53 protein-coding genes and 1 pseudogene (2 of these 54 only partly in view) are annotated in these 56,999 nt (G+C 72.3%); 32 read left to right on the top strand and 22 right to left on the bottom strand.

Translation table 11 applies throughout. The features are described from left to right. Positions 1-1,292, top strand: the 3' portion of a protein-coding gene (locus OG982_RS17295) for a dicarboxylate/amino acid:cation symporter (RefSeq protein WP_266785790.1). The gene continues 16 nt to the left of window position 1, outside the view; 1,292 of the gene's 1,308 nt are visible here — the last part of the coding sequence; its start codon lies off the left edge, out of view; its stop codon occupies positions 1,290-1,292. A gap of 254 nt (positions 1,293-1,546) precedes the next feature. On the opposite strand, the gene OG982_RS17300 is transcribed toward OG982_RS17295, so the two are convergent. The 3 genes from OG982_RS17300 to OG982_RS17310 are packed head-to-tail and all read right to left on the bottom strand — an operon-like array spanning position 1,547 to position 2,896. Then, positions 1,547-1,810 (bottom strand): hypothetical protein, encoded by a 264-nt coding sequence (locus tag OG982_RS17300; protein ID WP_266785788.1) that lies wholly within the window; start codon positions 1,808-1,810, stop codon positions 1,547-1,549. Between the two features lie 40 nt (positions 1,811-1,850). After that, positions 1,851-2,042, bottom strand: a complete 192-nt coding sequence (locus OG982_RS17305) for a DUF397 domain-containing protein (RefSeq protein ID WP_266785786.1) — start codon at positions 2,040-2,042, stop codon at positions 1,851-1,853. Further along, positions 2,039-2,896: a helix-turn-helix transcriptional regulator gene (locus OG982_RS17310; RefSeq protein WP_266785784.1), complete on the bottom strand. Its 858-nt coding sequence runs from the start codon at positions 2,894-2,896 to the stop codon at positions 2,039-2,041. Before OG982_RS17310 ends, OG982_RS17305 begins: the two co-directional genes overlap by 4 nt. On the opposite strand from OG982_RS17310, the gene OG982_RS17315 reads away from it, so the two are divergent. The 3 genes from OG982_RS17315 to OG982_RS17325 all read left to right on the top strand — a co-directional run bounded on the left by OG982_RS17315 (position 2,895) and on the right by OG982_RS17325 (position 5,945). Then, positions 2,895-3,485 (top strand): ATP-binding protein, encoded by a 591-nt coding sequence (locus OG982_RS17315; protein WP_323139262.1) that lies wholly within the window; start codon positions 2,895-2,897, stop codon positions 3,483-3,485. The two genes, OG982_RS17310 and OG982_RS17315, sit on opposite strands and share 2 nt — an antisense overlap. A 265-nt stretch (positions 3,486-3,750) precedes the next feature. After that, positions 3,751-4,905, top strand: a complete 1,155-nt coding sequence (locus tag OG982_RS17320) for a helix-turn-helix domain-containing protein (protein ID WP_266948845.1) — start codon at positions 3,751-3,753, stop codon at positions 4,903-4,905. Positions 4,906-5,237: 332 nt separating this feature from the next. Continuing rightward, a complete protein-coding gene (locus OG982_RS17325; RefSeq protein WP_266785778.1) occupies positions 5,238-5,945 on the top strand; it encodes a DUF4232 domain-containing protein in 708 nt (235 codons plus the stop codon). A gap of 30 nt (positions 5,946-5,975) precedes the next feature. On the opposite strand, the gene OG982_RS17330 is transcribed toward OG982_RS17325, so the two are convergent. The 3 genes from OG982_RS17330 to OG982_RS17340 all read right to left on the bottom strand — a co-directional run bounded on the left by OG982_RS17330 (position 5,976) and on the right by OG982_RS17340 (position 9,184). Further along, the gene (locus OG982_RS17330; RefSeq protein WP_266785776.1) at positions 5,976-8,111 is read right to left on the bottom strand and encodes a tetratricopeptide repeat protein; all 2,136 of its coding nucleotides are present in this window, start codon (positions 8,109-8,111) and stop codon (positions 5,976-5,978) included. 74 nt (positions 8,112-8,185) lie between these two features. Then, a complete protein-coding gene (locus OG982_RS17335; protein ID WP_266785774.1) occupies positions 8,186-8,668 on the bottom strand; it encodes a hypothetical protein in 483 nt (160 codons plus the stop codon). Positions 8,669-8,710: 42 nt separating this feature from the next. Beyond that, positions 8,711-9,184, bottom strand: coding sequence for a contact-dependent growth inhibition system immunity protein (locus tag OG982_RS17340; protein WP_266785772.1), 474 nt, complete (start codon positions 9,182-9,184; stop codon positions 8,711-8,713). Positions 9,185-9,327: 143 nt separating this feature from the next. On the opposite strand from OG982_RS17340, the gene OG982_RS17345 reads away from it, so the two are divergent. The 3 genes from OG982_RS17345 (at position 9,328) to OG982_RS17355 (ending at position 13,440) form a co-directional block, all read left to right on the top strand. Then, positions 9,328-11,184 carry a long-chain fatty acid--CoA ligase gene (locus tag OG982_RS17345; RefSeq protein ID WP_266791902.1) on the top strand — a complete coding sequence of 619 codons (1,857 nt, stop codon included), beginning with the start codon at positions 9,328-9,330 and terminating at the stop codon, positions 11,182-11,184. Positions 11,185-11,259: 75 nt separating this feature from the next. Continuing rightward, entirely contained in the window at positions 11,260-11,751 is a 492-nt protein-coding gene (locus tag OG982_RS17350) for a hypothetical protein (protein ID WP_266785770.1), read from the top strand. A gap of 189 nt (positions 11,752-11,940) precedes the next feature. Continuing rightward, a complete protein-coding gene (locus OG982_RS17355) occupies positions 11,941-13,440 on the top strand; it encodes an alpha/beta hydrolase (protein WP_266785768.1) in 1,500 nt (499 codons plus the stop codon). A gap of 11 nt (positions 13,441-13,451) precedes the next feature. Here the strand turns inward: OG982_RS17355 and OG982_RS17360 are convergent. Both OG982_RS17360 and OG982_RS17365 read right to left on the bottom strand, forming a co-directional pair. Further along, positions 13,452-14,507 (bottom strand): annotated as a pseudogene (locus tag OG982_RS17360) (lipase family protein); the annotation flags it as partial. A 297-nt stretch (positions 14,508-14,804) separates the two neighbouring features. After that, complete coding sequence (locus OG982_RS17365) at positions 14,805-15,809, bottom strand: AraC family transcriptional regulator (RefSeq protein ID WP_266791900.1); 1,005 nt, start codon at positions 15,807-15,809, stop codon at positions 14,805-14,807. Between the two features lie 134 nt (positions 15,810-15,943). On the opposite strand from OG982_RS17365, the gene OG982_RS17370 reads away from it, so the two are divergent. Next, complete coding sequence (locus OG982_RS17370) at positions 15,944-17,671, top strand: long-chain fatty acid--CoA ligase (RefSeq protein ID WP_266948847.1); 1,728 nt, start codon at positions 15,944-15,946, stop codon at positions 17,669-17,671. 23 nt (positions 17,672-17,694) lie between these two features. On the opposite strand, the gene OG982_RS17375 is transcribed toward OG982_RS17370, so the two are convergent. Then, positions 17,695-18,099, bottom strand: a complete 405-nt coding sequence (locus OG982_RS17375; protein WP_266948849.1) for a hypothetical protein — start codon at positions 18,097-18,099, stop codon at positions 17,695-17,697. A 485-nt stretch (positions 18,100-18,584) separates the two neighbouring features. Here OG982_RS17375 and OG982_RS17380 point away from each other — a divergent pair, with 485 nt between their 5' ends. Then, on the top strand, positions 18,585-20,225 hold the full coding sequence (locus OG982_RS17380; protein ID WP_266785762.1) for a lytic transglycosylase domain-containing protein: 1,641 nt from the start codon (positions 18,585-18,587) through the stop codon (positions 20,223-20,225). Between the two features lie 163 nt (positions 20,226-20,388). Here the strand turns inward: OG982_RS17380 and OG982_RS17385 are convergent, their stop codons facing one another. Next, positions 20,389-20,592 carry a cold-shock protein gene (locus OG982_RS17385; protein ID WP_008738468.1) on the bottom strand — a complete coding sequence of 68 codons (204 nt, stop codon included), beginning with the start codon at positions 20,590-20,592 and terminating at the stop codon, positions 20,389-20,391. Between the two features lie 237 nt (positions 20,593-20,829). Between OG982_RS17385 and OG982_RS17390 the strand changes: the two genes are divergently transcribed. Beyond that, positions 20,830-21,693: a menaquinone biosynthetic enzyme MqnA/MqnD family protein gene (locus OG982_RS17390; RefSeq protein ID WP_266785760.1), complete on the top strand. Its 864-nt coding sequence runs from the start codon at positions 20,830-20,832 to the stop codon at positions 21,691-21,693. A 118-nt stretch (positions 21,694-21,811) separates the two neighbouring features. Here OG982_RS17390 and OG982_RS17395 read toward each other — a convergent pair whose 3' ends face one another. Then, positions 21,812-22,225 carry a hypothetical protein gene (locus OG982_RS17395; protein WP_266948850.1) on the bottom strand — a complete coding sequence of 138 codons (414 nt, stop codon included), beginning with the start codon at positions 22,223-22,225 and terminating at the stop codon, positions 21,812-21,814. Positions 22,226-22,354: 129 nt separating this feature from the next. On the opposite strand from OG982_RS17395, the gene OG982_RS17400 reads away from it, so the two are divergent. From OG982_RS17400 to OG982_RS17410, 3 genes are all read left to right on the top strand, one after another. Further along, a complete protein-coding gene (locus tag OG982_RS17400; protein WP_266785756.1) occupies positions 22,355-24,097 on the top strand; it encodes a serine/threonine-protein kinase in 1,743 nt (580 codons plus the stop codon). 107 nt (positions 24,098-24,204) lie between these two features. Next, positions 24,205-25,404: a cyclic dehypoxanthinyl futalosine synthase gene (gene mqnC / locus OG982_RS17405; protein ID WP_266785754.1), complete on the top strand. Its 1,200-nt coding sequence runs from the start codon at positions 24,205-24,207 to the stop codon at positions 25,402-25,404. A gap of 7 nt (positions 25,405-25,411) precedes the next feature. Next, a complete protein-coding gene (locus OG982_RS17410; RefSeq protein WP_266785752.1) occupies positions 25,412-26,071 on the top strand; it encodes a hypothetical protein in 660 nt (219 codons plus the stop codon). A gap of 52 nt (positions 26,072-26,123) precedes the next feature. Here OG982_RS17410 and OG982_RS17415 read toward each other — a convergent pair whose 3' ends face one another. Both OG982_RS17415 and OG982_RS17420 read right to left on the bottom strand, forming a co-directional pair. Beyond that, a complete protein-coding gene (locus tag OG982_RS17415; protein WP_266785750.1) occupies positions 26,124-26,423 on the bottom strand; it encodes a response regulator transcription factor in 300 nt (99 codons plus the stop codon). A gap of 59 nt (positions 26,424-26,482) precedes the next feature. Further along, positions 26,483-27,454: a DUF3152 domain-containing protein gene (locus OG982_RS17420; RefSeq protein ID WP_266785748.1), complete on the bottom strand. Its 972-nt coding sequence runs from the start codon at positions 27,452-27,454 to the stop codon at positions 26,483-26,485. A gap of 242 nt (positions 27,455-27,696) precedes the next feature. Here OG982_RS17420 and OG982_RS17425 point away from each other — a divergent pair, with 242 nt between their 5' ends. Continuing rightward, positions 27,697-28,389, top strand: a complete 693-nt coding sequence (locus OG982_RS17425; RefSeq protein ID WP_266785746.1) for a demethylmenaquinone methyltransferase — start codon at positions 27,697-27,699, stop codon at positions 28,387-28,389. 7 nt (positions 28,390-28,396) lie between these two features. Next, positions 28,397-29,308, top strand: coding sequence for a glutaminase (locus OG982_RS17430; protein ID WP_266785744.1), 912 nt, complete (start codon positions 28,397-28,399; stop codon positions 29,306-29,308). A 175-nt stretch (positions 29,309-29,483) separates the two neighbouring features. Here OG982_RS17430 and OG982_RS17435 read toward each other — a convergent pair whose 3' ends face one another. Further along, positions 29,484-30,008 carry a GNAT family N-acetyltransferase gene (locus OG982_RS17435; RefSeq protein ID WP_266785742.1) on the bottom strand — a complete coding sequence of 175 codons (525 nt, stop codon included), beginning with the start codon at positions 30,006-30,008 and terminating at the stop codon, positions 29,484-29,486. Positions 30,009-30,105: 97 nt separating this feature from the next. Between OG982_RS17435 and OG982_RS17440 the strand changes: the two genes are divergently transcribed. Further along, positions 30,106-31,389, top strand: a complete 1,284-nt coding sequence (locus OG982_RS17440) for a geranylgeranyl reductase family protein (protein ID WP_266785740.1) — start codon at positions 30,106-30,108, stop codon at positions 31,387-31,389. Positions 31,390-31,400: 11 nt separating this feature from the next. Here the strand turns inward: OG982_RS17440 and OG982_RS17445 are convergent, their stop codons facing one another. From OG982_RS17445 to OG982_RS17465, 5 genes are read right to left on the bottom strand one after another with little or no spacing between them, the layout of a single operon-like run. After that, positions 31,401-31,697 (bottom strand): hypothetical protein, encoded by a 297-nt coding sequence (locus OG982_RS17445; RefSeq protein WP_266785738.1) that lies wholly within the window; start codon positions 31,695-31,697, stop codon positions 31,401-31,403. A 43-nt stretch (positions 31,698-31,740) separates the two neighbouring features. After that, positions 31,741-32,967: an ABC transporter permease gene (locus tag OG982_RS17450; RefSeq protein WP_266785736.1), complete on the bottom strand. Its 1,227-nt coding sequence runs from the start codon at positions 32,965-32,967 to the stop codon at positions 31,741-31,743. Further along, positions 32,964-33,638, bottom strand: a complete 675-nt coding sequence (locus OG982_RS17455) for an ABC transporter ATP-binding protein (protein WP_266948852.1) — start codon at positions 33,636-33,638, stop codon at positions 32,964-32,966. The genes OG982_RS17450 and OG982_RS17455 overlap by 4 nt, the downstream gene beginning before the upstream one ends. Then, complete coding sequence (locus tag OG982_RS17460; protein ID WP_266785732.1) at positions 33,635-35,362, bottom strand: peptidoglycan-binding protein; 1,728 nt, start codon at positions 35,360-35,362, stop codon at positions 33,635-33,637. Before OG982_RS17460 ends, OG982_RS17455 begins: the two co-directional genes overlap by 4 nt. After that, positions 35,359-35,796, bottom strand: a complete 438-nt coding sequence (locus OG982_RS17465) for a hypothetical protein (protein WP_266785730.1) — start codon at positions 35,794-35,796, stop codon at positions 35,359-35,361. The genes OG982_RS17460 and OG982_RS17465 overlap by 4 nt, the downstream gene beginning before the upstream one ends. A 285-nt stretch (positions 35,797-36,081) precedes the next feature. Here OG982_RS17465 and OG982_RS17470 point away from each other — a divergent pair, with 285 nt between their 5' ends. Both OG982_RS17470 and OG982_RS17475 read left to right on the top strand, forming a co-directional pair. After that, positions 36,082-36,492, top strand: a complete 411-nt coding sequence (locus OG982_RS17470) for a hypothetical protein (protein ID WP_266785728.1) — start codon at positions 36,082-36,084, stop codon at positions 36,490-36,492. A gap of 76 nt (positions 36,493-36,568) precedes the next feature. Then, positions 36,569-37,564, top strand: coding sequence for a hypothetical protein (locus OG982_RS17475; RefSeq protein ID WP_266785726.1), 996 nt, complete (start codon positions 36,569-36,571; stop codon positions 37,562-37,564). Between the two features lie 113 nt (positions 37,565-37,677). Here the strand turns inward: OG982_RS17475 and OG982_RS17480 are convergent, their stop codons facing one another. Further along, positions 37,678-38,538, bottom strand: coding sequence for a C40 family peptidase (locus tag OG982_RS17480; RefSeq protein WP_266785724.1), 861 nt, complete (start codon positions 38,536-38,538; stop codon positions 37,678-37,680). Positions 38,539-39,285: 747 nt separating this feature from the next. Between OG982_RS17480 and OG982_RS17485 the strand changes: the two genes are divergently transcribed. Genes OG982_RS17485 through nuoN form a run of 14 tightly spaced genes read left to right on the top strand, consistent with a single transcriptional unit; the run spans position 39,286 to position 55,195 of the window. Next, on the top strand, positions 39,286-39,645 hold the full coding sequence (locus OG982_RS17485) for an NADH-quinone oxidoreductase subunit A (RefSeq protein ID WP_008738438.1): 360 nt from the start codon (positions 39,286-39,288) through the stop codon (positions 39,643-39,645). 14 nt (positions 39,646-39,659) lie between these two features. Next, positions 39,660-40,214 carry an NADH-quinone oxidoreductase subunit B family protein gene (locus tag OG982_RS17490; RefSeq protein WP_123079911.1) on the top strand — a complete coding sequence of 185 codons (555 nt, stop codon included), beginning with the start codon at positions 39,660-39,662 and terminating at the stop codon, positions 40,212-40,214. Continuing rightward, entirely contained in the window at positions 40,211-40,966 is a 756-nt protein-coding gene (locus OG982_RS17495; protein ID WP_266785721.1) for an NADH-quinone oxidoreductase subunit C, read from the top strand. The genes OG982_RS17490 and OG982_RS17495 overlap by 4 nt, the downstream gene beginning before the upstream one ends. Continuing rightward, positions 40,966-42,306, top strand: coding sequence for an NADH-quinone oxidoreductase subunit D (locus OG982_RS17500; RefSeq protein ID WP_266785719.1), 1,341 nt, complete (start codon positions 40,966-40,968; stop codon positions 42,304-42,306). The genes OG982_RS17495 and OG982_RS17500 overlap by 1 nt, the downstream gene beginning before the upstream one ends. 50 nt (positions 42,307-42,356) lie before the next feature. Beyond that, positions 42,357-43,082 carry an NADH-quinone oxidoreductase subunit NuoE gene (nuoE, locus tag OG982_RS17505; protein WP_266785717.1) on the top strand — a complete coding sequence of 242 codons (726 nt, stop codon included), beginning with the start codon at positions 42,357-42,359 and terminating at the stop codon, positions 43,080-43,082. Then, a complete protein-coding gene (nuoF, locus tag OG982_RS17510; RefSeq protein ID WP_266785715.1) occupies positions 43,082-44,428 on the top strand; it encodes an NADH-quinone oxidoreductase subunit NuoF in 1,347 nt (448 codons plus the stop codon). The genes nuoE and nuoF overlap by 1 nt, the downstream gene beginning before the upstream one ends. Then, positions 44,425-46,941: an NADH-quinone oxidoreductase subunit G gene (locus OG982_RS17515; protein ID WP_266785713.1), complete on the top strand. Its 2,517-nt coding sequence runs from the start codon at positions 44,425-44,427 to the stop codon at positions 46,939-46,941. Before nuoF ends, OG982_RS17515 begins: the two co-directional genes overlap by 4 nt. After that, complete coding sequence (nuoH, locus tag OG982_RS17520) at positions 46,938-48,308, top strand: NADH-quinone oxidoreductase subunit NuoH (protein WP_266785711.1); 1,371 nt, start codon at positions 46,938-46,940, stop codon at positions 48,306-48,308. The genes OG982_RS17515 and nuoH overlap by 4 nt, the downstream gene beginning before the upstream one ends. Further along, positions 48,301-48,897 carry an NADH-quinone oxidoreductase subunit NuoI gene (nuoI, locus tag OG982_RS17525; RefSeq protein WP_266785709.1) on the top strand — a complete coding sequence of 199 codons (597 nt, stop codon included), beginning with the start codon at positions 48,301-48,303 and terminating at the stop codon, positions 48,895-48,897. The genes nuoH and nuoI overlap by 8 nt, the downstream gene beginning before the upstream one ends. Continuing rightward, entirely contained in the window at positions 48,894-49,706 is an 813-nt protein-coding gene (locus OG982_RS17530; RefSeq protein WP_266785707.1) for an NADH-quinone oxidoreductase subunit J, read from the top strand. Before nuoI ends, OG982_RS17530 begins: the two co-directional genes overlap by 4 nt. Then, positions 49,703-50,002, top strand: a complete 300-nt coding sequence (gene nuoK, locus OG982_RS17535) for an NADH-quinone oxidoreductase subunit NuoK (protein WP_008738417.1) — start codon at positions 49,703-49,705, stop codon at positions 50,000-50,002. Before OG982_RS17530 ends, nuoK begins: the two co-directional genes overlap by 4 nt. A 12-nt stretch (positions 50,003-50,014) precedes the next feature. Continuing rightward, on the top strand, positions 50,015-51,910 hold the full coding sequence (gene nuoL / locus OG982_RS17540) for an NADH-quinone oxidoreductase subunit L (protein ID WP_266785705.1): 1,896 nt from the start codon (positions 50,015-50,017) through the stop codon (positions 51,908-51,910). Position 51,911: 1 nt separating this feature from the next. Continuing rightward, positions 51,912-53,543 (top strand): NADH-quinone oxidoreductase subunit M, encoded by a 1,632-nt coding sequence (locus tag OG982_RS17545; protein ID WP_266785703.1) that lies wholly within the window; start codon positions 51,912-51,914, stop codon positions 53,541-53,543. Positions 53,544-53,575: 32 nt separating this feature from the next. Next, positions 53,576-55,195: an NADH-quinone oxidoreductase subunit NuoN gene (gene nuoN / locus OG982_RS17550; protein ID WP_266791898.1), complete on the top strand. Its 1,620-nt coding sequence runs from the start codon at positions 53,576-53,578 to the stop codon at positions 55,193-55,195. Between the two features lie 116 nt (positions 55,196-55,311). Here nuoN and OG982_RS17555 read toward each other — a convergent pair whose 3' ends face one another. Then, the gene (locus tag OG982_RS17555) at positions 55,312-55,917 is read right to left on the bottom strand and encodes a hypothetical protein (RefSeq protein ID WP_266785701.1); all 606 of its coding nucleotides are present in this window, start codon (positions 55,915-55,917) and stop codon (positions 55,312-55,314) included. Positions 55,918-56,040: 123 nt separating this feature from the next. Further along, positions 56,041-56,999: the 3' portion of a fumarate reductase/succinate dehydrogenase flavoprotein subunit gene (locus OG982_RS17560; RefSeq protein WP_266785699.1), read on the bottom strand. It continues 1,807 nt past the right edge of the window; only the last 959 of its 2,766 coding nucleotides appear in the window; its start codon lies beyond the right edge, outside the window; it ends in the stop codon at positions 56,041-56,043.

Below are 56,999 nucleotides of genomic sequence, written 5' to 3' on the forward strand. Positions count from 1 at the left end.
CCCCGCAGGCCCCCGCCAAGGCCTCGTTCAAGTTCCCCTTCTGGGCCCAGATCATCACCGGTCTCGTGCTCGGCGTGCTGTTCGGCTGGCTCGCCAAGAGCCAGGACATCAGCTGGCTGAAGACCACCCTGGAGCAGGTCGGCGACATCTTCGTCCAGCTGCTGAAGCTGGCCGTCGCCCCGCTCGTCTTCTTCGCGATCCTGGTGTCCATCACCAACCTCCGGAAGGTGAACAACGCCGCGCGGCTCGCCTCCCGCACGCTGCTCTGGTTCATGATCACCTCGCTGATCGCGGTGGGCATCGGCCTCGCGATCGGCCTGCTGACCAACCCGGGCGCCGGCACCGGCCTCACCCCGCAGGACGGCAAGCTGCCGAAGAAGACCGGCTCCTGGATCGACTTCCTGACCGGCATCGTCCCGACGGACGTGGTCACGCCGTTCACCGAGCTGAACGTCCTCCAGATCGTCTTCATGGCCGCCGTAGCGGGCATCGCCGCCCTCCAGCTCGGAGCGAAGGCGCAGCCGGTCCTGAGCCTCGCCGAGTCCGTCCTGGAGCTCCTGCAGAAGGCCCTGTGGTGGGTCATCCGCCTGGCCCCGATCGGCACCGTCGGCCTCATCGGCACCGCGATCGCCACGTACGGCTGGGACCTGATCGGCAAGTACGCCACCTTCACCGCCGACGTCTACGTCGGCTCGGCGCTGGTCATGTTCGGCGTCTACCCGCTGCTGCTCGCGACGGTCGCCAAGGTCAACCCGATCCAGTTCTTCAAGGGCGCCTGGCCCGCGATCCAGCTGGCCTTCGTCTCCCGCTCCTCGGTCGGCACCATGCCGGTCACCCAGAAGGTCACCGAGCGCCTCGGCGTCCCGAAGGAGTACGCCTCCTTCGCCGTCCCGTTCGGCGCCACGACCAAGATGGACGGCTGCGCCGCGATCTACCCGGCGCTGGCGGCGATCTTCATCGCGCAGATCTTCGATGTCCAGCTGGGCATCAAGGAGTACATCCTGATCGCGTTCGTGTCGGTCGTCGGCTCGGCCGCGACGGCCGGCCTGACGGGCGCCACGGTCATGCTGACCCTGACCCTCTCCACCCTCGGCCTCCCGCTGGAGGGCGTCGGCCTGCTGATGGCCATCGACCCGATCCTGGACATGATGCGCACCGCCACCAACGTGGCCGGGCAGGCCGTGGTCCCGGTCATCGTCTCGGCCCGCGAGGGAATCCTCGACAAGGAGGCCTACGAGGCCGCCTCGTCCTCCCCGCTGGACGAGCGCCCCGCGGTCGCCGTCGCCGCCTGACCGCCGCTCGCCTCCGGGCCTGTACGTACGTACCGCAGCCCCTGCCCCCGTCCGGGCGGGGGCTGCGGTGCGTGAACGACGCCCCGCCTGCGACGCCGCGATGGACGCGCTGCCGACCATCGCCACGTTCGAATCGGACGGCAACGACTCCAGCTGGATCCCGTACGAAGACCAGGCCGCCGCGGCCCCCATCGACGACCGCCGCCGAGTTCATGCAGTAGCCGCTGCGGCTCGCGGGCCGGGCGCGGGGCGTCTCACTCCAGGGTGGCCATGCGGATGTAGGCGATGAGCCCGAGGACGAGCGGCGGCGCGAACCACCAGACGCCCATGGCGCGGCGGACGCTGGGGATCAGCGTGATCAGGCCGCCGATCACGCTGAGGCAGAGCGACATGAAGCACGCCGCGGCTACGCCGGTGTACCCCTGGTCGTCCCACGGCCCTTGCGGGCCGGCCGCCACGGCGGCGAAGACGCACAGGGCGTTCAGGAGGTGGATGAGCCCGAGGGGTATCCCCAGCACCCACTGGAGGCACCCTCGGTCCTCGGGCAGGTCTATGTCGTCAGCGATGAGAGGAGTGCCTTACGAATCCGGCCCAGGCGTGCGGGGCGAAGTCCAGTACGGGGCCCTGGAGGTCCTTGGAGTCGCGGACGTGGACGGTGCCGGGGGTGGTGGCCACCTCGACGCAGTCGTTGATGTCGCTGCTGTCGCTGTAGCTGCTCTTGAACCAATCCAGCTCGGGGTTGTGGATCATGTTTCTCCCAGCAGTTCCTCGATGAAGGCCCGCGACTCCCGGGGCGTGAGCGCCTGAGCTCGGATGATGCCATAGCGCAGTTCGAGGATCCGGAGCTGCTTGGGGTCGGAGACCGGTCGTCCGTAGAACGCCCCATCCGACCGGCCGACCGCACTGCCGTCCCCGAACTTCAGCACCTGGATCCGCCCGCCCATACCCCCGTGGTCTTCGAGGGCGGTGGGCATCACCTGGAACTCGATGCCTGGCAACTGAGTCACCCCCAGAAGGTGTTCGAGCTGTCGGCGCAGAACCATTGTGCCCCCGATGGTCCGCCGAAGGGTGACCTCTTCTTGGACGAAGCTCAGCGCGGGCGCCGGTGACCGGTTGAATATCGATCGTCGGGCCATGCGCGCGGCTACTCCTCGGTCCACCTCCTCCGGAGTCTGAACGGGGCGCGCCATCTCGAACAGGGCGCGCGCGTACTCCTCCGTCTGCAACAGGCCATGGATGTTGTGGTTGTTGTATGTCCCGATCTCGACGGCCTGGGCTTCCATCTTCGCCAGGTCCCGCACCCGCTTCGGGTAGCGGACCTGTTCCAAGTCGGTCCGCATCGCGGAGATCTTGCCGCCCGCGCCGAGCACTTCGTCCGAGCGGTCGAGGTACTCGGGACGCGGGATGCGTTTGCCGGCCTCCACCTTTCGAACCTGATCCTCCCCGTACTGAATTCGCGCCCCGAATTCCGCCACCCGCATTCCCGCGGCCTCCCGCCACGCCTTGAGCTGGCGGCCGAGCGCGGCGACCACCGCGGCGCCCTGTTCGTCCTCGGGATCGACGTCCCAGCCGGGCTCTTCCGTACCGTCACTGTCCACGCTCATGCGTGCCCACCTCCGACGAGCCGATTTCCCCAACGCCCTTACCCCGCACTTCACTCCGGACAGGCCGGACGCGGCCGGACAGGCGCCGGACAAACGCGGGACGCACGGGCGGTGTCACTTCTCACAGTACGCACCACCGGCCACGCTCTGTGACGTGAATCATCAACTTGCCCACTTCCACGTCCAACTCTCCGCCACCCCGCGCGGTGCCCGCCTCGCGCGACTGCTCGCGGTCGAGCAACTCCGGAGCTGGGGGCTCCCGTTCGAGCGTCCGGCGCAGATCGTCGCCGAGCTCGCGGCGAACGCCGTGACCCACGGGCGGGTGCCCGGGCGGGACTTCCGGCTGGACCTCGCCGTCACCCCGGGGCTGCTCCGGATCGAGGTGGTGGACACGCGCGGTGACCGGATCCCGGGTTTCCCCGATCCGGCTCCGGACGGTGAAAAGGGGCGCGGGCTGCTCCTCGTAGAGGCTTTCGCAGATCAATGGGGGGTTACCCAGGGTCCGCCGCCTTGCAAATCGGTTTGGGCCGAAATCTCGCTCACCAGGTCGCGGGAAGCCGGGATCCGGTGCGGCACGACGCGTATTTAAGAACCAGAAGCTTTAAAGAAACAGAAGCGAAAACCAACCGACCAACCCCCTCCGTCCCCCGCGGCGCGCGGAAATTGGCGGGGTCCCCCACACGGGTGAACAATCCCAACTGGGCTGGATTTCGGGTTGGTTGGCGGGCATATGCTCGGCCCCGACAAACTCCAGACATGAGACGGCCCCCGTCGGGACTGGCATCCCGGACGAGGGCCTGACCAACCAGGAAGAATCCACCTTCCCAATGGCTCTTGAGCACCCTAGCGGGCGTGTGCCCGCGGCGCCTCGCGAACCCGCCGGAACTCACCGGTCCGGGGTCGTCCACGTCAACATCCGGCACGACTGCCACTTCGTGGTGGTCGGCAATCACCTCGCCCAGCACCGTCACTTGTCGCTGACGGCGATCGGGCTCGCGGTGCACATCCAGTCGCTGCCCGCCGGTACGCCGGTCGGCATCAAGGCGCTCGCGGACCGGTTCCCGGAGGGGGAGGTCCGCATCGCCGGTGCGCTGCGGGAGCTGGAGCAGCACGGCTACCTGGAGCGGCGGCAGGAGCGCCAGGACGACGGCCGGATGGTGACGCGGACGTACTCGTACAACCACCCCTTGGCCGTTGGCCTTTCGTCATCGCCCACCCATGACCCCGAGCCGGGGTCGGAGCCGGGGTCCGTGGCGAACCCGGACCCTGATCCGGGCTGCGACCCCGACCCCGATCCGGGCCCGGACCCGGACCCCGATCCGGATCCGGATCCGGACCCAGGCTCCGACCCGGACCCCGATCCTGGCCCGGGCCCGGGGCCCGACCAGAGCCCGGGCCGGGAGACGGGCACTGACCAGGCGCCGGGGGTTGCACCCGCGCCGGAGGCGGCGCCCGCAGCGCCCGCGCCGGAAGCCGGGCTCGCGCCTTGGCCGGGGCGCACCCCCGGGCCGGTGCCGGGGCGCACCCCCGGGCCGGTGCCGGGGCGCACCTCCGGGCCGGCGCCAGACCGCACCCCCGGGCCGGTGGCGGACGAGATCCCCGGGCCGGTGGCGGACCGTGCCCCCGATCCCGCGCCGCGATTTCGGCGGGAGGCCGCCGAGGTGTTGGCCGGGCTGAGGGACCTGGATCCGCGGCTGCTGCTGGCCGAGCGGGACGTACACCGGCTGGCGCTCGGGCTCGCCGCCTGGCTGGAGCGCGGGGCGGACCCGGCGGCGGCCGGGCGGGTCCTGGCCGCCGGTCTGCCCGAGTCCCTGCGTCACCCGGCCGCCTTCATCGCGCACCGGATCGCCGCGCTGATCCCGCCCCCGACGCCCGTCGCACCACGCCGCACGAGGTTCATCCCACCGGATCCGCTCCAGACCTGCGCCGGCTGCGACAGGGCCTACCGGGCTCCGGCCCCGGGCGGCCGCTGCCGCGACTGCCGCGAGTTTCTGGACCCCGCCGCCTAGTCCGTGCACGACCGTCACCCCGCACGACCGTCACCCCGCGTGGTCAAGATCCGCAGGGTCACGGGTCTGTCCCAGCGGGCGGCGACCGCGCGGGGAAGGGCGGAACGGTGGCGGGAACCGCCGTCCCGGCTGGTCGGCGGTGCGTACCGGCGCGGTGCGGCCGACCGCCGTGCGCCGTGGAGCCGGTGTGCGTGTAACAGGAATGTATGAGGCGGGTGTTGGGCGGAACGGTACGCCCGGCGGGCGGGTCTTGGTGATCAGAAACGCCCGCTCCCACCGGCCCGCACCGAGCGCCCGGCACCGCCACCCCGATCGATCCTGAGGAAGAAACGATGCGCGTTCACAAGCTGACCTTCGCCACCCTGGCCGTTGCCGCCGGCTTCTCGCTCACGGCCTGCCAGAGCGGCGACGGCGCCTCGGGGCAGGCCGGCTCGTCGCCCGCGGCCACCGCGTCGTCCGCGGCCACCGGGTCGTCCTCGGGCGGTTCGGACCAGGGCGGTGGCGCCACCTCCACCGGGAAGCCCGCCGCCGGCAAGCCCTCGGCCGGGAACCCCTCCGCGGGGGCGGCCTCCGGCGGGAAGGGGACGGCTGCCGGGACCGGCTCCGCCGAGAACGGCAAGGGCGGCAAGTGCCGGACCGACGAGCTGACGATCACGGCTCTGGACAACACCATCGACGGCGACCCCAACGGCACTGTGGCCGTGGAGCTGAAGAACCGCGGCAGCCGGGAATGCACGCTCTCCGGGTTCGCGGGCGTCGATCTGAAGACGAACGCCGGGTCGCTGTCCGCGCAGCGCACCGGCGAGGCGGGCGGCCCGGCCGTCCTCAAGCCGGGGAAGACGGTGGGCCTCGGCGTCACCTTCCCGCTCAACACGTCGGGCGGCTCCGGCGTCCGCATCACGGGGCTGGTGGTGACCCCGCCGGGGGAGACGAAGTCGGTCACCCTCGCCTGGCCCGGCGCCGCCACCCTGCCCGTCACGGACGGCTCCGGCTCCCCGGTGAAGGTCGGCCCGATCGGCAGCGCCGGCCAGGGCGAATGACCCGGCCGGGGCGACTGACTCGGACACCGCTCAGCGGCCCCCCGCGTACCGCGCCCAGTCGGCCAGCTCCCGGCGCGTCGCCGCGGTGTCGGGGTGGTCGGGGCCGAGTACCCGGATCTGCTCGTTCAGCAGGTGCGTGAACGAGGTCGCGGCCCCGGCGGCGTCCCCGGCCCGGCCGCGCCAGTGCGCGTGGCCGCGGTGTGCGGCGAACACGTCGAGCCAGCTCAGGTGTCCCGCCGCCGAGGTCTCCCCCGGAAGCCCGGGCCCGCCCGGCGGTCCCAAGTGCCGCATCAGGTCGGTCAGCAGCGCCTCGTACGCCACGGCGGCCCCGTACGCGTCCCCGGACTCGCCCCGCCAGCCCGCGAGCAGGGCGCGGCTCTGGAAGACGTCCGTGTGCGTCGGCCCGTACGTTTGCTGCTGGAGCGGGACCAGCTCGGCACAGGCCGCGGCCGCCCCGGCCGGGTCGCCGGCCCGGGCCCGCCACCGCCCCAGGGCGGCCCGGGTGGGGATGGTGCGCGCGTGCCCCGGGCCGAACGACCGGATCTGCTCGGCGAGGACCGCCTCGTACGCCGCCGCGGCACCGGCCGGGTCCCCGGACTCGCCCCGCCAGTGGGCGAGGCGCTCGCGGGCCCCGTAGAGCACGGAGGACTCCGGACCCTGGCGGCGCAGGGCGTCGCCCGCCAGCCCCTCGAAGTGGTGCCGGGCTGCCTCGGGCCGGCCCGCCGTCCCCAGGAACTCGCCGACGCGGAACAGCAACGGGTGCACGCCGGAGGGCGGTTCGTCGCCGAAGAGCGCGTCCACGGTGGCGGTGAAGGCGTCGCGGCGGGACGAGGCACCCCACAGCGCGGACTCGGCGCTCCGCCTCAACGCATCGGTGCAGGCCACCAGCACCGGGCCGAAACCGGGATCGACCTGAGCCAGGCCGTCCCGAGCCAGGCCGTCCCGATCCCAGCCCGCGTGACCCCCGTCGGCCACGGCCACCAGGGCCGACGCGACGGTCCAGGCGAGTCTCCCGGCCCGGTGCGCGGGCACCGCCTCGCGGGTCACCCGCTGGAGGAGCGGGTGCACCCGTACGGCGCGGAGGGGGTCCTCCGGCGCGTAGTCGACCAGGCCGAGCCGGTCCAGCTCCCGGAGCGCCGCCGTCACCTCGTGCGGGCGCGGCCCGGCCCCGGCTGCCCCGTCGGCGGGCGGTGACGTACGGTTCCGCTCCAGATGCCCACGGGCGGCACCGCCGGTGAAGACGGCCTCGGGCGCTCCCTCGGACGGGAGCAGGGAGGCCAGTTCCAGCAGCGGACGGGCCAGTCCGGCCGGTTGCGTCCGGTCGGCCCGGTCCATCGAGTCCCGCCACGCCTCGTGTACGCCGAAGGGCTGGCCGTCCGGCAACGCGCCGGGACCGGGGACGAGTTCACTGAGCGGTCTCCCGCCCTCCGGGCTCAGCAGACGGCGGTACGCGGCGCAGTCCAGGCCCTCGCGGACCAGCTGGGCGGCGGCCTGGGACAGGGCCAGCGGAAGCAGGCCCAGCTCCCGCGCCAGCCCCGCCAGCTCCTCGGGCCGGTCTCCGTGCCCGCTCGCGGCGAGGACCTCGGCGAGGTACGCCGTCGCCTCGGCGGGGGTGAACCCCTCCACGGGCACCACGGGCCCGCCCGGCCCCGGCCGCGCCAGGTCGCGGCGCCGGGTCGTGACGAGGACCTGCCCGTCCGGGTGCTCCGGGGGCCACAGGCCCCGTACGTCATCGGGGTCGGCCACGCCGTCCAGCACGACCAGCCAGCGCCGCCGCGGGCTCCCGGTCCCGGGCCGCAGCCACGCGAGGAACGACTGCGCGGCCTCCTCCGCAGACGCGGCACCGGCGCCCGCACCGCCACCGGATCCGGTGATCTCGGCGATGGCCTGCGCGTACGAGGCGACGACCGCGGCGCGGTCGGTGGCCGTGACCCACACGAGCAGGTCGAGGCTGCCCTCGTCCCACGCCGCACGGGCGAGGCGCGCGGCCTGCTGCGTCTTGCCCGTGCCCGCAGTGCCGACCAGCAGCCCGAAGCGCCCGTCGAGCGCGGGCCGGGGCCGGAAGCAGCGCGCGGCGGCGGGAACCGTGCCCACCCGGTGCGGCCAGGAGGCCGGGGCGCGCGCGGCCGCGTAGTACGAGACGTGGTCGGCGCGGCCGACGGCCATGCCGTAGTGCCCGGCCCGGACGCCGTACGGGTGTCCGGGGCCGGTGGGGAAGGGGCTTTCGTCAGCCGGTCCGTTCAGCCCTGGGACGGAGCCGGCGGGGGAGGGGGGCTCAGGTGCGCACCCCCGTGGATCACGGCCGCGGCGATCGACCCGTGGTCGGCCCTGACGTGCACGTCTCCGCCGACGGCGAACCCGGAGTCCCCGGCGGACACCCCGGGCGCCGCGTGCGTGTCCAGCAGGGCGCGCAGTTCCTCGGCGGCCCGCTCGCGCTCGTCGTCCGGGAGGTTCTCCAGGAGACCCTCGAACCGGGCCTGCCACATGGCCTCCTGGCGGATGCGGGCCCGTTCCGCGCCCGTATCGCCGTCCGGGCCGGCCGCGGCGAGCTCGGACGCGCTGCGGTCCAGTCGCACCAGCTCGCCGCGCTCGCGGTCGGAGTCCCCGCGCCCGAACCAGCCGGCCAGCCGCCCGCGGAAACCCTCCCAGGCTTCCGTGCCGGCTGCCTGGACCACCGCCGTCCCGCCGGCCGTGGCAAGCGCCAACAACGCTTCCGGCAGCATGCGTTGCCCCTTCCGAGTGGATCGCCGATGACCTGCCTGAGCCTATCCGCACCCCCGGCGGGCGGGTCCTCGGCCCCAACGGGGGTCCAGGCCGTCGGCGCGCAGTTCGGCCAGGTCCTCCTCCGGGAGGGAGGCGACGATCGCCGCCAGTTGGTCGCGGACATCGGGGAGCGGGGACCAGGCCGACTCCGGCAGGGCCGTGGCCGCGAGCAGCAGGTCCCCGGGGTAGAAGTACGCGTCCAGCATCGGGTCCTCGGCCAGCAGCGCCATCGCGAGGGGCAGGACGTAGGGAAGGCCCACGGCCTGGGCGAGCAGCGTGCGCAGGTCCGCCGGGGTCAGCGCCCCGAGGCGCTTGCGGCGCAGGGCGTGGACCTTCGTGACCAGGGTGGTGGAGCGCGCGGGCGGCGCCGGCCAGGGCGGTCCGTCGAGCTCGTCGAGGGTGCGGTCGAGGTGGCGCAAGCGGGTCGCGGGGACGGGCGCGGGGACGGGTGCGGGGACGGGCGCGGGGAGGGTCATGGGGACATCCTCACCTCGTGCCGGTCGTGTGACGGTGGTGCGTGGGTCTTGTTCCGGGGGTGGTCAGCGAGGTTACGCCTGCGTAGATTACCGGCGGTAACCTCCTGTCGAGCCGAGGGGAACGCGCCGTGTATGCCGAGCTGGTGACGGTGGGGTCCGGGCTGCCCGAACCGCCCTTCAAGACGGTCGTCGACGGGGTGGTGCGCGAGGTCGTGGTGCCGCCGCTGGCGGCGCCGCCCGCGAGCGGATCGCTCGGGGACATCCCCTTCGACAACGCCGTCGCCGCGCCCCGGGACGTCGTACTGGCCCGCAAGGACCGCGACGGCACCTGGCGCGACGTCACCGCCGCCGAGTTCGCCGCCGAGGTGCTCGCCGTCGCCAAGGGCCTGATCGCCGAGGGCCTGCGCGAGGGCGACCGGCTCGCCATCATGGCGCGCACCACCTACGAGTGGACGCTGCTGGACTTCGCGGGCTGGGCGGCGGGGCTGGTCACCGTACCCATCTACCCGACCGCCTCCGCCCTCCAGGCGCGCTGGATCATCCAGGACTCCGGGGCCGTCGCCTGCGCCGTGGAGGACACCGAGCAGGCCCGGCTCATCAGCTCCGAGCGCGGAAACCTGCCGGGGTTGGCTCATCTGTGGGAGTTCGACACCGGGGCGATCGAGCGGTTGATCAAGGCCGGGGAGCGGCTGCCCGGCGCCCTGGTGCACGCCCGCCGGGCCGCGCGTACGCCGGATGCGGTGGCCACGCTCGTCTACACCTCCGGGACCACCGGCCGGCCCAAGGGGTGCGTGCTGACGCACGGCAACTTCTTCGCCGAGGTCGACAACGCCGTGCAGCTGCTGCACCCGGTGTTCAAGTCGGTGAGCAAGGAGCCCGCCTCCACCCTGCTCTTCCTGCCGCTGTCCCACGTCTTCGGGCGGATGGTCGCCGTCGGCTGCCTCCGGGCGCGGGTGCGGCTCGGGCACGCGCCGAGCATCGCCACCGAGGACCTGCTGGCCGACCTGGCGGGGTTCCGGCCCACGTTCCTGCTGGCCATCCCGTACGTCCTGGAGAAGGTCTACAACACCGCCCGGGCCACGGCCGAGAAGATGGGCCGCGCCTCCTCCTTCGACCGGGCCGCGCGGATCGCCCGGCGGTACGGGGAGACGGTCGAGGGCAAACGCCCCGGCCTCGGGCTGCGTGCGGCGCGGGCGCTGTACGACCCGCTCGTCTACCGGCGGATCCGGGCGGCGCTGGGCGGGCAGGTCCGGTACGTCCTGAGCGGCGGCTCCCCGCTGGGGCGGCGGCTCGCGGCGTTCTACACGGGCGCGGGGATCGAGGTCTTCGAGGGGTACGGGCTGACCGAGACGACCGGGGCGTCCACCGTGACCCCGCCGCTGCGGCCGAGGCTGGGCACCGTGGGGTGGCCGCTGCCGGGCACGGCGGTACGGATCGCGGACGACGGCGAGGTGCTGCTCGGCGGCCGGCACGTCTTCGCCGGGTACTGGAACGTCGCCGCGCACAACGGGAACCAGTGGCTGGCCACCGGGGACATCGGGGAGCTCGACGCCGACGGGTACCTGACGATCACCGGCCGGAAGAAGGACCTGATCATCACCTCCAGCGGCAAGAACGTCGCCCCCGAGCCGCTGGAGGACTGGCTGCGGGCCCATCCGCTGGTCGGGCAGTGCCTGGTGGTCGGGGACAACCGGCCGTACGTCGCCGCGCTGATCACGCTGGAGCCGGAGGGGCTGGCGCACTGGCGGCAGATGCGGAAGAAGCAGGGCGTGCCGATCGGGGAGCTGGTCGGGGACGAGGAGCTGCGGGCCGATGTGCAGCGGGCCGTCGACGAGGCGAACCGGCTGGTGTCGCGCGCGGAGTCGATCCGGCGGTTCACGGTGCTGCCGGGGGAGTTCACGGAGCGGCGGGGGCATCTGACGCCGTCGATGAAGCTGAAGCGGGGGGCTGTCGCCCGGGATTACGCGCGGGAGATAAACGACCTCTACCGGCGTCCGTGACGCAACTCCCACGGCCGGGCCGGGGGGTGGACCGTATGATCCACAACTCCACAACGTCTGGTTCCGGGGGGACACATGAGGAAGTTCGCGCGCCGCGCGGGTGCCGTCGTCGCAGCAGTGGCCGTGGTCGGCGCGGGCCTGGCCGGGTGCACGTCCGGCGAGCCGGAGCCGAAGGACGCCGGGCCGACCGTGCCCGCGTCGCCCCCGCCGGTGGTCAAGCGGACGCCGACGCCGAGCGCGGCGCCGGCGACGCCCGCCGGGACCGAGGAGTTCGGGCCCGCCGTGGCGCAGCAGGGCGACGTGAGGGCCTACGCGCCCGTCCGGGACGGGGACACCAGGCTCCGCGTGCCCGTCGTGATCACCAACACGGAGACCCGGCAGGGCTTCTACGAGGTCACCGTGCGGGTCACAGGGCCGGACGGGTACGAGGCCTCGGGCGGCTTCGCCACCGACACGGTCGGGGTGTACCACGGGGCTTCCTGGCCCACCGAGGTCACCGTCGAGATGGCGGGGCGGAAGCCGCCGAGCCCGCTCCGCGTGGAGATCGCCGAGGTCAAGCGGCGGTAGCGCGGCCGGCGGCTTATGGTGGGCTGACCGATGCGGGGGACCGCCCCGGGGAGTCATCCGGGGGGATCGCCCGAGGAGGGTGCCGTGTACCGGTCCCGCCGAATCCGCCGAATCCGCCGAATCCGCCGCACACGGCGTCCGTGGCGCCCGTGGCGTCACCGCGGGGCCGCCGCCGGCCTGGCAGCGGCCGTGGTGCTGGCCACCGGGCTCGGGGCCGCGCCCTCGACGCTGGCCGCGTCCGGGGACGGGGACGAGCGCTTTTACGGGCAGGGCATCCGGTGGGGCGACTGCCACGAGGGGCGCCGGGGCGTGCCCGACGGGATGCGCTGCGGGGAGATCACCGTGCCGCTCGACTACGCCGACCCGGCCAAGGGCACGGTGAAGCTGGCCCTCGGCCGCATCCCCGCCACCGGGCCCGGCAAGCGGCTCGGATCCGTGTTCCTGAACTACGGCGGCCCCGGCGGCCCCGGGATCGAGAGCCTCGCCGCCGACCCCAAGCCCTTCGCGGAGCTCGGCAAGCGGTACGACCTCGTCACCTTCGACCCCCGCGGCGTCGGCCGCAGCGAGCCCGTCTCCTGCGGGGGCTCCCTGGAGCCCGACCCGGAGGCCGGCACGGACGCCGCCTCGCAGCTGGCCGCCCTGCGCTCGCTGGTACGGCGGTGCGAGCTGCACTCCGGCCCGGTGCTCCCGTACATCGGCACCGTCAACGTCGCCCGCGACCTGGACGTCATGCGCCAGGTCCTCGGCGACGAGAAGCTCAACTACCTCGGCTTCTCCTACGGGACCCGGCTCGGCGCCGTGTACGCCGCCCAATTCCCCGGGAAGACCGGGCGGATGGTGCTCGACGGGGTCGACACCCTCACCGAGCCGCTCGCCGAGCAGGCCCTCATATCGGCACGCGGGCAGCAGCGGGCGCTGGACAACTTCCTCGCCTGGTGCGCCCATCAGCCGGGCTGCGTGTACGGGACCAACACCCGTACGGCGAAGGAGAAGGTCAACGCCCTCGTGGCGCGGCTCGACGAGCAACCGCTGGTCGACGGCGGCTGGTACGTCACCGGGCAGGACGTGGTGGCGGCGGTCGCGACCGCCCTGTACTCGCCGGGGCTGTGGCCCGCCCTCGCGGACGGGCTGCGGCGGATCGAGCGGGACGGGGACCCGTCCGCGCTGACGGAACTGGCCGCCGAGCCGGTCGAACCGGGCGACGAGGACGGCGGCGACGATCCGGATCGGGTCCCGGCCGACAACGCCGATGCCGCGCTCACCGCCGTGAACTGCGCCGACGACCCCGACCGGGGCGAGGACAAGGCCACCGCGGCGGCGATAGAGAAGGAGATCCGGGGGCTGAGCGAAGAGTTCCGCAAAGCCTCGAAGATCTTCGGGCCGGCCCAGCTGATGACCGTACTGTCCTGCTACGGCCGCCCCGCCGGCACCGACTTCATCCGCAGGATCGACCGGCCGGCCGGAGTCCCGCGCATGCTGCTCGTCGGCACCCGCGGGGACCCGGCGACCCCGTACGAATGGACCGAGGAGACGGCGCGACGCCTCGGCGGAGCGGCGGTGGTCCTGGACCACAAGGGCGAGGGGCACACCGGCTACGCGACCTCGCCCTGCGTACGGGACTTCGTGCACCACTTCCTGGTCGACGGACGGTTGCCGGGCGGGACGCGGTCCTGCCCGGCGGGGGAGTGAGCGGCCCGCGCTCAGCAGTCGGAACGTGCGGCCCGGCCCGCGAAGCGGTCGGCGAGCCAGTTGCCCGCCGCCGACGACTCGGTGATCACGCCGCTGACGTGCTCGCCGAGCAGGATGGTCCGCCACTGGACGTTCGCGCCCTTCGCGCACCACTCGGAGCGCAGCTGCCGGCCGACGGCGTACGGGATGAGCTCGTCGCCGAGCGCGTGGTACTGGTACACGGGCGCGGCCGGGGCGGTGCGGCCGAGGCGGCTCTGGTTCAGGCGGGCCTGCCAGTCGGGCTGGTCGAGGGGGTTGCGGGTGGTGAGGTCGGAGATCCGTTTGAAGGAGCCGGCGATGGCGTCGATGGCGACGCAGCCGTCCTTCATGCCGTTGACCAGGGCCTTGCCCGGCGCGTTGAGGTAGGAGTCGAGGCGGAGCTCGGGGAAGGCGGCGTCCTGGCCGGCGGCGGCCATGAAGATCAGGCCGGAGCCGAAGGAGCCGTCGTTGGCGGCGGCCACCTTGAGGAGGTCGGCGGGGACGCCGCCGGTGGCGGTGCCCTTGACGTTCAGCTCCGGGGCGTACGAGCCCTGCAACTCGGCGGCCCAGCTGCCGGCCTGGCCGCCCTGGGAGTAGCCCATGATGCCGACGGGGGTGTCGGGGCCGAGCCCGGCCTCGGGCAGCCGGGTCGCCGCGCGGGCGGCGTCGAGCACGGCGTGACCGGCCGAGGGGCCGACGGTGTAGGTGTGCGTGCCCGGGGTGCCGAGGCCCTCGTAGTCGGTGACGACCACGGCCCAGCCGCGCAGGGTGAGCTGCTGGATGAGATTGGCCTCCATGGAGGTGCCGTACGGGAGGTTGTTGCTCGGCGCGCAGGAGTCACCGAGCCCGACGGTGCCGACGGCGTAAGTGACGAGCGGCCGGGGCCCGCTGCGCCCGTCCTGCGGGACGATGACGGTCCCGGAGACGACGTTCGGTGCCCCGTCGGCGGTGGTGGAGCGGTAGTGGATCTTCCACGCCTTGGTGTTGGTGGGCTGGAGCGGCAACGGATGAAACGCGGAGGGAACGCTCCCGACGACGTCCCCGGGTCGACCGGTTTCCTCACGGGCGACGGCGGTCCCACCGACGAGCCCGCCGGTCAGGACGGCGGTGGCCAGAACAGCGCAGTGAACACGACTACGACTACGACGACTACGACGACGACTACGGATACGCATGGGCGGCTCTCCCAACGATTCCGGTGCGGGGGGGGTGTGCACGGGTGAGGAGAAGGTAGTGACCGCCGCCCCGGCCCGTCGCTGACCGCACAGCTCACCTTTCCTGACCCGGCGGTACCAACGCCGACGGGGATGGATCTTTCAGCCCCCGCGGGCGTCTGAGGCGCGGGGTCAAGGGGCGCCGGACAGGCGGTAGGCGGCAGGGGTGGTGCCCGTCCAGCGGCGGAAGGCGCGGTGGAAGGCCGTGTCTTCCGAAAAGCCCAGGCGCGCCGCCAGTTCGGCGATCGGTTCGCCGCTCTCCGCCAGGCCGGCGATCGCGGCGTCCCGCCGGACGTGGTCCTTGAGCTGCTGGAACGAAGTGCCTTCCGCACGCAGGCGACGGCGCAGCGTCGCCGGGGAGAGCGCCAGCTGCGCCGCCACCTCCGTCAGGGCCGGGAAGGCACGCAGCCGCCGGGCCAGGGTCCGGCGGACCTGGTCCGCCACCGTCGCCGGCCCGTACTCCGGCCGGGACAGCAAGTCGAACGGCGCCCGCCTCAGCATCGCCTCCACCGCCGCCTCGTCCCGCACCAGCGGCGCCTCCAGCCACGGCGCGCCGAACACCGCCCCCGTCCGCGCCGCCCCGAACCGCACCGGGCAGTCGAAGAGCACCGCGTACTCCTCCTCGTGCGGCGGAGCCGGATACGCGAACTCCGCGTACGCCAGCGGAATGCGGCGCCCGATCAGCCAGCTGCTCAGCCGGTGCCAGATGGCCAGCACGCACTCCGTCAGGAACCGCTCCTCGTCCCGCGCGAAGTCATTGCGCACGGTGAACCGCGCCTCGGCCCCCTCGACTTCCAGTGCCAGCTCCGGTCCGCCGGGGAACAGCCCGTAGAACGCCGCCGCCCGGGCGATCCCCGCGCCGAGATCCGCGCAGCCGAGCGACGCGTAGCACATCATCGCGAACGTACCCGGGCGGCTGGGGACGGACGACAGCCCGAGGAACTCGTCCTGCGTGGTCCGGTACAGCGCCCGGAACAGCCGGGCGAACTGCGCGGGCGTGACCCGCGCCCGGTCGTCGCCGAGCAGCAGCGGTGGGATCTGCGCCGCCTGGAGCAGCGGCACGGTGTCGATGCCGCTGCCGCGCGCGCCCGCGAGCACGGCGCGCACATGGTGCACGGTGATCGTCCGCCTCCCCATGGCCATGGCTCCGACGGTAGCCCCCGTGAGCGCTGCGGTCAGCGGGCGTGACGCTTCCGGTCATGCCGCCGGGGCGCTCGCGCTGCCTAGCGTCTTCGTACGGACCTCGGGAGGCGGCGCGGATGGCGGGACGGGTGCGACCGGAGACGCTGGCGGTGTTCGCGGAGTGGACGGGGGAGCGGTACGGGCCGCAGCCCGCCCTCCGCTTCCGCCAGGGGGACAGCGGCTGGGGCGGCGTCTCGTACGCCGAACTGCGCGCCCGCGTCCGTGAGGTGGGCCGGGCCCTGCTCGGGCCACGGCTGGGGATCGCGCCGGGTGAGCGGGTGGCGGTGCTGGCCGAGACCCGCCCGGAGTGGACGTACACCCACTTCGGCGTGCTCGCGGCGGGGGCCGTGCCGGTGCCCGTGTACCCGACGGCGGGCGAGGAGGAGCTGGCCTGGGTGCTGTCGGACTCGGAGTCGGTCGTGGCGGTCTGCGACGACGCCGCGCAGGCGGCCCGGGTGGAGGCGCTGCGGGGGAAGCTGCCGGCGCTGCGGGCGGTCGTGGAGATGGACGCACTGGCCTCGCTGCCGCGCGCCCCCGAGGCCGAACTCCTCGCACGGGCGGCGGCGGTGACCCCGGCGGCGGACGCCTCGATCGTCTACACCTCGGGGACCACGGGCCCGCCGAAGGGCTGCCGCCTCACGCACGGCAACCTCGGCGCGATCCAGGACGCGACGCTCCCGCTGGTGCGCGGCGGGCCGGGGGACTCGACATACCTGTACCTCCCGCTGGCGCACCTGCTGGCGCAGCTGATCCAGTTCACGACGCTGCTGGAGGGCGGGGAGCTCTGCTACTTCGGGGGCCGGATCGAGGACGTGCTCGCGGAGCTGGCGCAGGCCCGGCCGACGCACCTGCCCTCGGTGCCCAGGCTGTTCGAGAAGCTGCACGCGGTGGTGCTGTCGCTGGCGCAGGCCGAGGAGGGCGGGCGCGAGCGGTTCGCGGAGGCGGTTCGGCTGGGCGTACTCGCGGCGCAGGGCCGGCTTCCGGAGTCGGACACGGCGGCTTGGGAGGCGGCGGAGAAGTCCCTGTACTCCCTGGTCAGGGGCGCGTTCGGGGGTCGGCTGCGGTGGGCGCTGACCGGCGGCGCCCCGATCGCGCCGGCCACGCTGGACTTCCTGCGCGCCTGCGGGATCTCCGTGTTCGAGGGGTACGGGATGACCGAGTCCGGCGGGGTGATCAGCCTCAACCACCCGGACGCGGTGCGGTACGGGACGGTGGGCCGCCCGATCGCGGGCTGCGAGGTCCGCATCGCGCCGGACGGCGAGGTCCTGGCCCGGGGGCCGATGGTGTTCCCCGGCTACCACGGCAACCCGGCGGCGACGGCGGAGGTCCTGGACGCGGAGGGCTGGCTGCACACGGGCGACCTGGGCGCGCTCGACGCCGACGGCTACCTGTCGATCACGGGCCGGAAGAAGGAGCTGATCATCACCTCGGCGGGCAAGAACATCACCCCGACGGAGGTCGAGTTCGCCCTCCAGGGCTCCCGGTACGTCTCGCGCGCGGTCCTGATCGGGGACCACCGCCCGCACCCGGTGGCGCTGATCGCCCTGGACGCGGAGGAGATCGCGGCCTGGGCCGCCCGCGAGTGCCTCGACCCCGGCCCCGCCCCCGGCGGGCACCCGGCGGTCCGCGCCCTGATCGCGGACGCGGTCGCGGCGGCCAACGCGAGCGTCTCCCGCCCGGCCCGGGTCCGCGCGTTCCACATCCTGGCCGAGGACCTCTCCATCGCGGCGGGCACCCTCACCCCGACCCTGAAACTCCGACGCGCGGCCGTCGCGGCGCGCTACGCGGCGGAGATCGACGCTCTGTACGCGAGTTGAGCCGGATTCATCCGGTTTGAGCCTCAGCGGTGGTTGTCGGGCATGGCCGCGAGGCGGGCCTTCTCGGCCGTGTACCGGGTCATGCCCAGGGACACGGTGCCCGAGGTGTACTGGAAGGTGCCGATGGCCGCGAGCGGCAGCGAGACCACCAGGAGGGCGAACATCGGGGCCCAGTCCCGTTCGGCGTCGCAGCGCTCGCCCTCGGCGTCGGCGTACGACTCGTGGCGGTCGGAGTCCCCGTAGAAGACCCGGGAGTCGCAATCGGTGGTGTGGCTCGAGCCGTAGCCGACGCTGAAGGGGGACAGCAGGAGGTAGGCCAGCCAGAGCCAGATTCCGGCTGCCGCGATGAGCAGGCCTCCGCCCCAGGTCCGCTTGCGTTCGGCGAGCCGAGTGAACTCTTCCTCATACACCTGTACCAGAGTGGTCATGGGCGCCGAATTTAGCAGCGGACCGGATTCGGCCAGGCGGGGGCGGGGTTCAGGGGGCGTCTGAGCGGCCGTCGGGGCCGTCGGGGCCGGCCGCAGTGACGTATCTGCCGATGCGGGGCGGGCGCTGGACGAATGGCTCTCGTCCGTGAGCGTCGTGGCCTGAATTGCGCCCGTACACGGGTGGGGTGTTGGGGCTTTTGGGGGCTTTGTGCGTGATGGGCGAAGGCCTGGGCGGGCTCCGCTGGACGCCCCGGCGCACTTGCGGGTGAAGGCGAGACGAATGGTGCGTCACATATCGCAGGGCGACGGCGAGTCATGTGCGAATACCTGATAGACAGAACATTCATGGCTCGACCGGCCGGACGCGACGCTGGCCGCCCTGGGGGGATTTACGCACTGTGAAGCCGCTTCACCGCCACCTTGTCAACACGTCTCGCAAGGTCCTGTGCACCGCCGCGCTCGCGGCCAGTCTGACGACTGCCGCAGTGGCGACCAACCCATCGACCGCCGACGCGGGTGAGTCCGAGCCGAGCCCGGACAGCCCCCAGGCCAACGACCGCGGTGATGCCCGGCTCGACCTGCCGGCGCCGGTCGCGGACCCGCAGACGCCGCCGGCGGCCGGCAGCCCCGAGGGGGCCAGCGGCATACCCGGCACCGCCCTCGACGCGTACAAGCGCGCGGAACTGTCGGTGGCGGCCGCGCTCCCCGGCTGCAAGCTGCCGTGGCAGCTGCTGGCGGGCATAGGCAGGGTCGAGTCCGTGCACGCCTCCGGCTACGGGCTCAAGACCGACGGCTACACCGAGAAGCCGATCCGCGGGCCGCGCCTGGACGGCAACGGCTTCGCTGAGATCCGCGACACCGACCAGGGCGAGTGGGACGCGGACACCTCGTTCGACCGGGCCGTGGGCCCGATGCAGTTCATCCCGTCCACGTGGCGCAAGTGGGGCGCGGACGGCAACGGCGACAGCAAGCGCGACCCGAACAACATCTACGACGCGGCGCTGGGTGCGGGGTTGTACCTGTGCGCCGGCGACCGGAACCTGTCGGACCCGGCCGCGCTGGACCGGGCGATCCTGAGCTACAACAACTCGCGCGAGTACGTGAACACGGTGCTCGGCTTCATGAGGCAGTACAAGGACGGCGGCGTCGCCGAGATCCCGAACCCGCCGGCCGGGAACTACCCGACCCCGCCGCCGTCGGGCATCCTGCCGACGCCGCAGCCGCCGCGCCAGACGCCGGTGCGGCCGACGCCCGCGCCGACTCCGACGAAGCCGCCGACCAAGCCGACGACTCCGACGACTCCGACGAAGCCGACCACTCCGACGACGCCCACCACCCCGACCACGCCCACCACTCCGACGACGCCGACCAAGCCTCCGGAGGTCCCGACCCTGGCCAAGCTGGAGCTGGTCGGGGAATCGGGGATCACGGCCGAGGCCGGGTCCGCGTTCGCGGCGGTGCCGAAGGTCAAGGCGGTGCTCGGCGACGGCAAGCCGGCGGCGAACCAGGTCGTCGTGTTCGTGGTCGACGACGACACCACCGGCGGCACCCGCTTCGCCGCGAAGGACAACCTGGTGGTCCGCACGGACGCCCAGGGCATCGCGGCCGCGCCGGGCCTGAAGGCGGGTGCGAAGGCGGGCACGTTCACCCTGCGGGCGACGGCTTACGGCGCCGCGAACGAGTACACGGTGGCGTTCAAGGGCACCGTCAAGGCGCTGCCGGTGGTGCTGACGCGGACGGACGGCAGCACGTTGCCGCTGGAGGCGGTCGCCGGTACGAGCATCAAGGGCGTGGAGCTCCTCGCGAAGGCCGGCGACAAGCCGGTGGAGGGGCTGAAGACCACGGCCGGGCTGGTGGAGAAGGACGCGGCCGGCAAGTGGCAGCCGGTGAAGCCGGAGGCTGCGGCCAAGGCCCCGTACTTCAAGGGCGGCAAGGACGGCGCGGAGAAGCTGACGTCGCTCGAACTCACCGCCACCGGTGCGGACGGCAAGATCGCACTGCCGGAGCTGTTCACGACGGACGCGGAGCCGGGCACGTACCACCTCCGTGTCCTGACCCCCGAGGGCGTCGCCCTCGTCCTGGAGCTCAAGATCACGGCCAAGCCGGACACGGCCCCGAAGCCGTAGCCCCACCCCGGAGCCCCACCCCCAGAGCCCCCGGCGCCCCACCGGCGCCGGGGGCTCTCCCGTTTCCCGGCCCTGGAGGGGAAAAGGCAGGAGCCCCGCCTCGGCAGAGGCAGGGCTCCTTGGGTACTGCTTAATCCAACCGCGATCCGGTTGGCCCAGGCGACTAGGCCGGGGTGACGTTCTCCGCCTGCGGGCCCTTCGGACCCTGCGTGACGTCGAAGTTCACCAGCTGGTTCTCCTCGAGGGAGCGGAAGCCAGAGGCGTTGATCGCGGAGTAGTGGACGAAGACATCCGGGCCGCCGCCGTCCTGGGCGATGAAGCCGAAGCCCTTTTCAGCGTTGAACCACTTCACGGTTCCGGTAGCCATGAGCCCTCCTATGGGCCAAAGGGTCGCCCTGCTCCAGAACCTGCTAAGAAGTCTGAAAACTACAAAAGCCTGCGGGTCACATTCTCCGCAGGCCTCGTACTGCAAGGGAAACCAAACTGCAACTTGCGTCGAGCCTAGCACGCACCCCGCGGCCGAGACCAGAGGGAAAGATCACGTCACCCGGACGTTTGAGACCCGCGGGAACGCTGACGAACACACGGCGGCTAGTCTCGCGATGTGGACGTCTATCGCAGCCGGCCCCGCGTCGGCCACATCCAGTTCCTGAACTGCCTGCCCCTCTACTGGGGGCTGGCCAGAACCGGCACGCTGCTTGACCTGGAACTGACCAAGGACACCCCCGAGAAGCTGAGCGAGCGGCTCGTGCGGGGGGAGCTGGACATCGCCCCGATCACCCTCGTGGAGTTCCTCCGCAACGCCGATCAGCTCGTCGCGTTCCCCGACCTCGCCGTCGGCTGCGACGGCCCCGTCATGTCCTGCGTGATCGTTTCCCAGGTCCCCCTGGAGCAGCTGGACGGCGCCCGCGTCGCCCTCGGATCGACCTCCCGGACGTCCGTACGCCTCGCCCAGCTGCTGCTCGCCGAGCAGTACGGGGTGCGGCCCGACTACTACACCTGCCCCCCTGACCTGGGGGTCATGATGCAGGAGGCCGACGCGGCGGTGCTGATCGGAGACGCCGCGCTGCGCGCCTCGCTCCACGACGCGCCCCGGCTCGGCCTCGCCGTGCACGACCTGGGGCAGATGTGGAAGGAGTGGACGGGGCTGCCGTTCGTCTTCGCCGTCTGGGCCGCCCGCAAGGACTACCTGGCCCGCGAGCCCGTCGTCGTCCGCAAGGTCCACGAGGCCTTCCTCGCCTCCCGGGACGTCTCCCTGGAGGAGGTCACAAAGGTCGCCGAGCAGGCGGCCCGCTGGGAGGCCTTCGACGCGGAGCTGCTGGAGCGGTACTTCACCACGCTCGACTTCCGCTTCGGCCCCGATCAACTGGCCGGCGTACGGGAATTCGCGCGCCGTACGGGACCGACCACGGGCTATCCCGCCGACATCGCGGTGGAGCTTCTGGCGGCGGTCGAAGCGAGCCATTGATCGCGCTTATGCCCCGCTAAGCGGTACCCCGCGAATCCGAATGTTCCGTTTACCGAGAATTCGTTCCCCTTTCGTTATCGCGTAGCCCTTGGCGGAATGCGGATGAGGCGTACGGGGTTCATGCGTTCTCGGTGAGGAAGGCCATGCCCGCGATGAGTCCGGCGAACGCGAGTACGGCCAGCGCGCAGACGAACAACATGGTCCAGCCGACGAGGATCGCCGCCAGGGCCGTGCCCTTCCCCTCCCCGGCCAGCCGGCGGGCCCGGAATCGGCCCATGTGACCGACCGGGACGGCGGTCAGCGCGCACAGCGCCGTCATGGCGAGGAAGACCGCCGGGTTGATCCAGGCGATGCCGGTGACGAAGTTGGCGGCCGAGGCCACGCTCGCCAGCGCGAAGAACGCGCTCACCCTGGCCGGCCCGTTGCGAGCCGCAGGGGGAGCAGGGGCCTCTGCGGGCGGGGTCGGGGCGGGTTGGGCCGGGTCGGGTCGGGTCGGGGCGGGCGGGGTCGGGTCGGGCTCGGCGGTGTTCACGGGTTCCCCCTTCGGGCACGGCATCGCGGCAACCGTAGGTGATCGCTCCCGGTCCGCCCTAAGGTGCTGTCTGGCCAGAGCCACAAGGACTCGCGGACTCGCGAAGGACTCACGGGGGAGGGGGACGCGATGCACCCGCTCGAAGCCGGCGAACCGCGGACCATCGGCGCCTACCGGCTGCTCGGCCGGCTCGGGGCGGGCGGCATGGGGCGGGTGTACCTCGGGCGCAGCGCCGGCGGCCGGACCGTCGCCGTCAAGATCGTGCACCCGCATTTCGCCTCCGACGAGGAGTTCCGCGCCCGGTTCCGCCGCGAGGTCGAGGCCGCCCGGCGGGTGGGCGGGGAGTGGACCGCGCCCGTGCTCGACGCGGACCCGGACGCTCCGGTGCCGTGGGTGGCCACCGGGTACGTGGCGGGACCCTCGCTGGACCGGGCGGTGGCCTCCCACGGGCCGCTACCGGAGGGCTCGGTACGGGCCGTCGGCGCGGGGCTGGCCCGCGCCCTGGTGGCGGTGCACGGGCTGGGCCTGGTCCACCGGGACGTGAAGCCGTCCAACGTGATGCTGACCCTCGACGGCCCCCGGCTCATCGACTTCGGGATCGCCCGCGCCACCGACGGCACCGCCTCGCTGACCTCCACCGGCGTCTCCGTCGGCTCGCCCGGGTACATGTCGCCCGAGCAGATCCTCGGCAAGGGGATCACCGGCGCCGCCGACGTGTTCTCCCTCGGCGCGGTGCTGGCCTTCGCGGCGACCGGGCGGCCCCCCTTCACCGGGGACAACTCGGCGACGCTCCTCTACAAGGTGGTGCACGAGCCGCCGGAGCTGGGCGCGATCCCGCCCGGGGAGCTGCGCGAGCTGATCGCCGCCTGCCTGGCCAAGACGGCCGCCGACCGGCCGGCCCCGCAGGCCCTCGCGGACGCCCTCGGTGGCGCGCTCGCAGCCCCCGGCTGGCTGCCGGCCCCCCTGGTCGAGGAGGCGAGCCGGGCTGCCGTGGCCCTGCTCGACCTGGAGGCCGGTCCCGCCGGGGACCTGGTCGGCGCGGCGGACCCCTGGCCCGTGGCCGCGGGCGGAACCCCGGAGTCCCCTTCGGGGCCGGTGCCGTTCACGGCTCCCTCGTACGGGAGCCCGGTGGTGGGAGGTTTCGGCCCGGCGGACGCCTCGTACGGAGGCGGGGGCGGCGGCGCCGGTCCCTACGGCAGCCCGACCGAGACCGCCGGCGGAGCCGCGGGAGCCGGGGGCGCCGTTCCGCAGCCGCGGACCGCGTCCGACTCGCCCGGTTCGCCGGCCGGGCGAGCGGTCACCGTCCGCGCGGCCGGGCGCCGCTTCAGCTGCACGCTCGTCCTCGCGACCGCCGCCGTCCTGGCGGGGCTGTCCGGCGGGCTGTACGGGATGGGGATGCTGCCGGGCCAGCGTGACGAGCGCAGCAGCGCGGCCGACGCCGGTCCGAAGCCCTCGGCCTCCGCCCCGGCGACCGGCGCGAGCCGGAGCGCCCAGCCCTCCAAGGGCGCCCGGAACGACGTGCCCAAGGAGCTCACCGGCACCTGGAAGGGCACCGTCACCACCGCCCGCATGGGCGTCTCCAGCGAGTTCGAGATCACCATCAAGGCGGGGAAGGTCGGCGAGGTCGTCGCGCGCGACAAGTCGGTCCTCCCAATCCTCGGCACCGACTGCAGCGGCGACTGGAAGCTCGCCTCCGCGACCGACCGCTCCCTCGTCCTGGACACCGCCGGCGGCCCCAACCCGGCGCCCGGGGTCTGCTCCAACGGCTCCGCCGACGAGCGCTTCACCCTCAACGAGAACGGGACGCTCCACTACAAGTCGGGCGACGGTCCCGCCGGAAACCCCGAGGGCGACCTGACCCGTAGCCCCTGATCCCCGCTCACGGCCGCTGGCGTAGGCTGGATCGGTCCGACCCAGTGATGTCTTGACGTACCGCCTCGACACACCGCCTTGACCCACCGCCGAAAGGTGACGCACCGGTGACCGACCAGGCCGCTCTCCAGTCTGTCCTCGACCGCGCCGCCGCGGGGGGCCGGATCACCAAGGAAGAGGCGCTCGACCTCTACCGCCACGCCCCGCTGCACGCGCTCGGCCAGGCGGCCGACGCGGTGCGCCGCCGCCGCTACGCGGGTACCGAGCACATCGCGACGTACATCATCGAGCGGAACATCAACTACACCAACGTGTGCGTGACGGCGTGCAAGTTCTGCGCCTTCTACGCGGCTCCGAAGGACAAGAAGAAGGGCTGGTCCCGGGACCTCGACGACATCCTGCGCCGCTGCGCGGAGACCGTCGAGCTCGGCGGCACCCAGATCATGTTCCAGGGCGGGCACCACCCGGACTACGGCGTCGAGTACTACGAGCACCACTTCTCCGCCATCAAGAAGGACTTCCCGCAGCTGGTCATCCACTCCCTCGGCGCGTCCGAGGTCGAGCACATGGCCCGCATCTCGGGCGTCTCGGCGGAGGAGGCCATCCAGCGCATCCACGCCGCCGGCCTCGACTCCTTCGCGGGCGCCGGCGCCGAACTGCTGCCGGCGCGGCCGCGCAAGGCGATCGCCCCGCTCAAGGAGTCCGGCGAGCGCTGGCTGGAGATCATGGAGATCGCCCACCGGCTGGGCGTGGAGTCCACCTCCACCATGCTGATGGGCACCGGCGAGACCAACGCCGAGCGCATCGAGCACATCGCGATGATCCGGGACACGCAGGACCGCACCGGCGGCTTCCGCGCCTTCATCCCGTACACGTACCAGCCCGAGAACAACCACCTCAAGGGCCGCACCCAGGCCACGGTGTTCGAGTACCTGCGCATGATCGCGATCGCGCGGCTCTTCCTCGACAACATCGCGCACATCCAGGGCTCCTGGCTGACCGTCGGCAAGGAGGCGGGCCAGCTCTCGCTGCACTACGGCGCGGACGACCTCGGCTCGATCATGCTGGAGGAGAACGTCGTCTCCTCGGCCGGTGCCAAGCACCGCTCCAACCGCATGGAGATCATCGACCTGATCCGCAAGGCGGGCCGCGTCCCGGCGCAGCGCGCGACCACGTACGAGCACCTCCTGGTGCACGACGACCCGGCGAACGACCCGGTCGACGACCGCGTGGTCTCGCACATCTCCTCCACCGCCATCGAGGGCGGCACGGCGCACCCCGAGCTGAAGCTCATCTCGGCCAACTGACGCGCCCGTGCTGACGCTCCACACCGCCGAACTCCTCCTCGCCGGACCGGGGGCCGTGCCGCTGCCCGGCGGGGCGGTCCTCGTCGAGGGCGACCGGATCAGCCGCACGGGCCCGTACGAGGAGCTCGGCGCGCAGTTCCCGCACGCGCGGGTCCGGCGCTGGCCCGGGGTGCTGACCCCGGGGCTGCTCGTGCTCGGCGCGCAGGAGCTGCTGGAGCGCACGTACTACCCGGACGACCCGTACGAGACCGCCGAGCTCGGGACCGATCCGATCAGCGGGGCCGGGGCGCTGGCCGACCTGAAGATCACCGAGTCCCGCTGGGGCAACAGCGCCCGCCGGGCCACGCAGAAGCTGCTGGCCCGCGGGGTGGTGGCGGTGGCCGGGCGGATCACGGTCCCGGCGGTGCGGACGGCGGTGGTCCGCTCGGGGCTGACGGTCGTTCCCCCGGCCGCCGACCCGGGGACGGCGCCCTCGGCGGCGCCCTCTCTGGACCCGTTCGCGGGGCGGGAGTCGGCCGAGGAGGCCTTCCACGGAGTGCTGGCGGCGGGCGTACCGGCCCGCTTCGCGGTGTTCGCCGTCACGGACCCGCAGGAGCTGCTCGCGCGGGGCGCGACCACGTGCGTGGCCACGGTCATCGGCGGACGGCTGCTGCACCGCCGCCGCTAGTCACCGCGGCGGGCCCCTGCGACCGGCTACAGGGACCGGCTACAGGGACCGGCTACGGTGACGATGCTTCCCGGGGTCTGGTGCCCTCGCGGGCCAGGGCGGCAAGCAGGCAGGCCTGGAGGCGGCTGATCCCGCCCAGCTTGGCCCGTATGTTGCCCACGTGGAACTTGACCGTGCTGACGGACAGTTGCAGCTCGGCGGCGAGCTCCGCGTTCGAGGCGCCGGTGGCCAGGCACAGGAACACGGCGGACTCCTGCTCGGTGAGCTGAGCCCGCGGCCGCGCCTCGCCCCGCGCCTCCTCCCCGGTACGTGGTGGAAACCAGGCCGGGACGCTGAAGCTGACGACGCGCACGGTGACCACTCCTCGCCCCGGCCGATGTCCCGACGGTCAACGCACCGGCCTCTGTTGCCCTAGAGGACGTGCGGGCCCGACAGGTAGGTTCCCTTCCGGTCATACGGCCAGGCGTTCGCGGTGCAGCCGAGGAGCCCCTTGATCTGCTGCATCATCGCGGGCGCGGGCTTCCCCGGCCCGGGGCAGGTCTCGTGCTCGCGCCCGATCTCGTGTCCCACCTCGTGGTTGACGATCAGCGCCCGGTACTCCTCCACCGGCCCCTTGAACTGCGGCGATCCTTCCTTCCAGCGCTTGAGGTTGACCACCACCGTGTGCCCGGCGCGGCAGTTGGTCTCGCCCTTGAGCTCGGGGGTGACCACCTCGCACAGCCGGTCGGTGGTGGTGGGCGTGGCTATCTTCACGGTGAAGTCCACCTGCTGCCCGGCCCCGACCAGCTGGAAGCCGTACGCCGGGTCCTTGATCCAGCCCCGCGTGTCCCCGAGGATCGCCTCGACGGCCCGGGCGGCGTCGTCGGCGTCCACCCCGCTGCCCTCCTCGACCTCGATCCGCCAGCGCCGGACGGTGCCCTTGCCCTGCGGCTTCCCGGACACCGACGAGGCCCCGAAAGTGCCGGGGCCGGACGCGGGGACGGAGCCGGATGCCGACGCGGACGCCGAGGCCGACGGGCTGCCCGAGGGCTCGGCGTCCGGGGAGGCGGCGGAATCGGCCGCGCCGGACGAAGGCGAGGGGCCCGGCGCCCGCCGGCCACCCCGTGCGGCGGGGGCCTCGCCCTCCGGGCGCGGGTCCTCCCCGAGCTCCCCGGTCGCGCGGCCGTCCGCGACCGTCCTGAGCGTGCCCTCCGGGGCCAGCGCGTAGCCGGTGCCGGCGAGCGCGACGAGGGCCGCCGAGCCGATGACCGTACGGCGCAGCCGCTTGCGGCGTGCGGCCGCACGCCGCTGGGCGCGGGTGCCGGAGCGGCCGCGCGCGCGAGAGCCGGTGCCGCTGGTTCTGGTGCTGCTGCTGGAGTGACCGGTGGTATGGCCTGCCGGCATGGTGTGAAGCCCTTTGCGTTTCATGGCGGCCACCGAGTGTGACCCTGGGGCGGCCCTCGTACCGGCCGGAAGGATCACCACCCTGTCACGCGGCCGCCCGCCGCCAGTCAACGGGGCGCGCACCGTCCCGCGTAACTGTCCTCCAGGCCAGTTGTGCCCCGGGCGGGCCGGCGCGCGGCCGCCTGCGAGAATGGCCCGGTATCGCCTGCCCGCACCCGATCCGATCCGAGGGGCCTACGCCAGTGACCCGCGCTTCCCTGGACAAGCAGCCGCACGAAGTCGCCTCCATGTTCGACGGTGTGGCGGCGAACTACGACCTCACCAACGACGTCCTCTCCCTCGGCCAGGCCCGGCTGTGGCGCAAGGAGGTCGCCAAGGCGGTCGGCGCGCGCCCCGGGCACACGGTGCTGGACCTGGCCGCCGGAACCGCGACGTCCTCGCTGCCGTTCGCGGAGGCCGGCGCGTACGTCGTCCCCTGCGACTTTTCCCTCGGCATGCTCCGCGAGGGCAAGAAGCGGCACGCCTGGCTGCCGCTGACCGCCGGCGACGCGACGAAGCTGCCGTTCAAGGACGACGTCTTCGACACCGTGACGATCTCGTTCGGGCTGCGCAACGTCCAGGACACCGACGCCGCTCTGCGTGAGCTGTACCGGGTGACCAAGCCGGGCGGGCAGGTCGTGATCTGCGAGTTCTCCCAGCCGACCTGGGCGCCCTTCCGCACGGTCTACACCGAGTACCTGATGCGCGCGCTGCCGCCGGTGGCCCGGGCGGTCTCCTCCAACCCCGACGCGTACGTGTACCTCGCCGAGTCGATCCGCGAGTGGCCGGACCAGCCCGCGCTGGCCGAGCTGCTGCAGAAGGCCGGCTGGTCGAAGGTCGCCTGGCGGAACCTGAGCGGCGGCATCGTGGCGCTGCACCGCGGCACCAAGGCGTAACCCTCCCGTGGATTACCAGCGCCTGCTGGAGCGGATCGAGGCGGACATCGCCCCGCTCGTGGGCAGCGGCACGCCCGCCGAGTACATCCCGGCGCTCGCGACCGTGGACCCGGGGAAGTTCGGGATGGCGATCGCCGACCTCGACGGCAACGTCTTCGGGGTCGGGGACTGGCGGCTGCCGTTCTCCACCCAGTCCATCACCAAGGTGTTCTCGCTGGCCCTGGCGCTCGCCGAGGGCGGCGACAGCCTGTGGGAGCGGGTGGGCCGGGAGCCGTCCGGCAACCCGTTCAACTCGCTCGTACAGCTGGAGTACGAGAACGGCATCCCGCGCAACCCGTTCATCAACGCGGGCGCGCTCGTCGTGACCGACCGGCTCCAGACCCTGACGGGCGACGCGAGCAGCGAACTGCTGAAGTTCCTGCGGGAGGAGAGCGGCAACCCGGAGGTCGGCTTCGACGCCGAGGTGGCGGCCTCCGAGCAGGCACACGGGGACCGCAACGCGGCCGTGGCCCACTTCATGGCCTCGTACGGCAACATCGACAACCCCGTACCGGCGCTGCTGGAGCACTACTTCTGGCAGTGCTCCATCGAGATGAGCTGCGCCGACCTGGCCCGCGCCGGGCGGTTCCTGGCCCGGCACGGGCTGCGCGCGGACGGCTCGCGGCTGCTGACGCGGAGCGAGGCGAAGCAGGTCAACGCGGTGATGCTGACGTGCGGGACGTACGACGCGGCGGGCGAATTCGCCTACCGGGTCGGCCTGCCGGGCAAGAGCGGGGTGGGCGGCGGCATCGTCGCGGTCGTCCCGGGCCGCTGCACCCTCGCGGTGTGGAGCCCGGGCCTCGACGCCCAGGGCAACTCGGTCGCGGGCGTTGCGGCCCTGGACCGCTTCACGACCCTCACGGGCCTGTCCGTTTTCTGACGCGGCCCTCGCACCGCTGGGCGCCGGGGGCGCCCCTGGGCTTCGCCCGCTGCGCCGCTGCGCCGCTGTCCCGCTGCCCCTGCCCCGCTTCGCCGGCCCGCCGGACGCCGGCCCGCCGGACGCCGGCCCGCCGGGCGGGGCCGTGGCCCCACGCGGCGGTACGGCGTCACGCGGCTCAGGCGAGCGTCAGCTCGTAGCGGCGGCCGTGGCGGTGGCCGCTCGGCAGGAGGAACTCCTCGGCCAGGTCCATGCCGAGCCGTTCCGCCACCGCCACCGAACGCGAGTTCCCGGCGTCGATCATCGCCACCACCCGCGGAACCCCCGCCTCCCGGAGCCGGTCCAGCGTGGCCAACGCAGCGGCGTACGCGTAGCCCTGGCCCCACGCCGAGCGGGCCAGCCGCCAGCCGATCTCGATCTCCCCGACCGGCCCCCACTCCTTCTCGCGCGGCCACGGCTGCGCGCCGGTGAACCCGATCACCGCACCCTCCGCGTCCAGCAGCGTCCACAGGCAGTAGCCGAGCTGCGCGTCGTGCATGCGCTGGCGCGCGGTGTACTCCTCGTACACGGACAGCTCGGCGGGCCCGCCGAGGAACTCCATCACGTCGGGGTCGTCGAAGACGCCGTGCCAGGCGTGCGCGTCCTCGTCAGTGGGCACGCGGAGCTGGACGGCGGGGAGCGGCCGGGTCGGCGAGGTGGTCACAGGGGCAGCCCTTCGGATCGTGATCTCTTCCGCTGCATAGACTGCACATGTCCCGTGCCGTTGGGCACCCCTTATCGAGCCTTCGGGAGACCCCGCAGTGACCGAGCCCCTCTCCGAACACTCCGCGGATGTGATCGTCGTCGGGGCCGGGCCCGCCGGCTCCACCACGGCCTACTACCTCGCCAAGGCCGGACTCGACGTCCTGCTCCTGGAGAAGACCGCGTTCCCGCGCGAGAAGGTCTGCGGCGACGGCCTGACCCCGCGCGCCACGAAGCAGCTGGTCGCGATGGGCATCGACATCTCCGAAGAGGCCGGCTGGCTGCGCAACAAGGGCCTGCGGATCATCGGCGGCGGGCAGCGGCTCCAGCTGGACTGGCCGGAACTCGCCTCCTACCCGGACTACGGACTCGTCCGCAAGCGCGACGACTTCGACGAGACCCTGGCCCGCCAGGCGCAGAAGGCGGGCGCCCGCCTCTACGAGCGCTGCAACGTCGGCGAGCCCGTCCGCGACCCCCGCACCGGTCACATCACCGGCGTGCAGGCGAAGCTCGGCGAGGAGAAGACCCCGGTCACCTTCAGCGCCCCGCTCGTGGTCGCCGCCGACGGAAACTCCTCGCGCCTCTCCCTGGCGATGGGCCTGCACCGGCGCGAGGACCGCCCGATGGGCGTCGCCGTACGGACCTACTTCACCTCCCCGCGCCACGACGACGACTACCTGGAGTCCTGGCTGGAGCTGTGGGACCGGCGCGGCGCGCAGGACCGGCTGCTGCCCGGCTACGGCTGGATCTTCGGCATGGGCGACGGCACCTCCAACGTCGGCCTCGGCATCCTCAACTCCTCCTCCGCCTTCAAGGAGCTGGACTGGCGCGAGGTCCTCAAGGCCTGGTGCGCCTCGATGCCGGAGGACTGGGGCTACACCCCGGAGAACATGACGCAGCCGATCCGCGGCGCGGCCCTGCCGATGGCCTTCAACCGGCAGCCGCACTACACCAAGGGCCTGTTGCTGGTCGGTGACGCGGGCGGGCTCGTCAACCCGTTCAACGGCGAGGGCATCGCGTACGCCATGGAGTCCGGCCAGATCGCGGCCGACGTCATCGTGCAGGCGCACGCGCGCGCCACCCCGGCGCAGCGCGAGCTGGCGCTGCACAGCTACCCGAAGGTCCTCAAGGAGACCTACGGCGGCTACTACACGCTGGGCCGCGCCTTCGTGAAGCTGATCGGCAACCCGAAGGTCATGAAGATCGCCGCCCAGCGCGGCCTGACCCACCCGGTGCTGATGCGGTTCACGCTGAAGATGCTGGCCAACCTGACCGACCCGACGGGCGGCGACGCGATGGACCGCATCATCAACGGCCTCTCGAAGGTGGCCCCGAAGGCCTGAGCCGAGGCGCCTTACAGGGCGGGCCGCGGTGGGGTTTCCCCGTCGCGGCCCGCTTCCCCGTAGGGGGCGTCGTCGTACGTCGCTTCGTGGACGGTGCGGACGCAGCGGGCCAGCAGTGCCAGGCCGCACAGCAGCAGGGCCGTCGAGGCCGCCCAGCCCAGGCCGAGCGTGACCGGGCTCCCGGCGCCCTGCCAGGGGCGGGCGGTGCTCAGGAGCCAGCCGCCGACCGCGAGGAGCGCGAGCCCGGCGGCGGCGGGGACGGCCGTGGGGTCGCCGGCGCCCTGGTCCTCGTACGGTTCGGTGATCACGGGACCACCACCTCCAGGGGTCATTCGGTCGGGCGCGCCCCCGCTATCTTCGCAAAGCCTCGGCCGGTTCGACACGGGCCGCCCGCCAGGCGGGATACAGGCCGGCCAGCAGGCCCGTGAGCAGCCCGGCGAGCGGGGCGGCCGCGACGGTGACCGGGTGGATGACCGGCGTCCAGCCGCGGGCCAGGGACACCCCGACGACGGTGAGTTCGCCGAGGGAGGTGCCCACGAGGCCGCCGAGCGCGCCCAGGGCGGCGGACTCGGTGAGGAACTGCGCCGACACGTGCCGCCCGCGGGCGCCGAGCGCGCGGCGCAGCCCGATCTCCCCGGTCCGCTCCAGGACGGCGACCAGCGTGGTGTTGGCGATCCCGACCGCCCCGATGACCAGGCAGACGCCGGCGAGCAGCAGGAACAGCGCGCTGAGGTCGGAGGTCACTCCGGAGCGCAGGGTCCGGGGATCGGGCGGCGGTACGGCCTTCAGGTACTCGGGGTGGTCGGGGCGCAGGGCGAGCGGGACGAGGCCGGCGACCTGGCGGGCGGCGCCGAGTTCGGTGTCGATCAGCATGCTCGCGGAGGACGGCCCGGGCGGGCCCCACAGCTCCTCGGCGGTGGCGCGGGGGACCAGCACCGAGAGCAGGTGCTCGGGTTCGCGGCCGACGTCCGCGATGATCCCGGCCACGGTGAACGGCTGCGCGCCGATGTGGACGACGGGGCGGGTGGCCAGGGTGGTGATGCCGAGGCGGTCGGCGACGCCGCCGCCGATGAGGGCGACGCGGGCGCGGGTCCGCTCGGCGTACTCGTCGTAGAGCCTGCCCTCCCGGAGGGTCGGCGCGAGGGCGGCGACGGCGCCGGGGGAGGCGGCGACGACGGCGGTGGCGGCGGTGCCGCCGCTGCCCGCCCGGCTCGTGGGGAGCAGGCCGACGGGGGTGTCGGGGTCCAGTCGTACGGTCCACATCACCCCGGCGTGCGCGATGCCGGCGACCTGGCGCAGCCGCTGTTCGGCGTCGGCGGGGAACGCGGGGCCGGCGAACTCGTCGTGCTCGGCGGCGACGTCCTGGACGGTCACCTCGGTGGCGGTCAGGACGTTGAAGCGGCCGTCGATCTGGGAGGAGAGGGTGGCGGTCAGCCCGAGCACGGCCACGAAGCTGCCGACGCCGAGGACGGTGCCGAGCGCGGTGAGCACGGCCCGGCCGGGGCGGCGCAGGATCCCGGCGAGAGCCTCGGAGAGGGTGTCGCGGGCGGACAGCCGGGTGGCGCGGAGCTCGCTCACGCGGAGAGCCGGCCGTCGTGGATGGTGACGGTCCGCCGGCCGCGGGCGGCGACCTCGGGGTCGTGGGTGATGACGAGGACGGTCATCCCGGCGCCGTGCAGCTCGTCCAGCAGGGCCAGTACGGCGGCGGCGTTCGCGGAGTCCAGGTTGCCGGTCGGCTCGTCGCAGAGCAGCAGCGAGGGACGGCCGACGAGGGCCCGGGCGATGGCCACGCGCTGGCGCTCGCCGCCGGAGAGCCGGCCGGGGACGGCGGTGGCGCGGGGCGCGAGCCCGACCTGGTCGAGGGCCTCCCGGGCCCGTACGAGGCGCTCCTTGCGCGGGACTTCGGTGTAGAGCATGGCCAGGGTGACGTTCTCCAGGGCGGAGCGGTGGGGGAGGAGGTGGAAGGCCTGGAAGACGAACCCGATCCGGCGCCCGCGCAGGGCGGTCCGGCGGCGGTCGGGCAGCGCGGCGGTGTCGATGCCGTCGAGGAGGTAGCGGCCTCTGGTGGGGGAGTCGAGCAGTCCGGCGACGTTGAGGAAGGTGGACTTCCCTGAGCCGGAGGGGCCGACGACGGTGACGAACTCGCCGCGCCGCACGAGGAGGTCGCAGGGGTGCAGGGCCGTCACGGGCGGGGGCCCGGGGTAGGTCAGCCCGACGCCCCGGAACTCGATGACCGGGGGCGTCGTCATCGCTTCGCCGGCGTCGTGCCGACGACGACCCTGGCCCCGGCCGCGAGGGAGCCCTCCCGTACCGGGGTCACGGCCACGAAGCCGTCGCCGCTGGTGCCGGTACGGACCTCCACGCGGTGCTGCGCGCCGTCCGCGGCGCGGGCGGTGACGACGGTACGGCCGTCCGCGCCGGCGGAGAGCGCGGTGACGGGAACGACGAGGGCCGGCCCGTCGGTCGCGGCGGACTCCACGGTCAACCGCACGTCCTGCCCGGCGAACCCGGCGGGCAACGCCGCTTCGCTCCGCACGACCATCCGATACCCCATCTCACCGCCGCCGCCGGCACCACCCTGTGCACCCTGTGCACCCTGCGGGCCCTGCGCCGCCCGGCTGGACCGCTCCCCGGCCACGACCGCGACCTCCCCCCGGGTGTCCGTCCCGTCAAGCTCGGAGGAGATGACGACCGGCATCCCGGGCCGCAGCATCTGCCTCTTCTCGTCCTTGAGGTACGCCTCGACGACGAGCTCCCCGGCGGACACGGTCAGCACCGGCCCGGACACGGTGACCCCGACCTGCGCGGCCACGCTCGCGACCCGAGCGGGAAACCCCCGGAGGAACACCACCTCACCGGCGGGCAACATCGGCCCCTCCGCCGCCTCCACCGCCGCCAACGCCTCCCGAGCCTCCCCCAACGCCTCCCCGGCCCGCGTCACGCCCAAGTCCCCGGCAGACCCACTGCCCCCGCCGGGGGCAGGCCCCTTTGAACGGCCGACGTCGCCGGACTTCCCGGCGGAACCGGAGCCCCCGGCCGTGGCCGCGCCTCCGTCAGCGGTAGCGCCGCCTGGCCGCCCCCCGGCGGAGCCGGACTCCCCGGCGGCGGCCGGGGTCTTGCGGGTGCCGGGGGTCTGGCCGGCGGGCCAGGCTGCCCGCGCGGCGAAGTCGGCGTCTTCGTCCTTGGCCGAGCCTCCGCCCCCGGCCGCGCCCCCGGCAAGGCCGGAGCGTCCGGCCTTGGCCGCGCTTCCGGGCCCGACGGAGCCGTCGGCCGCGCTCCCGGCGGAGCCGGACACCCCGCCCGCAGCCGCACCCCCGGCGGAGCCGGTGGCCGAGCCGCCGACCGTGGCCGAACTTCCGGTAGCGGCAGCGCCCCCGGCGGAGCGGTCGGCGTCTTCCAGGGCCCATTCCGCCGATCTCACCGCCTCGCGGGCCTCCTTCAGGCGGGCCGGGCCGTCCGGGAAGGCGGGGGCGGGGGTGTAGCCGAGGGCGTCGTAGACGGCCGTGAGGGCCGACTTGGTGCCCGGGCCGAAGACGCCCTTCGGGTCCCGCCCCGTGCCGTGGCCCAGCTCGCGCAGCGCGGCCTGGACCTGGGCGACATCGTCGCCCGTGGCACCGGGCTTCAGGTCCCGGTACATCGGCACCGCACCGTGCAGCGCGAACACCGGCCGCCCCGAGACCTCCGCGAGCAGTCGCCCCGCCCCGACGGCGTCCCCCGCCTTCAGCGGCAGCTTCGTCACCACCCCCGGCGGGGCCACCGCCACGCTCTGGTCCGCGACCACCGTCCCCCGCATCACCACCGTCTCCGCGAGTACCCGCCGCTCCACCTCCGCGGTCAGCACCCCCTGCGCCGGCGGCCCGGTTTCCGCTGCCACCTGCGCCGGTGACTTCACCACCGCCGTCGCCAGCAGCCCCCCGACCGCCATCAGCGCGGCCCCGCCGGCGATCCCGAGTACGCCCCGCCGCCCCCTCACCCCGTCACCTCTTCTCCGCCGGCCGGCACTTCCGCAGCGCGTCCACGTGCTCCCGCTTCAGCGCGGCCCACCGCTCGGCGGGCCGCCCGCGGATCGACCTCACCCGTCACCGGGTCCGGATCCGGGTACCAGGAGACCCCCTCGGCCCGCAGGCACGTGGATTCCTTCCGCGCCGCCGCCAGCCGCCCCGCACTCACCGGCTGCGGCGAAGGCACCGGCGGAACGAGCGGCTCACACGCTTTGTGCGCCTTTTCGTTCCACGGCTTCGACTTGTCCACCCGAGGTGCCCCGTAATCGGTGTGGACGATCGCGACGCCCTCCTTCTTCAGGCAGTCGTAGTAGGCGATCTCGGCCGCCGTGGGCGGCGGACTGTCACTCGCCCGGGGTTCCTCTTCCCCGCCACATCCCGTCAGGGAAATACCCAGGACGAGCATCAGCGGAGCGAAATGGCATGCGCGCACGACGGTGATTCCCTTGCGGCGATAGAAGTGGAGTTCGCGCGTCCATGGAGGGGCGTCACGGGCGTGCGGCCAGATGGTAGGGAGAGCCGATCGCGTGCGGCAAGTCCCGTGCAAGCCAAGTCAGATGATTGTCCATCAGGCGGGAAAACGCCTGTTGCGGAACACGGGTGGACTGTTGAATCCCGGCCGGACGGAAAACCGCACGCGCGGCCCGCCAACCCCCGCACCGTAATTCACCCGAAGAGTGAGGAACGCGTGATGAACAAGGCAATCCGCAGGCTGGCGTCGGGCTGCATGGCCGTCGTCTCGGTAAGCGGCGTACTTCTGGGCACGGCCGCTTCGTCATCGGCCATGGGCAAGGACGGCAATCTGGAAGTCGACGAGTTCGGCCTTTTCTACTACGCGGGCCGCTCTGGCTGTGTTTTCGACCTGTACGGCGAGGACCGGAACTTCAACGACGACACGTTCAAGGGTTCCTGCACGGGCTCCGGTTCCCTCGTGAACGACAACACCGAGTCCTACCGGAACCGGGACGTCTACGCCTGGAAGGTGGCCACCGACAAGGACCTCGACGGCAACGTCGGGGAGATCCCCTCCAAGTACGAGGGGAACGCCTCGGCCACCTTCAAGAACAAGATCAGCTCCTCCACCTACACGCTCCATCCCTGATCCCTGACCCCTGACCCCTGTCCCCCGAGGCCCGCACCGCACCCCGTACGCCGCACCCCACGAAGGAGCCCGCGCGATGCGCAACGCCCGCCCCCGGTCCGCCGTCCTGGCCGTCGCCCTGCCGACGGCGCTGACGGCCGCGCTCCTGGCCGGCTGCGCGGACCCGGGAGGCGGCGGCGCGGCCGGGGGCGGCGAGCCGGAACTCGGCGCGGTCGAGCTCAACCCCGCCACCGCCTCGATCGCGCTGCCGATGGACGCGTACACGGACACCGAGGCCGAGGCCGTCCGGATGGGCCGCGTCCAGGAGGGCCTGGTCTCCCGGTGCATGGCCCGGTACGGGTTCACGTACGAGGGCCCGCGGCCGGCCGCGGGCGCCACCGCCTCTGCCTCCGGGGACCGCCACAAGTACCTCTTCGGGCTGGCCGATCCGGCGTACGCGGCCGCCCACGGCTACGACAAGGGCGCGGGGGCGGGCGCGAACGGAGGAAACCGGGAGAAACCGCCTGCCCCGCAGCTGAGCGACAGCGCGTACGCCGTCCTGCACGGCGAACAGCGCGGCACCCAGGGCGGCGGGAGGGCTCCCGACGCCCCCAACGAGGAGGAGGCCGCCGGGACGGACAGCGGCATCGAGGTCGGCGGGCGGAAGGTGCCGCCCGGCGGCTGCGGGCGCGAGGCGTACCGCAAGCTCTACGCGCCGCGGAAGGACAGCGTGGACCTGCTGTTCGCCTTCGGGCTGGCCTCGGAGGCGCACGACCGCTCCAAGCGGGACTCGCGGGTCGTCGAGGTGCTCGCCAAGTGGTCGGCCTGCATGGACAAGTCGGGCTATCCCGGGATCAAGTCCCCGTACGACGTCGTCGACACGCTCGCCCTGGAGGACGACAAGGGCGGCGCCAAGGCGGTGGCGGCGGCCACGGCGGACGTCGCGTGCAAGCGCGAGGTGAACCTGGTCGGGGTCTGGGCCGCCGTCGAGAAGGCGTACCAGGAGCGGCTCGTGGACGAGCACGCGCAGACGCTGGCCCTCTACGAGAAGCAGCGCGACGCCCGCTTCGAACTGGCGGCGAGCCTCGGCTGAGGGGCGCAAAAGACGCGGAAGGGCCGGTACTCCACCCCCGAGCGGGGGAGTACCGGCCCTTCCGTAAGCCTAAGACGGCTCAGGCGCCTCAGACGGCAGACGCCTCAGACGGCTCAGAGGACGCGCACGGCGCCCGTCGGCCGGTCGTAGCTCAGCGGACGCTCGACGATGCCCGTGCTGGGGTTCTGGGCGCCCACGAACTTGCCGCCGCCGACGTAGATGGCGACGTGGTACGCGCTGCCCTTGCTGCCCCAGTACAGGATGTCGCCCGGCTGGAGGGCGTTCAGCGACACGGAGGTGCCGGCCAGCGACTGCGACTGCGAGGTGCGGCTCAGCGAGATGCCGGCCTGGCGGTACGCGGCCTGGACGAGGCCGGAGCAGTCGTACGCGGAGGAGCCGGTGGCGCCCATGACGTACGCCTTGCCGATCTGGGCGCGCGCGAAGTTCACGATGGCCGCGGCGGAGCCGGTGGCCGGGGTGCTGGAGCCGGAGGTGCTCTTGGAGGGCGCGGAAGCCTTGCCGGAGTCCGAGTTCGACGCGGACGCGTTCGTCAGCGTGGAGCGGTCGGTGCTGCGGTTGGCGCGGTCGGCGGCCGCCTTGCGGTCGGCCTCGTCCTTCGCCTTCTTCTCGGCGTCGGCCTTCTTCTGGGCCTCTTCCTTGGCTTCCTTCGCCTCGGCGGCGGCTCCCGTACGGGCGCTCTCCTCCTGGGCGTTCAGCTCGCCTTCCACGGCGGCCGCGCGGGTGTTCTCGGCGGCCGTGGTGACGGCGGAGGCGACGTCGGAAGCCAGGTCCATGTCGAGGACCGGCATTTCGAGCGTCGTCTCGGTCACGGGCTCGGCGGCGGGGGACGCGCTCGCCGTGCCGGCCATGGCCAGGGTGCTGAGGACGCCACCGGCAACTCCGGCGCGGACCGCGAGCTTCGAGGCGCTACGGCGGGGCTTCCGGTGGCTGGGTATGTGAGCGGTGTGGGACATGAGAACAACCGCTATCAGGGGGTTGCGGTCCGCTTCAAGAAACGTGGTCTGCGCCACAGTTGTGCCAGAAGAGGTTTAACCGGGCGCGTCGCGCGTCTTATTGACGGCCTAACGGACGAATCGGACAGCGCCCCGCAAGCCTGTGATCATGGGGTTTCAGTAATAAGTCCGAATTGATCTGGCGCCTACCATTCCTCGGTACCGGTGGCCAAGCCCGCTTTCGGCGGCTCGGATTCCGCGTGACGCAGGTCACAAGAACGTCACGTCGTGTGGACGCTGTGGGCAGGCCGTGACTCCCCTGTGACGGCGCCTTCGGGCTCGTGAACGGATGCACACCCTCCGTGCACGCCCCGTCGCGTCCACTTCCGTACCCGAGAGCTCCCTCGACCGGGCGACGCGGATCCCTTTACCGCGACCTCCTCCCTGTCGCAAATTTGCTTGCATGGGACATGTTTGATAGTGCGATCACGCGTCTACCTGCGGTAACGCCGCCCAATGTCACCTTTGGTGATCATGTGGATGCTTCGCGTGCGTAGATCACCACTCATCTGACTTCATGATCGTTCGTCAGGTGGTGGAGATCACAAACTCGTTGTTGTTACCCGTGTCGCAGATCACAGACCAGCAGGCATAAGATGCGCACCAGTCCGGCTTGTGAACTGCCTCACATGTACAAGATCCGAGGCGGCGCACTCGGCGCCGGCACAGCGGTCCATCGGTCAAGGACGACTGGAAGGAGCGAGGAGCGTGAATGCGTACGCGCCCATCCTCGTGCTCGGCGCCCTCGGCGCAGGGTTTGCGATCTTCTCCGTGGTCATGGCCACGCTGATCGGCCCGAAACGGTACAACCGGGCAAAGCTCGAAGCGTACGAGTGCGGCATCGAGCCCACACCGGTGCCGGCCGGCGGCGGTCGCTTCCCCATCAAGTACTACCTGACGGCGATGCTCTTCATCGTCTTCGACATCGAGGTTGTCTTCCTCTACCCCTGGGCCGTCACCTTCGACTCCCTGGGGATCTTCGGGCTCGTCGAGATGCTGCTCTTCGTGCTCACCGTCTTCGTCGCCTACGCCTACGTGTGGCGCCGCGGCGGCCTGGAATGGGACTGAGGGGCTGAATTTCCATGGGACTGGAAGAGAAGCTGCCGAGCGGCTTTCTGCTGACCACCGTCGAACAGGCCGCGGGCTGGGTGCGCAAGTCATCCGTCTTCCCGGCCACCTTCGGCCTCGCGTGCTGCGCCATCGAGATGATGACCACCGGAGCGGGCCGGTACGACCTGGCCCGCTTCGGCATGGAGGTCTTCCGCGGCTCCCCGCGCCAGGCCGATCTGATGATCGTGGCCGGCCGGGTCAGCCAGAAGATGGCGCCCGTGCTGCGGCAGGTGTACGACCAGATGCCCGCTCCCAAGTGGGTCATCTCCATGGGCGTTTGCGCCTCTTCAGGCGGAATGTTCAACAACTACGCGATTGTCCAGGGCGTCGACCACATCGTCCCCGTGGACATCTACCTGCCCGGCTGCCCGCCCCGCCCCGAGATGCTGTTGGACGCGATCCTCAAGCTCCACCAGAAGATCCAGGGCTCGAAGCTCGGAGTGAACCGGGAAGAGGCGGCGCGCGAGGCGGAGGAGGCGGCCCTCAAGGCCCTCCCCACCATCGAGATGAAGGGGTTGCTCCGGTGAGCGACGACCCGGCCGTCGAGAACGGCAACGCCCAGAACGGCGACGCGGCGCAGAACGGCAATAACGTGCCTGCGCCGAGGGGGTTCGCCGGCCCCGAGGTGATCGGCGTCCGCAAGGGCATGTTCGGCGCCCGCGGCGGCGGTGACACCAGCGGCTACGGCGGCCTCGTCCGCACCGTGGCCCTGCCGGGCGCGAGCCACCGCCCGTACGGCTCGTACTTCGACGAGGTCGCCGACGAGCTCGAAGGCGCCCTGGAGGAACAGGGCCTCGTCCCCGAGAACGCCATCGAGAAGACGGTCGTCGACCGCGGCGAGCTCACCTTCCACATCGCCCGCGAGCACCTCGTCAAGGTGGCCTCCACCCTGCGCGACGACCCGGCCCTGCGCTTCGAGCTCTGCACCGGCGTATCCGGCGTGCACTTCCCCGGCGACAAGGGCCGCGAGCTGCACGCCGTCTACCACCTGCGCTCGATCACGCACGGCCGGGTGGTGCGGCTGGAGGTGTCGGCGCCGGACGGCGACCCGCACGTCCCCTCGCTCGTCTCCGTCTACCCGACCAACGACTGGCACGAGCGCGAGACGTACGACTTCTTCGGCCTGGTCTTCGACGGGCACCCGGCCCTCACCCGGATCATGATGCCGGACGACTGGCAGGGCTTCCCGCAGCGCAAGGACTACCCGCTCGGCGGCATTCCCGTCGAGTACAAGGGCGCCCAGATCCCGGCTCCCGACCAGCGGAGGTCGTACAGCTGATGTCCACGTCAAACCACGCCTCCTCGAACGCCGCCTCCTCCCGCGAGACGACCGAGGGCACCGTCTACACCGTCACCGGTGGCGACTGGGACGAGATCGTCCAGTCGGCGGCCCGGGCGGACGACGAGCGGATCGTCGTCAACATGGGTCCGCAGCACCCGTCCACCCACGGAGTGCTCCGCCTGATCCTGGAGATCGACGGCGAGACGGTCACCGAGGCCCGCTGCGGAATCGGCTACCTGCACACCGGCATCGAGAAGAACCTCGAATTCCGGAACTGGACGCAGGGCACCACCTTCGTGACGCGCATGGACTACCTGACGCCGTTCTTCAACGAGACGGCGTACTGCCTCGGCGTCGAGAAGCTGCTCGGCATCACCGACCAGATCCCGGACCGCGCCACCGTCATCCGCGTCCTGCTGATGGAGCTCAACCGGCTCTCCTCCCACCTGGTGTGCATCGCCACCGGCGGCATGGAGCTGGGCGCGACCACGATCATGATCTACGGCTTCCGCGACCGCGAGCTGATCCTCGACATCTTCGAGCTGATCACCGGGCTGCGCATGAACCACGCGTTCGTCCGCCCCGGCGGCCTCGCCCAGGACCTGCCGCCGGGCGCCGTCGACCAGCTGCGCGACTTCGTGAAGACCATGAAGAAGAACCTGCCGGAGTACGACAAGCTCGCCACGGGCAACCCCATCTTCAAGGCCCGCATGCAGGACGTCGGCTACCTCGACCTCACCGGCTGCATGGCGCTCGGCGCCACCGGCCCGATCCTGCGCTCGGCCGGCCTGCCGCACGACCTGCGCAAGTCGGACCCGTACTGCGGCTACGAGACCTACGAGTTCGACGTGCCGACCACCGAGAGCTGCGACTCCTACGGGCGGTTCCTGATCCGCCTGGAGGAGATGCGCCAGTCGCTCCGGATCGTCGAACAGTGCCTGGAGCGGCTGGAGCCGGGCCCGGTCATGGTCGCCGACAAGAAGATCGCCTGGCCCGCGCAGCTCGCGATGGGCCCGGACGGCCTCGGCAACTCCCTCGACCACATCAGGAACATCATGGGCACCTCCATGGAGGCCCTCATCCACCACTTCAAGCTGGTGACCGAGGGCTTCCGGGTACCGGCCGGCCAGGCCTACGCGGCCGTCGAGTCCCCCAAGGGCGAACTCGGCGTCCACGTCGTCTCCGACGGCGGCACCCGCCCCTACCGGGTCCACTTTCGCGACCCGTCCTTCACCAACCTGCAGGCCATGGCCGCGATGTGCGAGGGCGGCCAGGTCGCCGACGTCATCGTCGCCGTCGCCTCCATCGACCCCGTGATGGGAGGCGTCGACCGATGACCACCGCGTTTCCTGGAGGGGACACCCCCCAGGCACCCCTGTCTCTGGGCATGCCCCAGCTGCCGGCCCCCGACTTCCCGGCCGACGTACGCGCCCGGCTCGAAGCGGACGCGAAGGAGGTCATCGCCCGCTACCCCGACAGCCGCTCCGCGCTGCTGCCGCTGCTGCACCTGACGCAGTCGGAAGAGGGGTACGTCTCCCGCACCGGCATCCGGTTCTGCGCCGAGGTCCTCGGGCTGACCACCGCCGAGGTCACGGCCGTGGCCACCTTCTACACGATGTACCGGCGCAAGGCCTCCGGCGACTACCAGGTCGGCGTCTGCACCAACACGCTGTGCGCGGTCATGGGCGGCGACGCCATCTTCGAGGAGCTCAAGGAGCACCTCGGGGTCGGCAACAACGAGACCACCCCGGACGGCAAGGTCACGCTGGAGCACATCGAGTGCAACGCGGCCTGCGACTACGCCCCGGTGGTGATGGTCAACTGGGAGTTCTTCGACAACCAGACCCCCCAGTCCGCCAAGGCCATGGTGGACGACCTGCTCGCCGGCCGCCCCGTCGCTCCCACCCGGGGCGCCCCGCTGTGCACGTACAAGGAGACCGCCCGGATCCTGGCCGGCTTCCCGGACGAGCGCCCCGGCGCGGTCGAGGCCAGCGGCGGCGCCGGCCCCGCCTCCCTGATCGGCCTGCGCATCGCGCGCGGCGAGACCCCGCAGCACGGCAAGGTCGTACACCCGCGTGGCGAGGCCGCGGCCGGCACCGAGGAGGGGGAGTGATGTCGGTGACCACCGAGATGCACGAGAACGGCGCCCCGGAGAAGCTGCTGGCACCCGTGCTGTCGGCGTTCTGGGACGAGCCGCGGTCGTGGACGCTGGAGACCTACCGGCGCCACGAGGGGTACGAGGGTCTGCGCAAGGCGCTCGCGATGACCCCGGACGACCTCATCGCGTACGTGAAGGACTCGGGCCTGCGCGGACGCGGCGGCGCGGGCTTCCCCACCGGAATGAAGTGGCAGTTCATCCCGCAGGGCGACGGAAAGCCGCACTACCTCGTCGTGAACGCGGACGAGTCGGAGCCGGGAACCTGCAAGGACATCCCCCTTCTCTTCGCCAATCCGCACTCCCTCGTCGAGGGAATGATCATCGCCTGTTACGCGATCCGGTCGGAGCACGCCTTCATCTACCTGCGCGGCGAGACCGTGCCGGTGCTGCGACGCCTGCACGAGGCGGTGCGCGAGGCGTACGAGGCCGGCTACCTCGGCAAGGACATTCTGGGAAGCGGCCTCAACCTCGACATCACGGTGCACGCGGGAGCGGGCGCGTACATCTGCGGCGAGGAGACGGCACTGCTCGACTCCCTCGAAGGCCGGCGCGGTCAGCCCCGGCTGCGTCCTCCCTTCCCTGCCGTCGAAGGGCTCTACGCGTGCCCCACTGTCGTCAATAACGTCGAGTCGATCGCCTCGGTTCCCGCGATCCTGAACCGGGGCAAGGACTGGTTCAAGGCGATGGGGACCGAGAAGTCCCCCGGATTCACGCTGTACTCGCTCTCCGGGCACGTCGTCGCACCCGGCCAGTACGAGGCCCCGCTCGGCATCACCCTGCGCCAGCTCCTCGACATGAGCGGCGGGATGCGCCCCGGACACCGGCTGAAGTTCTGGACCCCGGGCGGCTCCTCCACCCCGATGTTCACGGACGAGCACCTCGACGTCCCGCTCGACTACGAGGGCGTCGGCGCCGCCGGCTCGATGCTCGGCACCAAGGCCCTCCAGTGCTTCGACGAGACGACCTGCGTCGTGCGCGCCGTCACCCGGTGGACCGAGTTCTACGCGCACGAGTCCTGCGGCAAGTGCACCCCCTGCCGCGAAGGAACGTACTGGCTGGTCCAGTTGCTCCGCGACATCGAGGCCGGCAAGGGCGTCATGTCCGACCTCGACAAGCTGAACGACATCGCCGACAACATCAACGGCAAGTCGTTCTGCGCGCTCGGCGACGGCGCCGCCAGCCCGATCTTCTCCTCGCTCAAGTACTTCCGCGCGGAGTACGAGCAGCACATCACGGGCAAGGGCTGCCCCTTCGACCCCAAGAAGTCGACCCTCTGGGCTGACACGGAGGTGAACGCGTGACCGTCACCAGTAACGCCCCCGCGGGTGGCGGCGAGGTCGCGGGGCGGCCGAAGGCCGCCGAGGACTCGGTGTCCCTGACCATCGACGGCGTCGAACTGTCGGTACCCAAGGGAACCCTGGTCATCCGGGCCGCCGAGCAGATCGGCATCGAGATCCCCCGGTTCTGCGACCACCCGCTCCTGGACCCCGTCGGCGCCTGCCGCCAGTGCATCGTCGAGGTGGAGGGCCAGCGCAAGCCGATGGCCTCCTGCACCATCACCTGCACCGACGGCATGGTCGTCAAGACGCAGCTGACCTCCGAGGTCGCCGAGAAGTCCCAGCGCGGGGTGATGGAGCTGCTGCTCATCAACCACCCGCTGGACTGCCCGGTCTGCGACAAAGGCGGCGAGTGCCCGCTGCAGAACCAGGCGATGTCGCACGGACAGAGCGACTCGCGTTTCGAGGGCAAGAAGCGCACGTACGAGAAGCCGGTGCCGATCTCCACGCAGGTGCTGCTGGACCGCGAGCGGTGCGTGCTGTGCGCGCGCTGCACCCGCTTCTCCACGCAGGTCGCCGGCGACCCGATGATCGAGCTCCTGGAACGCGGCGCGCTCCAGCAGGTCGGCATCGGCGAGGGCGACCCGTTCGAGTCGTACTTCTCCGGCAACACCATCCAGATCTGTCCCGTCGGCGCCCTCACCTCGGCCGCCTACCGGTTCCGCTCCCGCCCGTTCGACCTCGTCTCCTCCCCGAGCGTGTGCGAGCACTGCGCGGGCGGCTGCGCGACCCGGACCGACCACCGGCGCGGGAAGGTGCTGCGCCGGATGGCCGCCGAGGACCCCGAGGTCAACGAGGAGTGGATCTGCGACAAGGGCCGCTTCGGGTTCCGCTACGCGCAGCGCCCGGACCGGCTCACCACCCCGCTGGTGCGCGGCACCGACGGGGTCCTCGCCCCGGCGAGCTGGCCCGAGGCGCTGGAGGCCGCGGCCGCGGGGCTCGCCGCCGCGCGCGGCCGGGCCGGCGTCCTGACCGGCGGGCGGCTCACCGTCGAGGACGCGTACGCGTACGCCAAGTTCGCCCGGGTCGTCCTCGACACCAACGACATCGACTTCCGGGCCCGGATCCACAGCGCGGAGGAGGCCGAGTTCCTGGCCGCCACCGTCGCCGGCACCGGCAAGGACCTCGACGGCAGCGGGGTGACGTACGCGAAGCTGGAGGCGGCGCCCGCCGTCCTGCTCGTCGGCATCGAGTCCGAGGAGGAGGCCCCCGGGGTCTTCCTGCGGCTGCGCAAGGCCCACCGCAAGCACAAGCAGCGGACCTTCGCCCTCGCCCCGTTCGCCACCCGCGGCCTGGAGAAGGCGGGCGGCACACTGCTGGCCGCCGCCCCCGGCACCGAGCCCGAGTGGCTGGACGCCCTCGCCTCCCGGACCGGCCTGGAGGCCGGCGGGGCCGAGGCCGCCGAGGCGCTGCGGCGGCCCGGCGCGGTCGTCGTCGTCGGGGAGCGCCTCGCGGGCGTGCCCGGCGCGCTGACCGCAGCCGTACGGGCCGCCACCGCGACCGGGGCCACGCTGGTGTGGATCCCGCGCCGGGCCGGGGAGCGGGCCGCCGTCGAGGCGGGCGCCCTGCCGTCGCTGCTGCCCGGCGGCCGCCCGGCCACCGATCCGCGGGCCCGAGACGAGGTCAGGGCGGCCTGGGGCCTGGACGAACTCCCGCACCGCTACGGCCGTGACACCGGGCAGATCGTCGAGGCCGCCGCCGGACGCGAACTCTCCGCCCTGCTGGTCGCGGGCGTCGAGATCGCGGACCTGCCGGACCCGGCCCGCGCCCGGACCGCCCTCCAGGAGGCGTTCGTCGTCTCCCTGGAGCTGCGGCCCAGCGAGGTCACCGACCGCGCCGACGTGGTGCTCCCGGTCGCCGCGGTCGCCGAGAAGGAGGGCGCGTTCATCAACTGGGAGGGCCGGGTCCGCCCGTTCGAGGCCGCGCTCAAGCCCGACCAGATGACCCGCCGGCTCGCCCCCGCCGACCACCGCGTGCTGCACATGCTGGCCGACGCGGCCGAGCGGCCGATCGCGCTGCCCGACGTACACGCCGTACGCCGGGAGCTCGACCGGCTCGGCCCGTGGGCCGGGGAGCGCGCCGAGGAGCAGTCCACCGGCACGGAGCCGCTGCCCCGCCCCGCCGCGGGCGAGGCGGTCCTCGCGGGCCACCGGCTGCTGCTGGACCAGGGCCGTCTCCAGGACGGGGACGAGGCGCTGGCCGGCACCCGGCACGAGGCGAGTGCCCGGCTGTCGGCCGCCACGGCCGCCGAGACGGGCGTCAAGGACGGCGACGTCCTCGCGGTCACCGGCCCGGCCGGCTCCGTGGAACTACCGCTGCGGATCACCGAGATGCCCGACCGGGTGGTCTGGCTCCCGCTGAACTCCACCGGCCGCGGCGTCCTCGCCGACGCCGGAGCCCGCCCGGGCACCCTCGTACGGATCGGCCCGGCGACCGCGGCCGACAGCAGCGGCACCGATGCGGAGGTGGGCGCGTGAACGCGGTACAGCTCGCTGCCGAGGACCTCTCCCTGTTCGGCAGGGACGTCTGGTGGCTCGTCGTCGTCAAGGCGGTGTTCTGCTTCGCCTTCCTGATGGTGACCGTGCTCTTCTCCATCGTGTGGGAGCGCAAGGTCGTCGCCTGGATGCAGCTGCGCATCGGCCCCAACCGGCACGGCCCCTGGGGCATGCTCCAGTCGCTCGCCGACGGCGTGAAGCTGATGCTCAAGGAAGACATCATCGTCAAGCGGGCCGACAAGGTGGTCTACGTCCTGGCCCCGATCATCGCGGCGATCCCGGCCTTCATGGCCATCGCGGTGATCCCCTTCGGTCCGCCCGGCGACGAGGTCTCGATCTTCGGCCAGCGCACCACGATGCAGCTCACCGACCTGCCGATCGCGATGCTCTACATCCTCGCGGTCGCCTCGGTCGGCATCTACGGCATCGTCCTCGCCGGCTGGTCCTCGGGCTCGACGTACCCGCTGCTCGGGGGCTTGCGCTCCTGCGCGCAGATGATCTCGTACGAGATCGCGATGGGCGCGGCGTTCGCCTCGGTCTTCCTCTACTCCGGGTCGATGTCGACCTCGGCGATCGTGGAGGCGCAGGCGGACCGCTGGTACATCATCCTGCTGCCGGTCTCGTTCATCATCTACGTCATCACGATGGTCGGCGAGACGAACCGCGCCCCCTTCGACATGCCGGAGTCCGAGGGCGACCTCGTCGGCGGCTTCAACACCGAGTACTCCTCCATCAAGTTCGCGCTGTTCATGCTGGCCGAGTACGTCAACATGGTCACCGTCTCGGCGGTCTCGGTCACCCTCTTCCTCGGCGGCTGGCGGGCCCCGGCCCCCATCTCCACGTACTGGGAGGGCGCGAACCACGGCTGGTGGCCGATGCTCTGGTTCGTCATCAAGGTCCAGCTGCTGCTGTTCTTCTTCATCTGGCTGCGCGGCACGCTGCCCCGCGTCCGCTACGACCAGCTGATGAAGCTCGGCTGGAAGGTCCTGATCCCGGTCTCCGTGGTCTGGCTCATGCTCGTCGCCACCGTCCGCGCGCTGCGGAACGAGAACTACGACTTCCAGCAGATCGTGCTCTACGTCGGCGGCGGAGTCATCGCGATCCTGCTGCTGTCCTTCGTCGCCGACCTCTTCCGCGACAAGAAGGCGAAGGCGGCCGCCGAGGAGGCCGGAAAGACGGCGGCGGGCGCGGACTTCGACCCGCTGGCGGGCGGGTTCCCCGTACCGCCCAAGCCCGGCCAGGAGCTGGCACCCGTACCGCGCAGGCGGCCCCGCCACGAGCGGGAGCTGATTGTCAGTGGCGGGACGAATACTGACAGTGACCGAGAGGAGGGTGCTGAGAATGCCTGACGCGGAGAACGAGAAGTGGCAGAACCCGGTGGCCGGCTTCGGCGTGACCTTCAAGGCCATGTTCAAGAAGCGCCTCACCGAGCAGTACCCGGAGCAGCAGAAGACCACCGCACCGCGCTTCCACGGCCGGCACCAGCTCAACCGGCACCCGGACGGTCTGGAGAAGTGCATCGGGTGTGAACTGTGCGCCTGGGCCTGTCCCGCCGACGCCATCTACGTGGAGGGCGCGGACAACACGGAGGAGGAGCGCTACTCCCCGGGCGAGCGGTACGGCGCGGTCTACCAGATCAACTACGCCCGCTGCATCCTGTGCGGGCTGTGCATCGAGGCCTGCCCGACCCGCGCGCTGACGATGACGAACGAGTTCGAACTGGCCGACTCCAGCCGCGAATCGCTCATCTACACCAAGGAGCAGCTGCTCGCCGGTCTGACCGAGGGCATGGTCGAGGCCCCGCACCCGATGTACCCGGGCGCGGACGACCAGGACTACTACCGGGGGCTGGTGACCGGTGCGGCTCCGGGTACGGAGCGCCAGGTCGCCGTCTCCAAGGGCGAGCAGGCGGCGCCCTCCGAGGGGGTGGGGGCGTGAGCGCCATCGCCGCGGCCGCCACGGTCACCTCCACCGGCGAGGCGGTGCAGTTCTGGGTCCTCGCCACCATCGCCGTCATCGGCGCCCTGTCCACGATCCTGATGAAGAAGGCCGTGCACAGCGCGCTGAGCCTCGCCGGGACGATGATCATCCTGGCGGTCTTCTACCTCGCCAACGGGGCCTACTTCCTGGGCGTCGTCCAGGTCATCGTCTACACCGGCGCCATCATGATGCTGTTCCTCTTCGTGGTCATGCTCGTCGGCGTCACCGCCGCGGACTCTCTCAAGGAGACGCTCAAGGGCCAGCGCTGGATGGCCGTGCTCTGCGCCCTCGGCTTCGGCACCCTGCTGATCGCCGGCATCGCCCACGCCCGGCTGGACCACTTCACCGGGCTCGGCCGGATCAACTCCGGCGGGCACGTCGAAGGCCTGGCCACGCTGATCTTCACCAAGTACGTGTTCGCCTTCGAGATCACCGGCGCCCTGCTGATCACCGCGGCCGTCGGCGCGATGGTCCTCACCCACCGCGAGCGCACGGAGCGGGCCGCCACCCAGCGCGAGCTCGCCGAGCGGCGCGTACGCGAGGGCGTCCAGCTCCCGCCGCTGCCCGCCCCCGGCGTCTACGCCCGGCACAACGCGGTCGACGTCGCCGGTCTGCTGCCGGACGGCACCCCGTCCGAGCTGACCGTCAGCAAGACGCTGCGCGCCCGCGGCCAGATCCGGGACGTCTCCGGCGAGGCGCTCAGCGACCTGAAGGCGCTGGAACAGGCCTCGGCGGAGCGCCTCGGCCGTGAGGAGGCCTCCAAGTGAATCCGGTCAACTACCTGTACCTGGCCGCCCTGCTGTTCACCATCGGGGCCTCCGGCGTGCTCATCCGCAAGAACGCGATCGTGCTGTTCATGTGCGTCGAGCTGATGCTCAACGCCTGCAACCTCGCCTTCGTCGCCTTCTCCCGGATGCACGGCAACCTCGACGGCCAGATCATCGCGTTCTTCACGATGGTCGTCGCCGCCGCGGAGGTCGTGGTCGGCCTGGCGATCATCGTGTCGCTCTTCCGTACCCGCCACTCGGCCTCGGTCGACGACGCCAGCCTGATGAAGCTGTAAGGGGCGCTCACAGTGGAGAATCTGATCGGGCTGCTGATCGCGGCGCCCCTGCTCGGGGCGGTGGTGCTGCTCTGCGGCGGCCGACGCCTCGACAAGGCCGGGCACTGGCTCGGCACCCTGTTCGCAGCCGCCTCCTTCGGGATCGGCGTGGTCCTGTTCGCCGACCTGCTCGGGCGCGCCGCCGAGGACCGGACCCTGCACGAGAAGGTGTACACCTGGATCCCGGTCGAGGGCTTCCAGGCGGACGTCGCCTTCCAGCTGGACCAGCTCTCGATGACCTTCGTCCTGCTGATCTCCGGGGTGGGCACGCTCATCCACGTGTACTCGATCGGGTACATGGAGCACGACGAGCGCCGGCGCCGCTTCTTCGGCTACCTCAACCTCTTCCTCGCGGCGATGCTGCTGCTGGTCCTCGCCGACAACTACCTGCTGCTGTACGTCGGCTGGGAGGGCGTGGGCCTGGCCTCGTACCTGCTCATCGGCTTCTGGCAGCACAAGCCCAGCGCGGCGACCGCCGCGAAGAAGGCCTTCCTGGTCAACCGGGTCGGCGACATGGGCCTGTCGATCGCGATCATGCTGATGTTCACCACCTTCGGGACCTTCGCCTTCGGGCCGGTGTTCGCCTCGGTCGGCAACGCGACCGAGGGCAAGCTGACGGCGATCGCCCTGATGCTGCTGCTCGCCGCCTGCGGCAAGTCGGCCCAGGTCCCGCTGCAGTCCTGGCTCGGGGACGCGATGGAGGGCCCGACCCCGGTCTCGGCCCTGATCCACGCGGCGACGATGGTGACGGCGGGCGTGTACCTGATCGTCCGCTCGGCCGCCGTCTTCAACGGGGCGCCGGACGCCCAGCTGGTGGTCACCGTCGTCGGCGCGGTCACGCTGCTCTTCGGTGCGATCGTCGGTTGCGCGAAGGACGACATCAAGAAGGCCCTCGCCGGGTCGACGATGTCCCAGATCGGCTACATGATCCTGGCGGCGGGCCTCGGCCCCATCGGGTACGTCTTCGCGATCATGCACCTGGTGACGCACGGCTTCTTCAAGGCCGGCCTCTTCCTCGGCGCGGGTTCCGTCATGCACGGGATGAACGACGAGGTGGACATGCGCAAGTACGGCGCCCTGCGCAAGTTCATGCCGGTCACCTTCGTCACCTTCGGCCTCGGCTACCTGGCGATCATCGGATTCCCCGGCCTGTCCGGCTTCTTCTCCAAGGACATGATCATCGAGGCGGCCTTCGCCAAGGGCGGCACCCAGGGCTGGATCCTCGGCGGGGTCACCCTGCTGGGCGCCGGCATCACCGCCTTCTACATGACCCGCGTCATGCTCCTCACCTTCTTCGGCGAGAAGCGCTGGCAGCCGGACGCGGAAGGCCACGCGCCGCACCCGCACGAGTCCCCGAAGTCCATGACCGTCCCGATGGTCATCCTGGCGTTCGGGTCGGTCTTCGCCGGCGCGTTCTTCGAGATCGGCGAGCGCTTCCTGAAGTGGCTGGAGCCCGTCACCGGTTACGAGCACGGCGACTCGCCGGTCAGCGCCGTGGCGGTGACCGCGTCCACCATGGTGGTCCTGGTCGTCGGCGTCGCCATCGCCTGGTCGATGTACGGCCGCAGGCCCGTTCCGGTGGTCGCCCCGCGCGGCTCGCTCCTCACCCGGGCGGCCCGGCGGGACCTGCTCCAGGACGACTTCAACCACGTCGTCCTGGTGCGCGGCGGGGAGCACCTGACCCGCTCGCTCGTGTACGTCGACCACAGCCTCGTCGACGGGGTGGTCAACGGGACGGCCGCCTCGGTCGGCGGGCTCTCGGGCCGGCTGCGCAAGCTGCAGAACGGCTACGCCCGCAGCTACGCGGTCTCGATGTTCGGGGGGACGGCGATCCTCATCGCCGCGACCCTGCTGATGAGGGCGGTGTGAAATGAGTTTCCCGCTTCTGACGGTGACGGCCGCGGTACCCGCGGTCGGAGCCGTCCTGACGGCGGCCGTCCCGGCCGCCCGCAGGACCGCCGCCAAATGGCTCGCGCTGCTCTTCTCCCTGGCGACCCTGGCCCTGGCCGTGCTCGTCGCCGTCCGCTTCGAGCCCGGTGGCGCCCGCTACCAGCTCACCGAATCCCACGCCTGGATCCCCGACTTCGGGGTCCGCTACGAACTGGGCGTGGACGGCATCGGGGTGGCGCTCATCGCGCTCACCGCCCTGCTGATCCCGTTCGTCATCGCGGCGGGCTGGAACGACGCCGACACTTCCCCGAGCTCTTCGAGCAGGGGAGGCCCCAAGGAGACCGCCTCCTACCGCTGGCGGCCGACGCAAGGGTTCTTCGCCCTGATCCTGATGGTCGAGGCGATGGTGATCATCTCCTTCGAGGCCACCGACGTCTTCCTCTTCTACATCTTCTTCGAAGCCATGCTCATCCCGATGTACTTCCTCATCGGCGGCTTCGGGGACCGGGCACACGCAGGCAGCGACGAGAACGCGGCCGCGCAGCGCTCGTACGCGGCGGTCAAGTTCCTCCTCTACAACCTGGCCGGCGGCCTGATCATGCTCGCCGCCGTCATCGGGCTGTACGTGGTCGCCGGGAACTTCTCGCTCCAGGAGATCACCGCCGCCCGCGCCGCGGGCACGCTCGACATGGCGACCAACACCGAGCGGCTGCTGTTCCTCGGCTTCTTCTTCGCCTTCGCGGTGAAGGCCCCGCTGTGGCCGCTGCACACCTGGCTGCCGAACGCGATGGGCGAGTCCACCGCCCCGGTGGCCGTCCTGATCACCGCGGTCGTCGACAAGGTCGGCACCTTCGCGATGCTCCGCTTCTGTCTCGGGCTCTTCCCCGACGCCAGCAAGTGGGCCACGCCGGTGATCCTCGTCCTGGCCCTGATCAGCATCGTCTACGGCGCGCTGCTCGCCGTCGGCCAGCGGGACATCAAGCGGCTGGTCGCGTACGCGTCGATCTCGCACTTCGGCTTCATCATCCTGGGCATCTTCGCGATGACCTCCCAGGGCCAGTCGGGCGCGACGCTGTACATGGTCAACCACGGGCTCTCGACGGCGGCGCTGATGCTGGTGGCCGGCTTCCTGATCTCGCGGCGCGGCTCGCGGCTCATCGCCGACTACGGCGGTGTGCAGAAGGTGGCCCCGGTGCTCGCCGGCACCTTCCTGATCGGCGGCCTCGCCACCCTCTCGCTGCCGGGCCTGGCCCCGTTCGTCAGCGAATTCCTGGTCCTGGTCGGCACGTACGCCCGGTACCCGGTCGTCGGCATCATCGCCACCTTCGGGATCGTGCTGGCCGCGCTCTACACCCTGGTGCTCTACCAGCGCACCATGACCGGCCCCGTGAAGGAGGAGGTCCGCACGATGCCGGACCTGCACCTGCGGGAAATGCTGGTGGTCGCCCCGCTGATCGCCCTGCTGATCGGGCTCGGCGTCTACCCGAAGGTGCTCACCGACATCGTCAACCCGGCGGTCGAGCACACCATGTCCGACGTGAAGCGGACGGACCCGAAGCCCGAGGTGGCTGTCGAGGCCGTGCCCGCGAAGAATGGGGAGGCGGCGAAGTGAGCACCCTGACTGCTGCCCACGGCCTGCCGGTACTGGCGGCCGCCGCTCCGGTGGACCGGATCCCGGCTCCGCACATCGAGTACGCGCAGCTCGCGCCCACGCTCATCGTGGTGGGCGCGGCGATCCTCGGCGTCCTCGTCGAGGCGTTCGTACCGCGCAAGTCCCGCTACTACGTGCAGGTGTTCCTGGCCGTCGCCGCGCTGGCCGCGGCCTTCGCGGCGGTCGTCGGCCTCGCCGCCGGCGGGTACGCGAGCGGCAAGGCGCAGATCGCCGCGATGGGCGCCATCGCCGTGGACGGCCCGGCGCTGTTCCTGCAGGGCACCATCCTGCTGGCCTCGGTCGTGGCGGTCTTCACCTTCGCGGAGCGGCGCCTGGACCCGGCCGCGCACGGCAACCGGGTGGACTCCTTCGCCGCCCAGGCGGCGTCCGTACCGGGCAGCGAGAGCGAGAAGGCCGCCGTGAAGGCGGGCTTCACCACCACCGAGGTGTTCCCGCTCGCGCTGTTCGCGATCGCCGGAATGCTGATCTTCCCGGCGGCCAACGACCTGCTGACGCTGTTCGTGGCCCTGGAGGTCTTCTCCCTCCCGCTGTACCTGCTCTGCGCCGTCGCCCGCCGCCAGCGGCTGATGTCGCAGGAGGCGGCGGTCAAGTACTTCCTGCTCGGCGCCTTCTCGTCGGCGTTCCTGCTCTTCGGCATCGCGCTGGTGTACGGCTACGCGGGCTCCGTCTCGTACGCGGTGATCGCGGACGTGGTGGACGGCACGGTCCAGACGGTCGACCCGGCGCTCGCGAGCACCATGGGCAACGACGCGCTGCTGCTGATCGGCGGCGCGCTGATCCTGACGGGCCTGCTGTTCAAGGTCGGCGCGGTCCCCTTCCACATGTGGACGCCGGACGTCTACCAGGGTGCCCCGACGCCGGTGACCGGCTTCATGGCGGCGGCGACGAAGGTGGCCGCGTTCGGCGCGCTGCTGCGCCTGCTGTACGTGGTCCTGCCGGGTCTGCGCTGGGACTGGCGGCCGGTGATGTGGGGCGTCGCGATCGTCACGATGCTGGCGGGCGCGGTGATCGCCGTGACCCAGACCGACGTCAAGCGGCTCCTGGCCTACTCCTCGATCGCGCACGCGGGCTTCATCCTGGCCGGTGTGATCGCCACCTCGGCGGAGGGCGTCCAGTCCGTCCTCTTCTACCTGGCCGCGTACTCCTTCGTGACGATCGGCGCCTTCGCGGTGGTCACGCTGGTGCGCGACGCGGGCGGCGAGGCGACGCACCTGTCCAAGTGGGCGGGGCTGGGGCGGCGTTCGCCGCTGACGGCGGCCGTCTTCGCGGTGTTCCTGCTGGCCTTCGCCGGCATCCCGCTCACGTCCGGCTTCGCCGGGAAGTTCGCCGTGTTCAAGGCGGCGGCGGAGGGCGGCGCCGGGGCGCTGGTCGTGGTCGGTGTCGTCTCGTCCGCGATCGCCGCGTTCTTCTACATCCGGGTGATCGTCCTGATGTTCTTCAGCGAGCCGAAGGCCGACGGCCCGACGGTCGCGGTGCCGTCGCCGCTGACGATGACCACCATCGCGGTGGGCGTCGCGGTCACCCTGGTCCTGGGCCTGGCGCCGCAGTACTTCCTGGACCTGGCGGGACAGGCGAGCACGTTCGTCCGCTGACCGCTCCGCCCGGCACGGCCAAGGGCCCGGCTCCCGTTGGGGAACCGGGCCCTTCGCCGTGGTCGGGCCGCCGTGGTCGGAACCGTCGCGATCGGATCGCCGCGGGCCGGACGCCGCTAGTGGCCGTGCGCGTGCGCGGGCTTCGCCGGGGCGGCGGCCTTGCCCGGGCAGGTCAGTGCGGGGTTCCAGTTGTGGAAGCGCCCGGCCGGGTTCTCCTTGTACGCCCACATGTGCAGGTCGTAGTGCTTGGGCATGCCCGCCCAGTGGCCCGGCATGGGCCCGTCGAAGGGCAGCCCGAACATGCTGGGCCGGTCATCGGTGGTCTTCAGGTCCTGGTCCCGGTCGGTGGACATCCACTCCACGGTCTGGAGCCGGCGACGGCCGTTGCGGTCCTTCTCCGTGCTGTAGAGGAGCGCGGTCGGCCTGCCGGGGTCCTTCGAACCCCAGTTGGCCTGCTTGACGTAGTGGTAGCCCATGGCGCCCACCCCGAACGGGTTGGTCATGCAGTCCTGGCCGTGGGGGACGTACCCGTCCTTGAGGGCCTGCCGCTCGTCCGCGTACTTGGCCGTCACCGCGATCGCCGTCGCCATGTCCCGCATGGCCTTCCGGTCGCGCGGGTCGGGCGCGGGCCCCTCGACCCCGTGGGCCGGGGCCACGGCGACCAGGCCGAGCGACACGGCGGCCGCGCAGGTGACGAAGGTCTTCAGGCTGCGTACGGTCATGGCGGCGGCTCCTCGCGGTGGGGGTACGGGGTACGGGTTTCCGCGTCCGTTCGTCCGTCCACCATCCCGGCCCGCCCCGACCGGCGCACGCGGCGCGCCTCCGAACGGGGCCCCGGCGACGCCTCAGGCGCGGGCCGCGTACGCCCGTACGTCCGCGTCGGGGTCGGCGACCGCCGTGGCGAGGGCCTTGCGGGCGCCCTCCGCTTCCCGGTGGGTCAGCAGCGCGAGGACGGCTGCCTTGCGCACATCGGCGTTGGCGTCGGCCAGTGCGCCCGCCAGCGCAGCCACGGCCACCCCGGGGTCCGCGGCCGACAGCGCGGCCGCGGCCCCGGCCCGGACCTGCCAGGCGGGGTCGGCCAGCGCCGCCACGGCGGCGTCGGCGTACCGCCCCGGGCAGCCGGCCCGGGCCAGGGCCCCGAGGGCGGCGCCCCGCACCAGCGGATCCGGGTCGCCGAGCAGCGGGTCCAGCGGGGCCGGAGCCGGGGCGTGCACCGCGGCCAGTCCCCTGGCGACCGTCACCCGGACCTCACGCGCCGGATCCCCGGCGGCTGCGGACAGCGCCGACACCGCGTCCACGGAGACCAGCGCCCGCACGGCGTGGACACGGACCTCCACGTCCGGGTCGGCCAGTGCGGCGGCGTACAGCCCGGTGTCCCCCAGCCGCAGCACCCGCAGGGCTTCGAGCGCCGCCGAGCGCACCGCCGGGTCGGGCACGGCGAGGGCGGCGCGCAGCCCGGGGCCCAGCTCCGGCCCGCCCGGCAGGACCTCCAGCAGCTCGCGCAGCGCGGCCGCGGCCGCGCCCCGCACGGCGGGGTCGCGGTCCACGAGCCGGGCGGCCAGCGCCGGCCCGGCCCCGGCGGGGACGGTCTCGCCGAGCGCGGCCACCGCGGCGGCCCGCACGCCCGGATCGGGGTCGTCGAGATAGGGGACCAGGACGTCGAGGCCGGGTGCCTCTTCCACCAGGGCGAGCAGTTCCAGGATCCGGGGCGACGCGTCCCCCGTACGGCCCGCGGCCCGGCCCTGCGGTCCGCCGGTCGCCTCGGGCGGGGCGGCCTCCCCGCCCACGGGCCCGGCTCCGGGTG

The organism is Streptomyces sp. NBC_01551, from assembly GCF_026339935.1.
Taxonomy (GTDB): domain Bacteria; phylum Actinomycetota; class Actinomycetes; order Streptomycetales; family Streptomycetaceae; genus Streptomyces.

Excerpts from the sequence above, each read along its gene's own strand:
- OG982_RS17500 (WP_266785719.1), top strand. The coding sequence starts at position 40,966 with ATGTCCACGTCAAACCACGCCTCCTCGAACGCCGCCTCCTCCCGCGAG.
- nuoI (WP_266785709.1), top strand. The coding sequence starts at position 48,301 with ATGCCTGACGCGGAGAACGAGAAGTGGCAGAACCCGGTGGCCGGCTTC.
- OG982_RS17465 (WP_266785730.1), bottom strand. The coding sequence starts at position 35,796 with ATGCTCGTCCTGGGTATTTCCCTGACGGGATGTGGCGGGGAAGAGGAA.
- OG982_RS17330 (WP_266785776.1), bottom strand. The coding sequence starts at position 8,111 with ATGGCCGTCGGCCGCGCCGACCACGTCTCGTACTACGCGGCCGCGCGC.
- OG982_RS17325 (WP_266785778.1), top strand. The coding sequence starts at position 5,238 with ATGCGCGTTCACAAGCTGACCTTCGCCACCCTGGCCGTTGCCGCCGGC.
- OG982_RS17305 (WP_266785786.1), bottom strand. The coding sequence starts at position 2,042 with ATGATCCACAACCCCGAGCTGGATTGGTTCAAGAGCAGCTACAGCGAC.
- OG982_RS17340 (WP_266785772.1), bottom strand. The coding sequence starts at position 9,184 with ATGACCCTCCCCGCGCCCGTCCCCGCACCCGTCCCCGCGCCCGTCCCC.
- OG982_RS17400 (WP_266785756.1), top strand. The coding sequence starts at position 22,355 with ATGCACCCGCTCGAAGCCGGCGAACCGCGGACCATCGGCGCCTACCGG.
- OG982_RS17480 (WP_266785724.1), bottom strand. The coding sequence starts at position 38,538 with ATGTCCCACACCGCTCACATACCCAGCCACCGGAAGCCCCGCCGTAGC.
- OG982_RS17375 (WP_266948849.1), bottom strand. The coding sequence starts at position 18,099 with ATGACCACTCTGGTACAGGTGTATGAGGAAGAGTTCACTCGGCTCGCC.
- OG982_RS17555 (WP_266785701.1), bottom strand. The coding sequence starts at position 55,917 with ATGACCGTACGCAGCCTGAAGACCTTCGTCACCTGCGCGGCCGCCGTG.
- OG982_RS17490 (WP_123079911.1), top strand. The coding sequence starts at position 39,660 with ATGGGACTGGAAGAGAAGCTGCCGAGCGGCTTTCTGCTGACCACCGTC.
- OG982_RS17455 (WP_266948852.1), bottom strand. The coding sequence starts at position 33,638 with ATGACGACGCCCCCGGTCATCGAGTTCCGGGGCGTCGGGCTGACCTAC.
- nuoF (WP_266785715.1), top strand. The coding sequence starts at position 43,082 with ATGTCGGTGACCACCGAGATGCACGAGAACGGCGCCCCGGAGAAGCTG.
- OG982_RS17365 (WP_266791900.1), bottom strand. The coding sequence starts at position 15,809 with ATGGGGAGGCGGACGATCACCGTGCACCATGTGCGCGCCGTGCTCGCG.
- OG982_RS17350 (WP_266785770.1), top strand. The coding sequence starts at position 11,260 with ATGAGGAAGTTCGCGCGCCGCGCGGGTGCCGTCGTCGCAGCAGTGGCC.
- OG982_RS17475 (WP_266785726.1), top strand. The coding sequence starts at position 36,569 with ATGCGCAACGCCCGCCCCCGGTCCGCCGTCCTGGCCGTCGCCCTGCCG.
- OG982_RS17315 (WP_323139262.1), top strand. The coding sequence starts at position 2,895 with ATGCGTGCCCACCTCCGACGAGCCGATTTCCCCAACGCCCTTACCCCG.
- OG982_RS17335 (WP_266785774.1), bottom strand. The coding sequence starts at position 8,668 with ATGCTGCCGGAAGCGTTGTTGGCGCTTGCCACGGCCGGCGGGACGGCG.
- nuoE (WP_266785717.1), top strand. The coding sequence starts at position 42,357 with ATGCCCCAGCTGCCGGCCCCCGACTTCCCGGCCGACGTACGCGCCCGG.
- OG982_RS17470 (WP_266785728.1), top strand. The coding sequence starts at position 36,082 with ATGAACAAGGCAATCCGCAGGCTGGCGTCGGGCTGCATGGCCGTCGTC.
- OG982_RS17310 (WP_266785784.1), bottom strand. The coding sequence starts at position 2,896 with ATGAGCGTGGACAGTGACGGTACGGAAGAGCCCGGCTGGGACGTCGAT.
- OG982_RS17545 (WP_266785703.1), top strand. The coding sequence starts at position 51,912 with ATGAGTTTCCCGCTTCTGACGGTGACGGCCGCGGTACCCGCGGTCGGA.
- OG982_RS17385 (WP_008738468.1), bottom strand. The coding sequence starts at position 20,592 with ATGGCTACCGGAACCGTGAAGTGGTTCAACGCTGAAAAGGGCTTCGGC.
- OG982_RS17420 (WP_266785748.1), bottom strand. The coding sequence starts at position 27,454 with ATGCCGGCAGGCCATACCACCGGTCACTCCAGCAGCAGCACCAGAACC.